Origin of the sequence: Streptomyces sp. NPDC006655 (assembly GCF_040703965.1) — a bacterium.
Classification (GTDB): domain Bacteria; phylum Actinomycetota; class Actinomycetes; order Streptomycetales; family Streptomycetaceae; genus Streptomyces.
Genome location: NZ_JBEYJU010000065.1, coordinates 1 through 51218, shown reverse-complemented (window position 1 = coordinate 51218; position 51218 = coordinate 1). Strand labels below are relative to the sequence as shown.

Genomic DNA, 51218 nt, shown 5'->3' with positions numbered 1-51218 from the left:
CGAAACGCCGGTTGTACCCGATCTGGATGGGCACGCCCCTGCCCTGGACGGCCTTGAGGACCTCGACGCCGTCGCTCATGTGCTTGGCGACGGGCGTGCTGCACGCCGGGCCCCGGCGTCGTGCGTCAGGGGCTGTGGTGCGTCCGAGTCGGGTTCAGGTCTTGAAGCTGACTGGGTGCCTTCGTGAGTCCCCGTACGCCCCTGTGAGCAAGCACACTTCGCACCCAAATGCCCTGACACATCGGGACATTGGGCGCGCACCGGGCGTCGGGGCGAACCGGCGAAGCGCACCCCGGGCACCTGGTCTGCCACCATGGCGGTGCCTGATCGACCGGGTGGAGCGGCCGCGCAGCGGAGCCGGCACCCTTCGCCTCCGCCGGTCCCCTCCCACCTCCCGGTTGCCGAGTACCGCCGTGCCTTCTGCTGCTCCTGTCACCCTCCCTGCCCCGCCGCCCGAGGCCACTTCGCGCTCGCCGTGGCGGTCACTGCGCCACACCGGCATGCGCTGGTGGTCCGCCGCGAACTTCCTGTCCAACGCGGGCACCTGGATGCAGCTCACCGTGCAGAACCTGCTCGTGCTCCAGATCACCGGATCGGCGGCCGCCACCGGCCTGTCCGTGTCCGTGCAGGCCGCTCCGGCCCTGTTCATCAGCGTGTTCGGCGGCGCGGCCGTGGACCGCTGGCCCCGCCGCACCACCGTCGCCGTGAGCCAGGCGCTCCTCGGTGCCGTGGCCTTCACGACGGCGCTCCTGGTCGCCCTGGACCGGCTCGACCTGACCGGCCTGCTCCTGCTGGCCGCGGTGACCGGCGTCATCGCGACCGTCGACGGGCCCGCCTGCGCCCTGCTGGGCAACGACCTGGTCCCCGCCGAGGACCTTCCCTCGGCCATCGGCGTGGGCGCCCTCGTGCACAGCGCGGGACGGCTGGTCGGCACCGCGCTTGCGGGGGTGACCGTCGGTTTCCTCGGCACGGCCTCCGCGTACCTGGGCAACGGACTGTCGTTCCTGTTCGTGGCGTCGGTCGTGCCGTTCCTGCGTCCGGTGCGGGACCCGCGGGGCGAGGGGGACACCGGCCCGCGGGCGGCGCCCTCGCCCACGCCGCCCGACTCCGAACTGACCGTGCGCGAGGGACTGGCCTTCTTCGCGCGCCGCCCCCGGCTGGTCGCCCTGGCCTGCGTGTCCGCGATCAGCTCGGTCTTCGGGCGCAACTACGGACTCACCCTGGCCGTCCTCGTCACCGGCCCCCTCGCGGCGGGCGCGGGCGCGTTCGGGACCGTATCGGCCGTCCTCGCCGCGGGTGGCATCGTCGGGGCCGTCCTCGGCGGCCGGCTGCGCCGTCCGTCGGTACGGCTGGTGGGTGTCCTCGCGGCGGCCGGCGGTCTGCTCCAGGCGGTCGCGGGGCTGTCCCCTTCACTGCTCGTGCTGCTGGTGCTGGTGCTGCCCATGGCGGTGGTGGAATCCGTCTCCGACACCGCCATGACGGCCGTCCTCCAGACCGACCCGCCCGCGCACCTGCGAGGGCGCGTCCTCGGCATCTGGAGCAGCATCGGCACCGTGTGGAGCCTCGGCGGACCGCCGCTGCTCGGGCTCCTCATGGAGACGGCCGGTGCACGTGGAGCGCTGGTGGGCGGCGGTCTCCTGGTCGCCGGCGCGATCGCGACCGGCTTCGCCGTACGGATCCGACGCCCCCACGCACCGGTACTGATCCGTCCCCGCGACGGCGACGCCCCCCTCGTGAAGGCCCTGGAGACAGCGGCCTGAGACCCGGGCCGCCGACCCGGGCAAGATCCACGGGACCGGCCCCCGACGTGTCCGGCGGGTTCTGGCGGGCCGGCCGGGCGTCGGGGGGTGGGTGGGTTTGAGGGCTGGGGCGTGTGTCGGCGGGCCGGTGGGCCCGGGGGAGCGGGGGGAGGCCCCTGGGGCAAGGGGGCGGTCGTCGTGCGTGCCGGGGTGGGGGCCGGCGCGTCGGTCGGCGTGGAGGCCGGGGAGGGCGCCGTGGTCGGGGCTCAGGTTCTGGCGGGGGTGTCGTCGGGGGAGAGGCGTCGGTGCAGCTGGGCGGCGTGCAGTCGCGCCACCGGGGCGAGCAGGTCCGGATGGCGCAGCAGGGCCGCCGCCCGCCGGTCGTCCTCGTCGGGCAGAAGCAGGCGCCGGAAGTCGACCGACCCGCCGGCCAGGTGCTCCCCGTCGGCGAGCGCGCGGACGGCGAGCCCGGCCAGCTCGGGCTCGCAGAGCAGTTCGGCCGCCCAGCTCGCCACCACCTCGTCCACCCAGCTGCGCCAGGCGCCGTCCGCGTCGTGAGCGGCGTCGCCGCCGGTCACCCAGTCGAGCCGCGCCGAACCACCGGAGCCCACGACACCGACCAGGCCGGCGTCCAGTGCGGTCGGGTAGCGCAGCCAGGCCGCCACCGTCACCGCCTGCCTGACCTGCGCCTCGCAGCGCGCGGCGGCGAACGCACCCCCGTGGGCGGGGAAGGCGCCCGAGAGCCAGCGAGCCGTCGCTGCGATGAGCGGAGAGAGATCTGCGAGCACTGCCAACCGTCCGAGACACCTGAGGGGAAACCGATCGGGAACCGACAAAACGGTATCCCGCGTCGGCCCCCTGAGGTATGGGCGAATCAAGTGGCCCTCCACACAGCGCCCCGCACACAACGCCCCCAGCCCCTCGCCGACGGCGAGGGGCTGGGGGCGTTGTGTGCGGCCCTTCCTAGAGCGGGCCGCCGGTTTCACCGGGCCGGACCCGGCCACGCCAGGCACCGCTCTCGGTGCCGCGCTGCTCGATGAACTCCTTGAAGCGCCGCAGATCGCCCTTGACCCGCCGGTCGATCATGCCGAGCGCGTCCGCGCCCTTCTCGGCCAACCCGGAGGGCTCGACGTCCATCGTGAGCTCCACCCTGGTGTGGGCGTCGTCCAGGGACTCGAAGCGGACGGTTCCCCGCTGTCGGGTGTCACCGTCGGTGGCCCGCCAGGTGATCCGGTCGTCCGGCAGCTGGTCGACGATCTCGGTGTCGAACTCGCGCCGTACCCCACCGATGCTGGTGGTCCAGTGGTTGTGCCGGTCGTCGAGCTGCCTGACCTCCTCGACACCCTCCATGAAGTTCGGGAAGTCCTCGAACTGGGTCCACTGGTTGTAGGCCGTGTGGAGCGGGACGCCGACGTCCACGGCTTCCTTGACCGTGCTCATCTGTTCCTCCTCGTCGCGAGCGGCTTATTCCCGGGGCGCGGACCGGCGGCCCCGAGCTGTCCTCGTGTCGGCCCCGGTGCTCGGCGTGATCGGGTCGCCGTCTGCCGCACGTTCGGGCGCGCCCTGATCGGCGTCCTCCCGGGCGGCACGCTTCCCGACCTGCTCAAGCACCTCGTCCGTGAGGGTCGGGGCCGTTCTGTCCTTCTCGTTGGGTTCGGAGTGTTCGGATCGCTTTGCCACGGCGCCCGGGTACCCGGTTCCCTCCGGGGCATCCACGCTGCCGCCCGCACTTTCGCTCGCCCGGCGAGACGAATCGGTACGGCGGGCGGGCTCCGGTGACACCCGTGGTACGGCTAACCCCCCGGTGCACAGACCGGTCCGCCGGATGGCCGTGGGGGGTCACGGTCGGCGAAGCTGCGAGGGAAAGGACCTGCACAAGAGAGACCTGCACAAAAGACATCCACAAGGAGGCCCCCTTGCTCACTCGCCGCGCCGCCGTCCTGTCGGCCTTCGCCGCCGCAGGCTTGTGCGCCGCCTCCGCCCGCGGCGCGTCGGCAGCGCCGCGCCGGGCCGGACGGGCACGGCTGACCCTGCCCCCTCCCAGCGGTCCGCACCCGGTGGGGACGGTCTCCGTGCGGCTCGTCGACACCACACGCGCCGATCCCTGGTTCCCGGCACAGCCGTACCGGGAGCTCATGATCAGCATCCGTTACCCGGCACGGGCCGTCGACGGTCACCCGAGGGCACCGCAGCTGCTTCCCGGCGAGGCCGCCGGCTTCGCCGCCGTCAACAACTTCACCGACGTGCCCGGCGACCGGGTCGACTGGGCGGCCACCCGTACCCACGCCCACGAAGGCGCCCCGGCCGACCGCGACCGGGGCCCGTACCCGGTGGTCTGCTACTCACCCGGCGCCGGCGACCCCCGCTCCCTGGGCACCACCCTCGGCGACGACCTCGCCTCACGGGGCCATGTGGTGGTGACCCTCGACCACACGTACGACGCCTCGGCCGTGCAGTTCCCCGGCGGCCGCGTCGAACGCACCGTGCTGCCGGCGGAGTTCGCCAAGGCCTACCCGGACGAGGGCCGCATCAGGGCGCTCCTGGAGAAGACGGTGGCCGTCCGCGTCGCGGACACCCGCTTCCTGCTCGACGAGCTGCCGCGGGTGCTGCCCGGGGAGCTGCGCGGCGTTCCGGACTGGACCCGGATCGGCATGTTCGGGCACTCGGCCGGCGGCTTCACCGCCTTCCAGGCCATGCACGACGACCCGCGCATCGCGGCCGGCGCGAACTTCGACGGCGTACTCGCCTACGTCCAGGAGGACAGCGACCAGGGCCACCTGTCCGGTGTCGCGGCGGACGGACTGGACCGTCCCTTCCTGCTGGTCGGCAAGGACGGCAACGACCTGAGCACGGTGCCGTCCTGGAACGCCCTGTGGCGGCACAGCCGCGGACCCGGCGCCGGCCTGACCCTGCGGGGTGCCGGACACGCCACCTTCACCGACGCGGAGACGACGATCCCGCAGCTCGCCCGCCAACTGGGCCTGCCCCGCGCGACGGTCGTCCGGAACGTCGGCACCGTCGCCCCGACCCGCGCGATCCTCGTCGAACGGGCCTGTCTCACCGCGTTCTTCGACCGATGGCTGCGCGGCCGCGACGAGGCCGAACTGCCGGACGGCTACCCGGAGGTGCGGCTGTTCCGCCGCTGAGCGGCCGCTTTGAAGCGTACGGTCGGCCGGGTGCGCCGGCCACGCCGGTGTCCGGTCCGCCGCCCCCGCCAGGCGGGCGATCACGGTCTTCCCACGCCGGGCCGCCCGTCTGGTTGCACCGGGTGCCGTACCGGCGTTTTCTGGAAGTATCCGATGGTGAAACAAGAGCGCCCAAGGTTGCGGCACTGACCTACCTGGGGCCCTGCCTCGTGGCGTTCGACGCGGAGGTGAACCAGGTGAAAGCCGTTGTCTACGAGAAGCCCTTCAGCGTCGCTGTCAGGGACGTCGACGATCCAGGCATCCAGCACCCGAACGACGTGCTGGTACGGGTCACATCCACCGCGATCTGCGGGTCCGACCTGCACATGTACGAGGGCCGCACGGCCGCGGAGTCGGGCATCGTCTTCGGACACGAGAACCTCGGCATCGTGGAGGAGGTCGGCTCGGGTGTCGCCTCGCTGTCCCAGGGCGACCGGGTCGTCATGCCCTTCAACGTCGCCTGCGGCTTCTGCAAGAACTGTCTGGCAGGGAAGACCGGATTCTGCCTCACGGTGAACCCGGGCTTCGCCGGCGGAGCCTACGGCTATGTGGCCATGGGCCCCTACAAGGGCGGCCAGGCGGAGCTGCTGCGGGTACCGTTCGCCGACTTCAACTGCCTGAAGTTGCCGCCGGGCAACGAATTCGAGACCGACTTCGTCCTGCTCGCCGACATCTTCCCGACCGGCTACCACGGCTGCGAACTCGCCCAGGTGATCCCCGGCGAGAGCGTGGCCGTCTTCGGCGCGGGGCCGGTCGGGCTGATGGCCGCCTACTCCGCGCTGCTGCGCGGCGCGGCCAAGGTGTTCTCGGTCGACCGGGTACCGGAGCGGCTCGCCAAGGCGGAGGAGATCGGCGCGATACCGATCGACTTCACCCAGGGCGACCCGGCGGAGCAGATCAAGGAACAGACCGGAGGTGAGGGCACCGACAAGGGCGTCGACGCCGTCGGCTACCAGGCCCAGGCGCACGACGCGAGCCACGAGGAACCCGCCGTGGTCCTCAACACCCTCGTCGAGACGGTACGGCCGACCGGCATGCTCGGCATACCCGGCCTGTACGTCCCGTCCGACCCCGGCGGACCCGACGAGCACGCCAAGCACGGCCAGCTCCTGGTCTCCATCGGCAGGATGTTCGAGAAGGGCCAGCGGATGGGCACCGGGCAGTGCAACGTCAAGCAGTACAACCGGCAGCTCCGCGACCTGATCATCGCGGGGCGGGCCAAGCCCAGCTTCGTGGTCTCCCACGAACTGCCGCTGGAGGAGGCACCCGGCGCGTACGAGAAGTTCGACCAGCGGGTCGAGGGTTACACCAAGGTCGTCCTGCACCCCGGTCACGCACTGGCCGCGTAGGCCTCGGGGCACGGCTGCCTCATGGCACAGCCGAGGAAGGGCGGGGGCCGGCGGGCCGCACGGCCCGCCGGCCCCCGCTGTCCGTTGCCCCGCGGTGCCGTCAGCCGCGCCGTCCCGCGGTCTGGTACTCGTCCGCGGCGGGGGAGGCGCCACCGTCCGTCCCCGGCCGCGCCCGGTCGGCATGGCCCGGCCACCAGGCCGCGTGACCGATCAGCGCGGTGAGGCTCGGGGTGAAGAACATCGCCATCACGAAGGCGGCCACCGCGATGCCGAAGGACACCGCGAAGCCCATCTCCGTGAGCAGCGAGTTCCCGGCCAGCATCATCGTGGCGAAGGTCGCCGCCAGGATGAAGCCCGCCGCCGCCACCGTCGGTCCGGCGTGCCGCAGCGCCATCCCGGCCGCCTCGCGCGGCTCCCGGCCCTCCCGGGCCTCCTCGCGCAGCCTGGCGATCATGAGGATGTTGTAGTCCGTGCCGATGGCGACCACGAACAGATACATGATCACCGGGAGCATGAACATCAGCCCGGGCTTGTTCTGCGCGTCCTGGAAGATCCAGACCGTCGCGCCGAGCGTGGCGCCGAAGCCGAGGCCCACCGAGGCGATCAGGTACCAGGGCGCGACCACACTGCGCAGCAGCAGTCCGAGGATCACCATGATCAGCAGGGCGGCGACCGGGAACACCGTCCGGTAGTCGTGGTTCACCGCGGAGTCGATGTCCTTGTAGATCGAGGACATGCCGCCGACCACCGCCTCGGTGCCCTCGGGAGCACTGGCGTGCGCGACGTCCCGCACCCGGCCCACCGTGTCGATCGCCTTGTCCGTGGAGGCCTCGTACTTGAGCGTGACGGTGAAGTCCGCCGTGGTGCCCGGCTTGTTGAGCTGGTTCAGCCGGGCACTGGCGACACCGTCCACGGCGCCGAGTTTGCGCGCGTACGCGTCGAACGCGGACCTGTCCAGCGGCTTGCCGCCGGTGCTGGACAGGTAGACGTCGGTGGGTGCGGCGGCACCGGCCGAGTACGCCTTCTGCAGCTCGTCCTGGACGACCATGGACTCCTTGGTCTTGGGCATCGAGCCCGACGCCAGGTCGAACGTGGCGTGGTAGCCGAGCGTGCCCAGCGACAGCACCACCAGGACGATGCCGGAGACCGCGGCGGTCAGTGCCGGACGGCGCTGCACACCACGGCCGAGGGCCGCGAACCGGGCGTTCTCCGGCTCGCGTTGCCAGGACTTGGAGGGCCAGAACACCTTCGGGCCGATGAGCGAGACGACGGCCGGGATCAGGGTCAGCCCCGCGATCAGCGTCACGGAGACCGCGATGGCCAGCGCCGGGCCCATCTGCTTGAGGAAGCCCAGCGTCGACAGGACCAGCGCGAGGAAGGCGATGATGACCGCGCCGGCCGCCGAGGCGATGGCCTCGCCGACCCGGGCCACCGCGTTGACCATGGCCTCCTTGGGTTCGTCGCCGGCGCGCAGGCGTTCGCGGTAGCGGAACATCAGGAACAGGAAGTAGTCCGTGCCGACACCGAAGAGAACGACGATCAGGATCGACGAGACGGAACTGTTGGCCTGTAGACCGAACAGCTTGGTGGCGTAGGCGATCAGTCCGTTGGCGATCGCGGACACCAGGCCGATCGTGATCAGCGGCAGGACCGCGAGGATCGGCGCCCGGAAGATGATCAGCAGGGTCACCAGAATGATCAGGAAGGTGCCGATGCCGATCAGCGCCTCACCGCGTTTGGACGAGTCCTGCTGGTCCAGTGCCTGCGCGGCCGAGCCGCCGAGCCTGGCCTCCAGGTCGGTGCCCTTGGTCAGTTGCTTGACGTCGTCGCGCAACACCTTGGCCGCGTCCGCCTGTACGGGTTGACCGGCGTTCTTGCTGTCCATCTGGACCAGGGTCATGGTGTATTTGCCGTCCTTGGACGGCTGGCCGGGGACGACCTTCTGGACCTGGTCGATGTGCTTGCCGCCCAGTTCGGTGGTGATCCGGGAGACGTCCTTCAGATCGGCGGCGGTGAGCCTGCCGCCGTCGGTGCGCTGGTACAGGGCGATCGCGGACGGGGTGAAGGCGCTGGGGAACGCCTTCCCCTGGAGGTCGGCCGCTTTGATCGATTCGTAACTCTTGGGCAGGAAGCTGCTCTCGTCGCTGTTCGAGGGCAGGCTCGGGGCGGTGGCGACGATCGCCACCGCCGCTATCAGCCATGCCACGATCGTCCAGACAGGATGTCGGACGACGGCACTGCCAATTCGTCGGAACATGCGGAAGGTCCTCCTGAGTAGGAAGATCACCGCAGCCCGGGGAGCGGACCCTGGCATCGGCGACCCCGACCGGCACGCATCCGACGGGCCGATCGCATGGTTGTCTTGAGGTCACATGGTAGGGATCACCCCTGACAGTCGGTCCAGTGGGTTTCCGGTACCGCCCGGGCGGAAAGGTCCAGCCATGTCCGGCGTCCGACGGGCCGCTCCACGAGCAGTCCGAAGGGGGGCGTCAGCCGCTCGGTTCGGGCAGCAGGAACGCCGTGAGGGCGGCGGTGTCGTCCCGCAGCCGGTCGTGGCTGTAGTCGAGCAGATCCCGGTGGAGCCGGGCCAGCAGTTCCGGCGGCGGCATCGGGCCCCAGGAGCGCAGCCGCTGCAACAGCGGGTAGAAGACGCCGTCCGGGTCCCGGGTCTCCGTGACGCCGTCCGTGTACAGCAGTAGCTGGTCACCGGGGCCGAAGGCGTAGGTGTCCACGCGGTAGGGGTCCCCGATCAGCATGCCGAGGTTCAACGGCGGCCCCGGCCGGCCCCGGTCCAGCTCGCGCACCTCGCCGGGACGGATCAGCAGCGGCGGCGGATGACCGCAGTTGAGGACGCGTACGACCCGCTCGTCACCGGGGATCTCGGCGAAGACGGCGGTGACGAACCGTTCGGCCGTCTCGTGGCCGCCCAGCCGGTCGGCCCTGCGCGACATGCTGACGTCCACCCGCTCCACCAGTGCGTGCAGGTCGGGTTCGTCGTGCGCGGCCTCGCGGAACGCCCCCAGCATCGCGGCCGCCGTCTCCACCGCGAGCAGCCCCTTGCCGCGCACGTCGCCGATGAGCAGCCGTACCCCGTAGGCGGTGGGGACCGCCTCGTAGAGGTCGCCGCCGATGCGGGCCTCCGCGGCGGCGGACAGGTAGAAGCTCTCCAGCAGCAGGTCGCCGATCCGGTGCGGCACCGGCCGGAGCAGGACGCGTTGCGCGATCTCGGCCACGAACCGGACGTCGGCCAGGGTGCGTTCGCGGCGGATCCGGTGCGCCGCCAGGACCGTCCCCAGGGCGCCCACCAGGGCCGTGCACGCGTAGACGGCGACGTAGTGCCGCTCCCAGAGGTAGCCGACGGAGCGGCCCGCGCAGCACGGGGTGCCGGCCAGCAGCATCTCGAAGCCGACGGCGAAGACGGTGGTGCCGGCGACGGCGACCGCCGCATGGGCGAAGGCGGTCACCAGGGGCAGCGCGATCAGCGCGAAGCTGACCGGCCACGACGCGGGGGTGATCGGCTCGAGCACCAGCACCCCGGCGACGTACAGGACGGGAAGCCAGCGCATCCACGCGGGAGGTGCGGGCAGTGCTGGGTTGCCACCGTCGTGCCTCACCCGGAACTCCTGGCCTACGCATCTCGACAAGACGACCAGCCTCGCTCGCCCCGGTGGAAACCGCCCGTGATTGCTCCGCTCGGCGGCATGTTCCGGCAGCACCATTCGCATTCGATTCCGAAACATTCGAGATTTTCAAACGCGCACACTGGATCTTCGGATGGCCGATTGTCGACTATGTAGATCCCGTGGTCCAGAGCTAACGCGGTGAGCTGCATGTATGACCACGGCGGTAGAACGAAGGTTTCGAAATAATCACCGAAACTGTTGACAGCTGGCATGGGCAGACCAACACTCCCCACCAAGTCACACCCGCAGCAACCCGCACAGGCCACAGAGGAGGCACCGCATGAACCCGCTCGACCACGCACTGACCCGCCGGAGCGCCGGCGCCCTGCTGCTGGGCGCCGCCGCCGGGCTCGCCCTGCCCGGCACCGCCCGCGCCGCCACCGTCGTCACCACGAACCAGACCGGCTCCAACGGCGGCTACTACTACTCCTTCTGGACGGACGCCCAGGGCACGGTCTCCATGACCCTCGGCTCCGGCGGCAACTACGGCGCCAGCTGGCGCAACACCGGCAACTTCGTCTGCGGCAAGGGCTGGAGCACCGGAGCCCGCCGCAACGTGACCTACTCCGGCAGCTTCAGCCCCTCCGGCAACGGCTACCTGTCCCTCTACGGCTGGACCTCGAACCCGCTCGTCGAGTACTACATCGTCGACAACTGGGGCACCTACCGGCCCACCGGAGCCTACAAGGGCAGCGTCACCAGCGACGGCGGCACCTACGACATCTACCTCACGACCCGGTACAACGCGCCGTCGGTCGAGGGCAACAAGACATTCAACCAGTACTGGAGCGTCCGCCAGTCGAAGCGGACCGGCGGCACCATCACCACCGGCAACCACTTCGACGCCTGGGCCAGGGCCGGCATGCCCCTCGGCAACTTCAGCTACTACCAGATCCTCGCGACCGAGGGCTACCAGAGCAGCGGCAGCTCCTCCATCACGGTGGCGTGATGGGCACCCTGGCGGAACGCTCCGCACGCCCCTTGGCGGCCGCCGCCGTCGCCCTGGCCGCCGCCGGCACCCTCACCGTCGGCGCCGTCCCGTCGCACGCGGCCACCTGCGCCGGCTACGTGGGCCTCACCTTCGACGACGGGCCGTCCGACGCCCACACCCCGGGTCTGCTCAGCGCCCTCCGGGCGAACGGGCTGCGGGCCACCCTGTTCAACGAGGGCCAGTACGCGGCCGCCTACCCCGCGCAGGTCCGGGCCGAGGCCGGCGCGGGCATGTGGATCGGCAACCACAGTTACACCCACCCGCATCTGACCCAGCAGAGCCAGGCGGGGATCGACTCGGAGATCTCCCGCACCCAGTCCGCCATCGCCGCCGCCGGCGGCGGGACACCGACCCTGTTCCGGCCGCCGTACGGCGAGACCAACGCGACCGTGCGCACGGTCGAGGCCAAGTACGGGCTGACCCAGATCATCTGGGACGTCGACTCGCAGGACTGGAACGGCGCGAGCACCGACGCCATCGTGCAGGCCGTCTCCCGGCTCACCAACGGCCAGATCATCCTGATGCACGAGTGGCCGGCCAACACCCTGGCCGCGATCCCGCGCATCGCGGGGACCCTGACCGCCAAGGGGCTGTGCCCCGGACGGATCTCCGCCCAGACCGGCCGCGCGGTCGCACCCTGAGGAAGCAGTGGCACCGGTGGCGCGGCGGCCCGTCAACCGCCGCGCCACTCTCATGACTTCGGATGAACGGGGATCCGCCGGATCCCTCGCGTCGATAGGTTCGCCACCGTGGACTACTACGACCTGGGCAGTCACAGCCGGCGTGTCACGACGTCGTCCCCCGATGCGCAGACCTGGTTCGACCGGGGGCTGAACTGGACCTACGCCTTCAACCACGAGGAGGCCGTGCGCTGTTTCGAGGCGGCCGGCGCGGCCGACCCGGACTGCGCCATGGCCGACTGGGGCGTGGCCTACGCCCTCGGCCCCAACTACAACAAGCCGTGGGAGTTCTTCGACGAACGGGACCTCGCCCGCACGGTGGAGCGCACCCACGCCGCGGTGGAGCGCGCCCATGCCAAGGCCGCCCGTGCGACCCCCGTGGAGCGCGCCCTCGTGTCGGCCCTGCGCGCCCGCTACCCACGGGCCGCCGCCCCGGACGACCCGGCGGCCTGCTCGGTGTGGAACACGGACTACGCCGACAGCATGCGCGCCGCCTACGACCTGGCGCCGGACGACCCCGACATGGCGGCCCTGCACGCCGACGCCCTGATGAACCTCACCCCCTGGCGGCTCTGGGACATCCGCACCGGGGAACCGGCCGACGGCGCCCGCACGCAGGAGGCCAGGGCGGTACTGGAGCGGGCCCTCGCCACCGGGGCGGGGACCCGGCACCCCGGCCTGCTGCACCTCTACATCCACCTGATGGAGATGTCGCCCACGCCCGAGACCGCGCTGCCCGTCGCCGACCGGCTGCGCGACCTCGTCCCCGACGCCGGGCACCTGCGGCACATGCCCTCGCACCTGGAGGTCCTCTGCGGCGACTACCGGCGCGTCGTCTCCGACAACACCGCGGCCGTCGCCGCCGACGAGAAGTACCACGCGCGGGCCGGCGCCATGAACTTCTACACCCTGTACCGCTGCCACAACCTGCACTTCAGGATCTACGGCGCGATGTTCCTGGGCCGCCTCCGGGACGCCCTCGCCACCGCCGAACTGCTCGAAGCCGCCGTCCCGGAGGACCTGCTGCGCGTCCCGAGTCCGCCGATGGCCGACTGGCTGGAGGGCTTCCTGGCGATGCGGGTGCACGTCCTGATCCGCTTCGGCCGCTGGGACGACATCCTGCGGCTGCCGCTGCCCGCCGACCCCGTGCTGTACTGCGTGAGCACCGCGATGCTGCACTACGCGCGCGGCGTCGCACACTCCGCGACCGGCCGGATCACCGAGGCCGAGACGGACCGCGCCCGGTTCCGGGACGCCGTGGCCGCGGTCCCCGGCACCCGCACGCTCTTCAACAACACCTGTGTCGACCTCCTGGCCGTCGCCGCCGCGCTGCTCGACGGCGAACTCGCCTACCGAAAGGGCGACTTCGACACCGCCTTCCGCGCCCTGAGGCACTCGGTCGACCTGGACGACAACCTCCCCTACGACGAACCCTGGGGCTGGATGCAGCCCACCCGGCACGCCTACGGCGCCCTGCTCCTCGAACGCGGCCGCGTCGCCGAGGCCGAGGCGGTCTACCGGGCCGACCTCGGCCTGGACGACACCCTGCCCCGGCCGTTGCAGCACCCGGGCAACGTCTGGGCCCTGCACGGCTTCCACGAATGCCTGCGGCGGCTCGGCAAGGACGGCGAGGCCCGGATCGTGGCCCAGCAGCTGAAACTCGCCGCCGCGAACGCCGACGTGCCGATCACGGCGTCCTGCTTCTGCCGCACCGACTGCTGCGGCACCCCGTAGGTGTACGGGGCTACAGCGCCCGCGCCACCAGCAGCGCCACGTCGTCGTGGTCGTCGGGGTGGCGCAGACCGTGCAGCAGCAGGTCGCAGATCTCCTCCAGCGGCCGGCACGGCTCCTCGAGGAAACCGAGCAGGACGTCGAGGCGGTCGTCGATCGGATGCCGGCGGGTCTCCACCAGGCCGTCCGTGTACAGGACCAGCAGATCCCCCTCGGCCAGCTCGACGGACCTGGTCTCGAACGGGATGCCGCCGACGCCGAGCGGGGCGGCGGCCGGCAGCTCCAGCAGGGTCGGCGCCGCGCCCGGGTGGACCAGCGCGGGCGGCATGTGACCCGCGTTGGCCATCTCACAGCGCCTGGTGTGCGGGTCGTACACCGCGTACAGACAGGTGACGATGTAGTGCTCCAGATCGCAGGTGATCTTGTCCAGGTGCTGGAGCACGGCGGCAGGCGGCAGCTCCAGGTCCGCGTACGCGCAGGTGGCGGTGCGCAGCCGGCCCATCGTGGCGGCCGCGTCGATGCCGTTGCCCATGACGTCGCCGACGACCAGCGCGGTCCGGTCGCCCGCCAGCGGGATCACGTCGTACCAGTCACCGCCCACCTCGCTGGTCGCCTGCGCGGGCTGGTAGCGGGAGGCCAGCTCCAGGCCCGTGTGGTGCGGCGGATGGTCGGGGAGCAGACTGCGTTGCAGGGTGAGGGCGGTGTTGCGGACGCTCTGGAACCAGCGGGCGTTGTCGATGGCGACCGCGGCGCGCCCGGCCAGCTCGCTGGCGAGGACCACGTCGTCCTCGTCGAACGGCAGCGGATTGCTGGTGCGCTTGAGGTCCAGGGCGCCCAGCACCTCGCCGTGGGCGATGAGGGGCACGGCCAGGTACGAGTGGACACCGGCCTGCGCCAGCAGCTCGCCCGCCGCCGCGTTGCGCGCGATCCGCGGCAGGTCGTGCGCGCCGACGTGCGGGACCAGGACCGGCCGTGCGGTGTGCACGCACAGCGTCACCAGGCGGTCACCCTCGTAGGCCGCCAGATCACCGGGTGAGTCGGCGGCCCGCAGGGCCACCGTGGGATGCGCCGCCTTCAGGGCGAGGGCACGGAACAGCTCCGGGCCGTTGTCCGGGCGGCGTGAGCGGCGCAGGGCCAGCGCCGAGTCGAGCACGTCCACCGCGACCACGTCCGCGAGGACCGGGGTGGCGACCTCGGCCAGTTCGGCGGCCGTGCGCTCCACCTCCAGCGAGGTGCCCACCCGCGCCGAGGCGTCCGCGATCAGCGCGAGCCGCCGGCGGGCCCGGTCGGCCTCGGCCGCCGCGCGATGCCGCTCCGTGACGTCGACGACCGAGGTCGCCGCGCCCAGGATCCGGCCGGCGGGGTCCTCCAGCCGGTAGAACGACAGCGACCAGGCGTGCTCGTGGTCCGGATCGGCGGACGGCCGGCCCACGTGGTACTGGTCGAGCAGCGGTGTACCGGTGGTCAGCACCTGGCGCAGCGCCGACTCCACCGTGTCGATGTCGGGCAGCGGCAGTGTCTCCCGCAGATGCCGCCCGATGTGCTCCTCGGCGGGGATGCCGTCGATCCGCTCCAGGGCCGGGTTCACCAGCAGGTAGCGCAGGTCGGGGTCGAGCAGGGCCAGGCCGATCGGGGACTGGTTGATCAGGCGCTCGCACAGCGCCAGGTCGGTCTCCACCCGCTGGAGCAGGTTGTGGTCGGCGACGATCCCCAGGGCGTAGACGTCCCCGAGGTCGTCCAGCAGCCGCATGCTGCGGAACTCCATCAGGCGGCTGCCGCCGTCCTTGTGCCGGACCGGGAAGGCGCCGGCCCAGGCCCGGCCGGTCTCCAGCACCTCCGTGAAGAGGCTCACGGCCGCCTGCAGATGTTCCGGGTCGACCAGCAGACGTGCCGCGTACCGGCCCAGGGCCTCCTCGGCCGAGTATCCGAACAGTTCCCCGGCCTGCGGGGTCCAGAAGACGATCCGGCCCTGGGAGTCCAGCGCCACCGCGGCCACGCTCAGCACGTCCAGCAGGCCGGTCGGACGCAGCCTTCCGCGTCCGTGCTCACCACCGGAGCCGTCGGCACCACCGGTCCCCAGGGAATCCGCAACCATCCGTCAACCACCTCCACCGGCCGCCGGGCCGATGCCCACGCGGCCGCCACGGCACTTCCATGCTGCCCCCGCCCCGCAACTCGCCCAACTCCGGAACGGGTACCCCGCTGCGGGCCCCGGCCCCGGCCCGTCCCGGTCACCCGGATTCCCCACGGGCCGTGCGCAGCGGTCGGACAAGCAGGAACATGGGGGTACGTAGAGGATGTAGCCAATGGTTTCTCCGCGAAGAGACGTCGACGCGCCGGCCTCCGTGGGCCCACGCGATCTCCTCGACGCGTCCAGCGACGCGGCGGCGGTCGTGTCGGCCGCGGGTGCCGTGGTCGGCTGGACGCGCGCCGCCGAGGCCCTGCTCGGGCATCCGTCCGCCAAGGTGACCGGCTGCCCCGCGGCGCGGCTGCTCGCCATGCGCGCCGACCCGGCCCGCGCGGCCGGCGTCGCCCAGCGCTGCCGCTCCGGAATGGGCTGGAGCGGACTCGTGCCGCTGCGGCACCGCGACGGCCGCAGCATCCTGGTCGACCTGCGGGTCTCCGCGTCCTTCCGGATCGGCGACGAGGAGTGCTTCCTGCTCTCGGCACGCGAGCAGCGGCCCCAGTGGCCGATGGGGCGGTCCGTCCTCGACGGGTTCCTCACCCGCTCGCCGATCGGCATGGCCGTGATGGACCTGGACCTGCGCTACGTGTGGCTGAACGACACCCTGGAGCAGTTCGGCGGAGTGCCCCGCGAGCAGCGCCTGGGCCGGCGGCTGAGCGAACTGCTGCCCGGGTTGCAGGCGACCACCCTCGAGAGCCTGATGCGCGAGGTGCTGACGACCCGGGAACCGGTCACGGACTACGAGTACATCGGCTGGAGCTGGTCCGATCCGCACCGCCAGCACGCCTACTCCACCTCCTTCTTCCCCCTCGTGGGCCCCGACGACTCCGTGACCGGCGTCTGCTACCTGGTCTCCGACGTCACCGAGCGGTGGGCCGCCCGCCAGCTGCTGTCCCTGGTCAACGAGGCAGGCACCCGCATCGGCACCACCCTCGACGTGCTGCGCACCGCCCAGGAACTCGCCGACTTCGCCGTACCCCGGTTCGCCGACTTCGTCATCGTCGACCTCCTGGAGCCCGTCCTCAGTACCGAGGGCCACGGCACCTGGCTGACCGACGCGGGGCCGGCGCCGGCCAGACCCGCGATGCGGCGCGCCGCGCTGCGGACCGTCCGCGAGGGCAACCCCGAGGCCGTGGCGCAGGTCGGCGACAAGGTGGACTTCCTGCCGCCGCCGCACGGCCTCGACCTGCTCATCAAGGGAGAGCCGATCCTCATCCCGGAACTCGACCCGGAGGACCTTCTGTGGGTCACGGAGCAGCCCGCGCGGGCGGCCCGCATCCGGGAGTTCGGACTGCACTCGCTCATCTCGGTCCCGATGCGGGCGCGCAACACCGCCCTGGGCCTCACCACCTTCGCCCGCTCGCTCAACCCGGCCCCCTTCCAGGCTGACGACGTCCTGCTCGCCCAGGAACTCGTCGCCCGGGCCGCCGTCTGCGTCGACAACGCCCGCCGCTACACGAGGGAGCACACCGCGGCCGTCACCCTCCAGCGCAGCCTGCTGCCCCAGGCCCTGACCGGTGGTACGGCCCTGGACGTGGCCTCCTCCTACCTGCCGGCGGACGCGACCGACGGGGTCGGCGGCGACTGGTTCGACGTGATCCCGCTGTCCGGCGCCCGGGTCGGCCTGGTCGTCGGCGACGTGGTGGGCCACGGCCTCACCGCGGCGGCGAGCATGGGCCGGCTGCGCACCGCCGTGCAGACCCTCGCCGACATGGAACTGCCTCCCGACGAACTCCTCGCCCACCTCGACGACCTGGTGCTGCGGCTGGGGGAGGAGGAGAACTCGGGCACGGCCTCCGAGGTCAGCACGGCCACGTTCGTCGGAGCGACCTGTCTGTACGCCGTCTACGATCCGGTGACCCGGCGGTGCGCCATGGCCCGGGCCGGTCACCCGCCGCCGGTCGTCGTGGCGCCCGACGGCCAGGTCCGGTTCCCCGAGATGCCCGCCGGGCCGCCGCTCGGGCTCGGCGGCATGGCCTTCGAGGCCACCGAGATCGAACTCGCCGAGAACAGCCTCCTCGGCCTCTACACCGACGGCCTCATCGAAGGCGCCGACCGCGACGTCGAGCTGGGCATGTCCCGCCTGCGCGCCGCCCTGGCGGTCCCCGACGCCGACCTCGAATCGCTCTGCGCGTCGGCCGTGCAGCGCCTGGTCCCCGTCCCCCAGCCCGACGACATCGCCCTGCTGCTGGCCCGCACCCACGCCCTGGGCATCGACCACGTCGTCTCGTGGGACGTACCCGTCGACCCGGCCGCCGTCGGGGAGGTCCGGGCCAAGGCGGTGCACCAGGTGCTCACCTGGGGCTACGACGAGCTGGTGACGACCACCGAACTCATCGTCAGCGAACTGGTCACGAACGCCATCCGGTACGCCGAACCACCCATCACGCTGCGGCTGTTGCGCGACTCCCGGCTGACCTGCGAGGTCGCCGACGGCAGCAGTACCGCGCCCCGGCTGCGGCACGCCCGCAGCACCGACGAGGGTGGCCGCGGCCTCTTCCTGGTGGCCCAGCTCGCCCACCGCTGGGGCGCCCGACACACCGGGGACGGCAAGATCATCTGGGCCGAGCAGGAGATCCCGGGGAGGTGAGCCCGGCGTGACCGGGCGGCGGGGGCCTGTCGAATGCGCAAGTTTGGCCGTACGCTGTCAATTGATGAGGATTCGGCAGCAATGGGGGAGCCGCCATGTCCGGGGACGCGTACGGCCCGAATCAGCAACCACCGAACCAGCAACCACCGGACCACGGACCGCCTGACCGCGGCTTCCCGGGACCGGGAGTCTTCGTCCCGCCCATGCCGTCGAGTCCGCCGCCCGCTCCACCGGACGCCCTGCGTGCCACCGCCGTCGCCCTCCTCAACCTGAGCGGCCTCGGCCTCGGTTATCTGCTCGTCCGAAGACGGCTCCCGATGGCCGCCTGCCTGGCGGCGACCGCCGTGCTGCTCCTGGTGGCCCTGCCCGCGGACGCCGACGGCGTGCCCGCTGCCGCCTTGGCCGGCTACGCCGTGGTGCTGCTGCTGGCGGCCGTGCACGGCGCCCGCGTCGGCCTGCGCACCCGGCTGATCCTGCCCGCACGGCAGCCCCTCGCACTCCTGCTGGGTGTCGCCCTCCTCGCCGTCCCGGTGGGCGGCGCGCTCTGGTACGACAGCGCCCACCAGGAAGCCGTGCAGCGCGCGCTCCTCGGCCGGCTCGACCAGGCGGACGAACGCGTCGCCGCCGCCGCCCGCGAGGGCTTCGCCGCGGCCAGGCCCGACTACCAGGACGCCCTGGCCGTCTACCGCGACCTCGCCGTCCACCACTCCGGTTCCCGGGCCGCCGCCCAGGTCCCCGACCGGCTGAGGACCTACTACACGACGGTCGCCGCGGCCTACGGCCACCACGACTACTGCACGGCCGTCGCGCCGCTGGAGTACCTGCGGACGGTGCCCGACTCCCTGCCGAAGGACCAGCTCGGTGCGCTCGCCCACTGGCCCGACGACCGGCTGGCCACCTCGCTCTACGAGTGCGGGGCGCAGGGCCTGGCCGGCGACGGCACCGACTGGGTCCCCCGGTTCGGCGAGCTCCTGCGCTCGTTCCCGGACGCCGGTCAGACCGCCAAGGTCGTCCCGGCCCTGGACGCGGCCGAGAAGAAGGCGGCGAAGGCCGTCTCCGGCGACGCCCCCTGCACCGCCGTCGAGCGGCTGCACACCCTGAAATCGGAGATCACCCAGCTGTCCGACGGCTCGGGCACCCAGGCCGGCGCACTGGGCGAGGTCGCGTCCCGGGCCGGCCGCAGCGGTGACGCGGGCGAGTACCAGTGCGGCGTCAGGGAGTACAAGGACGGGGACTACGCCAAGGCCCAGGGGACCCTCCAGCAGTTCCTCACCGACAACCCGCACGACGGCAACGGCGCCCGCGCCAAGAAGATCGTCATCGGCGCCGAGGTCGCCCAGACCCTCCCTGCCGCAGGCAAGAAGCTGCCCACCACCGCCTCCGGCGGCGGCATCTCGGTGACCGTCAGGAACGACAGCCCCGACGACATCACCGTGCTCTACACGGGCCCGGTCACCGGCAGCTTCACCCTGAAGGCGTGCGGCGGCTGCAAGGCGTACTCGTTCGCCGACTCGATCACCCCGGGCTGGCAGCCGTGCGGCGACAGCGGCCGGAACTACCCGCAGCGCACGATCAGCCTCCCGCCCGGCACCACGTACTTCGTGCACAAGCCGAATCACGACACCACCGCCACCCCGGGCTCCGACACCGCCAAGCTGCGCTACGGCTACGTCTACACCGAGTGCGCGTACACCACACAGTCGCTCGCGTCCGGTTACTGAGCGGGCCGGGAGGCCGTCGGACCGGCCAACTATGCTCCGGCGCATGAACGACGAGGGCAGAGACGACCCCGCCAGACGGGTGGTCGACGGGCGGTTCGAGCTGGTGGCCCGGCTCGGTGGCGGCGGCATGGGCACGGTCTGGCGGGCCACCGACCTGGTGCTGCGGCGCAGCGTGGCCGTCAAGGAGGTACGGCCGTCCGACCCCGGCCTCGCCGAGTACGACCCGGAGGCCGCCCGGCTGCTGCGTGAACGGGTGCTGCGGGAGGCCCGCGCCCTGGCCCGGGTCGACCACCCGAACGTGGTGACGATCCATCACATCGTCGACGGCGGGCCCGGGACCTACCCGTGGATCGTCATGGAGCTCGTCACCGGCGGCTCGCTCGCCGACCGCCTTGCCGCCGGGCCGATGAACCCGGTCGAGGCCGCGCGGATCGGCCGCGAGGTGCTGGCCGCGCTCCGCGCCGCCCACGAGGCCGGCATCGAACACCGCGACGTGAAGCCGGCCAACGTCCTGCTGCGGCCCGACGGCCGCCCGGTGCTCACCGACTTCGGCATCGCCGCCGTCCGTGAGGCCACCGCCCTGACCGCCACCGGATCGGTCATCGGCACCCCCGACTACATGGCACCGGAGCGCGTCTCCGGCAAGGACGGCGGAGCGGCCGCGGACCTGTGGTCGCTGGCGATGATGCTGTACGTCGCGGTCGAGGGCCGCCATCCGCTGCGCCGGGGCACCACCCTCGCCACGCTCGCCGCGGTCCTCGCCGAGGACGTCCCGCCACCGGTCCAGGCCGGGCCCCTGACGGACGTCCTCACCCGCGTCCTGGTCCGCGACCCGGCGGCCCGCCCGGACGCCGCCGCACTGGACCGGATGCTGGCCGCCGCCGCTGGGCCGACGCGGACCGAGACCCCCACGTCCTTCCCGCTGCACCCGCCGGCGGCACCACCGCCCGTCACCGTCCCCGCCGAGGCCCCGGCCGGCCGCCGCCGCTGGACGCTGCTGGCCCTGCCCGTCGCGTCGGTCGCCCTCGCGGGCGTCCTGGTGTGGACCCGGCTGCCCGACACGGGCGCCCACGCCGGCGCGAAGGGCGCCGGCACCCCGACCGCGACGGCACCGGCCTCGACCGGCCCCACCGCCTCACCCTCCGCCACGGGGCGGAGCACCACGTCCGACATGCTGACCCCGACGGGCATCCGCACCGCGATCGCGGCCTTCGAGAAGGTGACCGGCCGCGACCGGTTCGCCAAGCTCACGGTGTACCCGGACTACGTGCTGGCCTACCTGATGGTGAAGGGCAGCGACACCGCGTACGACATGTACACCTACCGCCCGGGCCAGGGCGTCCAGCAGGGCGAATTCAAGGACAGCCTGGACAGTGGCGAGAAGCCCGTCCGGCTGGACGACTTCGCCTGGGACAAGGTCCCGTCCCTGCTGGCGCAGGCCGAGAAGAGACTCAAGGTCCCCGACCCGAGCAGCCGTTACCTGATCCTCGTCCTGCCGGGGAACGCCTTCGGCGACCCGACCGGGATGTCCCTCTACCTGACCAACGACTACAGCCAGACCGGTTACCTCCAGACGGACAAGAAGGGCAGGATCGTCAAGGTGATGCCGTCCGAGGGATGAGCCGGGCGAGCGCGCCGCCGTTGCCGCCCGGTCCGCCGCCCCCGGGTGCCCGGGGCCGGCGGGTTTGCGATCGTCCGACGACGGGACGAGTATTTTCTGTGGGCGGACCGGCCGGAACACCTTCTGATTCCGATGCCACCGGATGCCACCGCGACCTGCGGATCACGAGGTCCCCGGCGGTGAGCTCCCCGCACAGCCGGGCGAACCGCTCAGCCGGGCGAACCGCTCAGCCGGGCGAACCGCTCAGCCGGGCGAACCGCTCAGCCGGGCGAACCGCTCAGCCGGGCGAACCGCTCAGCCGGGCCGGCAGCTCGAAGGGAGTCTTCCCATGCGCATCGTCGTGGACCTGAATCGATGCCAGGGATACGCCCAGTGCGTGTATCTGGCGCACGAGGTCTTCAGGCTGAGCGGCCAGGAGGCGCTCACCTATGAGCCGAACCCCGACGACGAGCGGCGCCCGCAGGTCGAGCGGGCCGCCGCCGCGTGTCCGGTGCAGGCGATCGTGATCGACCGCTTGGACGGCGCGGAGGGAAGTGCGGCGTCATGACCTTGCGGGCAACGGTCGCCGAACTGGTGCGCGAGTTCCGGGCCAGCGGCCGGATCGTCGTCGTGGGAGCCTCCCTGGCCGGGCTGCGGGCCGCGGAATCCCTGCGGGCGGAGGGCTTCACCGGTTCCCTGACCGTCATCGGGGACGAGCCGTACGAGCCCTACGACCGGCCGCCGCTGTCCAAACAGGTGCTCAAGGGCTGGGTGCCGGCCGACCACACCAGGCTGCCCCGGATGCGCGAAGTCAACGCGGACTGGCGGCTCGGGGTGGCCGCCGTCGGGCTGGACCGCACCACCAAGCAGGTGCGTCTGGCCGACGGGGACCAGGTGCCGTACGACCGGCTGCTGATCGCCACGGGCACCCGGGCGCGGCAGTGGCCGGACCCGGACGAGGCCGCCTTGGAGGGCGTCTGCACGATTCGCACCCGTGACGACGCCGCCCGGCTGCAGAAGGCGCTGGCCGAGTCGCCCTCGCGGGTCCTGGTCATCGGCGCCGGGTTCATCGGCTCGGAAGTGGCCTCCGTCTGCCGCGAGTTGGGCATCGAGGTGACCGTGGTCGAGCGGGGTTCGGCGCCGCTGGTGGGCGCGCTCGGCGGGGTGATCGGAGAGATCGCCGCCCAGTTGCAGCGCGATCACGGCGTGGACCTGCGCTGCGGGCTGGGCGTGTCGGCACTGGAGGGCGACTCCGCCGGGCATGTGCGGCGTGCGCGGCTGTCCGACGGCGCCACCGTCGATGCCGACGTGGTGGTGGCCTCGCTCGGGTCGATCCGCAACGTGGAGTGGCTGGAGGGGTCGGGGCTGGCCGCCGGTTTCTGGGGCGTCGGGTGCGACGCGGGCGGCCGTGCCTTCGACATCAACGGCGTGGTCACCGACAGCATCTACGTGGCCGGCGACGTGGCACGCGCGCCGCATGTGCTGTACGAGTACCAGTTCCTGGCGATGGAGCACTGGGACAACGCGGTGCTGGGCGCGGAGGTCGCGGCCCACAACATGGTCAACCTGGAGCCCCACTACCGCCCGCATCTGCTGCTGCCCGGCTTCTGGTCCGGTCAGTTCGGCGTCAACATCAAGTCCGTCGGTGTGCCGCCCTTCGGTGACGAGATCGTCATCACGCAGGGGTCCGTCGCCGACCGTCGCTTCGCCGCGGCCTACGGTCACCGGGGCCGCATCGTGGCGGCCGTGACCTTCGATCACGGCAAGTGGCTGGAGTACTACGGGAAGCTGATCGAGCGGTCCGGTCCGTTCCCGCCCCCGCCGCCGGGCTGGGACCAGCCGCCCGACACGAAGCCGATGCCGGCGGAGTTCCCCGACCCGCGGGTCCCGACGGCGATCCCCGACGTCGTCCTCACCGGCCACGCGCCGAGCGAGCGCAAGGCCGAGTTCCGGCCGCGGCGCCACTGACCCCGGCCCGTCGGGTCCTGCGCGGCCCGCGGACAGCACCGACAGGAAGAAGGAGGGGAGCCTCGTGGTCGAGGAAACCCCCTGGCAACAGGCCCTCCGCTACGCCAACCGGGCCAATCCGTACCCCTTCTACGAGGAACTGCGCAAGGAGCCGGTCGCGCGGCAGCCGGACGGCACCTATGTCGTCAGCACCTACCGGGAGATCGTCGCGCTGCTGCACGACCCCCGGGTCAGTTCGGACCCGCGCAAGCGTCCCGGGCCGGCCGCGGCCCCGGACGAGGGCCCGGCGGATCCGGAGGCCGAACCGATCAGGGCGGTGCTGGCCGAACCGAACATCATCACCTGTGATCCCCCCGAGCACGACCGGGACCGTCGGCTGATGATGCCGCACTTCGTCGGGCCGCCCCACGCGCCTCACCTGATCACCGACCTGCAGCCCGACATCCGCCGCATCGTCGGCGGACTCCTGGACGACATGAGGGGCAAGGACCGGATCGACGCCGTCGACGACTTCGCCTACCCCCTGCCGGTGACGGTGATCTGTCAGGTGCTGGGCGTGCCGCTGGAGGACGAGCCACGCTTCCACCACTGGGTGGAGACGGCCCTGGACGCCCTGGACTTCGGCCCCGAGGCCGGCTCCGAGGAGATCCAGAGCCGGCAGGCCGGGGGGCAGCAGGCCGTGCGGGAGTTCGGGCAGTTCGCGGCCGATCTGCTCGACCGGTACGCACGGGAGCCCGGCCCCGGCATGCTCTCGGCCATGGTGCACGACGACAGCCCGGAAGGACCGATGTCCAAGGGCGTCCTCGTGAGCAACGCCCTTCTCCTGATCTTCGCGGGACACGAGACGACGGTCAACCTCATCGCCCACAGCGTGCTCACCCTGCTGCGCCACCCGGACGCACTCGAAGAACTGCGCCGCAGGCCCGAGCTGATCGTGTCCGCGGTGGAGGAACTGCTGCGCTTCGAGTCGTCGGTCCAGTTCTGGCACACCCGCTCCGCCGTGGAGGACATCGACATCGCCGGCACCACCATCCCGAAGGGGGCGCCCATCTTCCTGGCGTACGGCTCGGCGAACCGCGACCCCGAACGGTTCACCGACCCCGACCGACTCGACCTGGAGCGCCGCGACAATCAGCACCTCGGTTTCAGCCAGGGCATCCACTTCTGCTTCGGTGCTCCGCTCGCACGGCTCGAAGTGCAGATCGCGGTGGGCGAGTTCGTCCGGCGGGTGCAGAACCCCCGGCTGGTGGAGGACCCGCCGCCGTACCGGCACAACCAGATCTTCCGTGGCCCGCGGCACGTTCTGGTCGACATCGACGGCATCCTCGACTGATCCGCCATGTGGGCCTTCCAACTCGTCGGCTGGCAGCAGCCGCCCGAACTGCGCGAGGTGCCGGTACCCGAACCCGGCCCGGGCCAGGTCCTGGTGCGGGTGGCGGGCGCCGGCGCCTGCCACTCCGATCTGCACCTCATGGGGGCACCCGGACCGCTGCCCGGCTTCACGGACCTCCCCCTCACACTGGGCCACGAGAACGCGGGCCGGGTGGCCGAGCCGGGAGCCGGCGTCACCGGGTTCGCACCGGGAGACCCGGTCCTCGTGTACGGCTCCTGGGGCTGCGGGGTGTGCGTCGAGTGCCGTCAGGGCCGGGAGAACTACTGCCAGAACCTCGCCGGTCAGGGTCCGGGCCTGGGCGGCGGGCACCACGGCGGCATGGCCGAGTACCTGCTGGTCCCGGCGGCGCGTCACCTCGTGCCGCTGGGCGACCTCGACCCCTGCCGGGCCGCCCCGCTCAGCGATGCCGGACTGACCGGCTACCACGCCGTCAAGCGGTCGCTGCACCTGCTGGGCCCGGGCTCGACCGCCGTCGTGATCGGAGCCGGCGGCCTGGGCCAGATGACCATCCAGGTCCTGCGCGCGCTCAGCGCGGCGACCACCGTCGTGGCCGTCGACACCGACCCGGGCAAACTGGAGACCGCCACGCGCCTGGGCGCCGACGAGGCACTGCTCTCGGGTGACGGGGCGATCGCCCGTATCAGGGACATGACGGCAGGGCAGGGCGCCGAGCTCGTGCTGGACATGGTCGGCGTGGACCCCACGCTGCGGATGGCCGCTCAGGTGGCCCGGGTGCTCGGCCACCTGACCATCGTCGGCCTCGGCGGGGGAGCGCTGCCCGTGAACTTCTCCAGTCCGCCGCACGAGTGCTCGGTCGCCGCGCCGTACTGGGGCTCCGTCACCGAACTGATGGACGTGGTCACGCTCGTCCAGCAGGAGAAGATCAAGGTGTTGGTCGAGCACTTCCCCCTGGACCGCGCCGCCGAGGCCTACCAGCTCCTGCACGACGGCAGGATCCAGGGACGCGCCGTCATCACTCCGCACGCCGAATGCGGCCGATCGGGTGACGATGGATCTGTACAGACGTGACGACGCTGTTCCCAGAAGGAGGCAGCTGACATGACATCTCCTTCCGCTTCCACCGGTCCTGTCCCGCCACGGGACACCGGACCTCAGCAGACTCCGCTTGCCGACGGCGCGGCCGCGCTCGCGAACCTGGGCTGGCAGCTCCTGCTGACCATGGGGCTCGCCACCATCGCCCTCGGCGTCGTGGCCCTGGTCTGGCCGGGCCCGACGCTCCGCGTCGTCGGCCTGCTCTTCGGTGTCTACCTGCTGGCCACCGGCGTCTTCCAACTCGCCGCCGCCTTCGGCACGCACGTCCGCCGGCATCTTCGCGTACTGCACTTCATCAGCGGCGCGGCCTGCGTCCTGCTGGGGCTGATCTGCTTCCGGGGCCCCCTCGAGTCGATCTTCCTGCTCGCCCTGTGGATCGGCTTCAGCTGGCTGCTGCGGGGCGTCCTGGAGACGGCCGCCGCGGCCTCCGACCCGGTCATGCCGGCGCGTGGCTGGCACGTGGCCTTCGGGATCATCGGTGCCATGGCCGGCATCGTGATGATCGTCCTGCCGTTCGCCTCCATCGCCACACTCACCCTCGTGACCGGCGTCATGGCCATCGTCCTGGGCCTGACCGAAGCGGTCCGCGCCGTCAGGACGCGCGTCGAACTCGGCCACACCGCTCCCGACACGGCCACCCGGCGGCGCCCGCTCTTCCACGCCCGGGCACACCCTCAGCACTGACCGCAGGGACGCGCGGAGCGCAGGCGCGGGTGAGGCGGGTGGCGGCGAGCGACGCCTTGGTGCGCCTCCGTCAGCCGGTGTGACTCCGTCAGCCGGTGTGACGGTGACGCACCCGCTCTGCGCGCGCGGCCGCCCGCTGGACGAGGGTCCGTCCCGCCGCCCGCCGTCCGGCGGGTGAGGCCTCCTGCCCGCGGCGTGGCACCCACACCCGCAGCGTGCCGGGACTGATCCGGCACCGCACGGGAGTTGGCAGGGTGACGGCTTCGCCGTCCAGCCCGACGGGGACCTCCGGGGTGTCCGCCTGGACGACGACGTCGTCGGGCGTCTCGAGACGGGTCAGCCCGTGCAACTGCCCGCGGCGCAGCCCGGCGGCCGTCTCGGCGGGCGTCTGCGCCCTGGCGGCCAGGACCCCGAGCAGCCCGGAGTCGAGCCGCGCCCGCCTGTCCAGCCCGGCCGGGTCGCCGACCTGGTAGGGGTTGTTGCTGACCGGCACGGCATCCGGCCGGTCCACCGTACGCGCCCCCGCGCGTACCACCAGCTCAGGGCCCTGGTGCAGGGCCAGGAACTCCGGAAGGATCCGCAAGATCGTGCCGATCTTGTCCTCGCGGTAGGCCGGATCCTGCACCAGGGCCGCGTATGCCCCGAACGACACGTTGTTGACGAACACCCGCTCGCCGGCCCACCCCAGGTCCACCCGCAGCTCGACCCCGTCGGTGAGGGCCTCCAGCGCGGCCGCCGGGTCCCCGCGGTCCAGGCCGAGGTCCATCGCGAAGTGGTTGCGGGTGCCCGCCGGAACGACCAGGAAGGGCAGGCCACTTTCGGCGGCCACCTCGGCGACGAGCGCCTGTGTGCCGTCTCCGCCGGCCACGCCCAGCAGATCCGCACCGTCGTCGACCGCGCGCCGGGCGACCGCTGCCAGGTCCTGGGGCCGGGACGGATCGATCAGGAAGACTCGGGCTCCGAGCGCACGGGCGCGTTCCGCGATCCGGAACCGGCGCGCCTTTCCGCCGCCCGAGCGCGGATTCACGATCAGCCAGGGCCGCCGCGCGCCGGACACCGGCCGTGACGTGTTCCCGGTCACGGCCCGCACCGGGCCGACTGCCCGGCGATCGCACCTGAGGCCACCGCCACCATGACACGTTCTTCGAGAGTCGCGGCCTGTGGAATCAGCTTGCGGCCCGGCCCGGGCATCCGCACCCGGGCACCCGGCGCATGCCCGCCGACGCGTCATCCAAAGGGCTGCTCCTTCGTCGCGCTCAGCGTCACGCCGCGAGGGCGGTGACGGGCAGGTTCTGTTCCGCCCAGACGACCTTGCCGTCCGCCGAGGGACGGGACCCCCACCGGCGTGACAGCTGAGCGACGAGGCAGAGACCGCGGCCGTGGTCGTCGAGCTCGCCGAGCCGGCGCGGGCGTGGGTGTCCGGTGTGGCTGTCGAAGACCTCGCAGCTCAGGACGTGGTGCCGGATGAGCCGCAGGCGACTCGGACCGGCGCCGTGACGGATGGCGTTGGTGACCAGCTCACTGACGATCAGCTCCGTCCTGGTGACAAGAGGCTCCAGCCCCCACTCCCGTAGCTGACCGGAGACCAGGCGCCGGGCGGTGGGAACGGCGGCCGGCTCGTTCGGCAGTTCCCAGGAGGCGACGTGCGCCGGCCGGAGTGCGTGAGTGCGCGCCAGGAGCAGGGTCACATCGTCCCGGGGGGACCGGGGCGGCAGCGCGTCGATCACCTGGGAGCACAGCTCCTCCAGGGACGAACCCGGCCGGCCCAGTGTGGCGCCGAGGCGGTTCATGCCGACGTCGAGGTCATGGTCGCGGGACTCCACCAGACCGTCCGAGTAGAAGGCGAGCAGGCTGCCTTCGGGCAGCTCCAGTTCCACGGACTCGAAGGGCACCAGGCCGAGACCGAGTCCGAGGGGGGCTCCGGCGGGCAGGTCGGGGGTGGTGACCTGGCCCGTCGGCGCGACGATCAGGGGCGGCGGGTGTCCTGCCCGAGCGATGGTGCACCGTCGGGTGGTGGCGTCGTAGACCGCGTACAGACAGGTGGCGCCCACCTCCGTCTGCACCGCGTCACGCGCGTCGCTCTCCTCGTCGTTCAGCCGCCTCACCGTGTCGTCGAGGCAGCTCAGCAACTCCTCGGGAGGCAGGTCCAGTTCCGCGAGTGTGCGCACGGCGGTGCGCAGCCGGCCCATGGTCGCCGCCGCGTTGATCCCGTGTCCGACCACATCGCCGACGACGAGGGCCACCCGGGCACCGGACAGCTTGATCACATCGAACCAGTCACCTCCCACACCCCGGTCGGTGTCGGCCGGCACGTAACGGGAGGCGACCTGGACCCCGGCACCGCCCTGGACCTGGTGGGGGAGGAGATCCCGTTGCAGAGCGAGGGCGGCGGTGCGTTCACGTGCGTACTGGAGAGCGTTGTCCAGACAGAGCGCGGCTCGGTTGACAAGCTCCTCGGCAAGGAGCAGGTCGTCTTCCGTGAACGGCGTCCGCGGCTTCGAGCGGCCGAAGAGCGCCAGCCCCAGCACGGCGCGGCGCGCCCGGACGGGCACCACCATCAGGGAGTGGACACCGCTCTCGCGGATCGTCCGCTTCTGCACCGGGTCGTGCCGCACCCAGGGGGCGGAGCCGGTGTCCAGCACCGCTTCCAGGTACGACCTGCCCGTGGTCAGCGCAGTGGCGAACGGCGATCCCGGGGCGGGCCGGATGACCTCGTCGGGCGCCCAGGGCAACTTCACGACGCCTCGGTCGACGGAGGCCAGACCGGCGCGGCGCAGTTCTGGGGGGCGGCCGCCCGGCATGCCGGATCGCGGCGCGGGCTCGACGCCGAGCGAGACCGGCTCCACCAGATCGACGAGGACGTGGTCGGCGAGCAGGGGGACAGCGAGTTCGGCCAGTTCCTGTCCGGTCCGCGGGACGTCGAGGGTGCTGCCGATACGGGTGCTGGCCTCGCTGAGGATGGCAAGGCGCTCACGGGCCTGCCGGTTGCCGGTCACGTCCACGGTCATGGAGCACACACCCATCGGTGTGCCGTCCGCGCCCTGCAAGCAGAAGAAGGAGGACGCGAACGCGTGCTCGCGACGCCGGTCCGTCGGTGGCCAGGCCCGGTACTCGTGGTGCATGGTGGTGTCGCCCTCCAGTACCTGGCGCATCACCACCTCGAGCGCCTCGGCCTCGAAGGCGGGCAGGAACTCCGTCAGGCGACGCCCGAGCCATCGGCCACGAGGGATGCCGTCATGGCACTCCATGTCGTCGTTCACCCAGGCGCACCGTAGCTGCGGGTCATGGACGGCGATGCCGATCGGCGCGCGTGCGAGGAGCGATGCGGTCACCGGTTCGCTCATCGCCCCTGCGCGCACCGCGCCGGGACCGGTCGTCGTCACCAGTCGGCAGAACTGGCCGTGCGGCCCCCACAGGGTCGAGATCCGCAGACTCAGTTCGAGTGTGCGGCCGTCACGGTGGCGCACCGTCACGGGACCGGACCCGCCCCCTTGCGCACCGGGTTGCCCGGCGGACCGCGTGATCCTGATGGCGTGCCCCGGTGACGGCAGCACGTGTGCGGCGGAGCGGCCGACCACCTCGTGGGCCGGGTACCCCACGAGGTCCCGGGCGGCCTGCGTCCATCCCACCACCATTCCCTGCGAGTCAAGCATCGCCAGGACCGCGGTCGGCATGTCGCGCGGGCCGGTGAGCTTGAGGTCGGCGAGCGGCATGGGGAGGGTCTTCATCATCGATTCCGTTCTTCTGGTGGGAAAGGGACGCGCATACGTCCATTTCTGATGAAAGTATCAGTCTCGACGAAATAGGCCCAATATCGGACATGTGTGACGTAAGCCATGGGGGGTCATGGGTTCCCGGGGTCGCGGCCCGGGCTGCACCGATCGATAATGGTGAATGATGAACTCATCAGTAGTGCCGTTCTCGAGCATTGGTGATGCCGATGTCAGGAGTACCCGCCAACCGATTCCAGCGCCGACGCGGGGAGACCAGGCGGGCTCTCGTCCGTGCCGCCCGGCAGGTCCTCGCCGAGTCCGAGGGTGCCGGCGTCAGCATCCGCTCCATCGCGGAGCGGGCGGACGTGGGTCTGGGCTCGTTCTACAACCACTTCCCGTCCAAGGGAGATCTGTTCGACGCGGCAGTCGCCGATGTGCTGGCGGAGTACGCCGAGGCCGTGGAAGGGCACCTGTGTGGCTTCGACGATCCCGCCGAACGCATAGCGGCCGTCGTCCGCATCAGCGCACGGGTCGCCGCGGCGAGCCCGCAGATCATGCGCATCCTCTGCAACAGCGGACTCGGCCGCATCCATGCCGGTCGCGGGCCGCTCGTGCGGCATGCCCACCGCGACATGGAGCGGGGAATCGCCTCGGGGCGCTTCGCGGTCGCCGACCCGGTCCTGGCCGTCTCCGTGCTGAACGCCGGCCTCCTGGCCCTCCTGGAACTGTGGTCCACGAGACCGGAGATCGACGGTGAGCGGGCCGCCGGGGTCATGGTCGAAATGCTCCTGCACATGCTCGGCCTCCCCGAGGGCGAGGCGCGGGAGGTGGCCTGGCGACCCCTCGACGGGACGGCGTGACGGGCACCGGGTCCGCCGAGGCCCTCTGCGGCGTGCGGTGACCCAGGTCGCAGTGAGACAAGTTGACTCATAGCCTGGTTGCGAGTCAATCCGCCTCACAGGAGGGTCGTGATGTACCGGATTGCACCAGATTGAGCCGGAGGTTGCGACTGCCGCCTATGTGTTTGGCGGAGCCCATGCCCTGTTCCGGCGCGCCGTCCTCGCCCACGACCGGGGCGCACAGGCCGCCTCCTAGCAGGACGCGGCCGGCCACGGCCCGGCACCTCACGGGCGGCGTGGTGTCCCCGCTCCGCCCGGCACCCCGCACTCCTCGCGGGCTCCCCGGGCCGTCGTGGGCCCCGGAGCCCCTCATCACTCAAGAAGACCCACAACGATGGACACCAGCCGGCAGGACGCGTCCACCTGGACGCGAAGAAGTTCCTCGTGGAGGGGATCCCGGTCCCCGAGCCCGGACCGGGCGAGGTACTGGTCGAGGTGAAGGCGGCCGGAGTGTGCCTCTCCGACCTGCATCTCGTCGACGGCAGCATCACTCCAGTGCGCCTGAGGTCCGACATGCTCACCCTCGGGCACGAGATCTCCGGTGTCATCCATGCCCTGGGGCCCGGTCTCAGGCGGGGCCTGGCGGTCGGCACACGGGTCGCCCTGCAGGCGGGACAGCCCTGCCGCGAGTGCGCCACCTGCGTCAGGGGCGGCAGGTGCGCCTCGTTCCGCGGCCGCGGCGTCGACTACGACGGCGGCCGGTCCCAGTACATGATCGCCCGTGAGGACACCGTCGACCCGCTGCCCGGTGCACGGGAGCGGGCCCTCGCGTTCGGCGCCGACATCGCGCTCGACCCCGCCGACCCCGGTCTCACCGGAGCCGTGCTGCGGGCCACCGACGGGCTCGGACTCGACCACGCCTTCGACTTCGCGGGCGTTCCCCGGGTCCGGGAACAGGCGTCGCCGCTGCTCGGTGACCACGGTGCGCTGGTCCTGATGGGCATCACCACGGAGCCGCTCACGATCTCCGAGAAGACGACCTTCAACCTGAAGGACAAGAAGGTGTACGGCCATTACGGATCCTCGTTCGACCACGTCCACGAGCTGATCCGGCTGGCCGGCAGCGGCCGTCTCGACCTGGCCCCCTCCATCACCGACCACATCCCCCTGGCCGAGGCCCCCGAGGCGATCCACCGCCTGGAGCGGAAGACCGGCAACCCGATCCGCCTCGTACTCGTGCCCTGACGACCGGGGCGTCACCCCGGCGAGGCCGCGCCGGAGCGCCTCCTCGCCGGACGACGGGCAGGCCAGGCTGTCAGCGCGCCAGGCCAGGCTGTCAGCGCGCCAGCAGCTCCAGCGTGTCGATCACCCGGTTCGAGAAGCCCCACTCGTTGTCGTACCAGGCGACCACCTTGATGTGGCGGCCGTCCACGCGGGTGAGGGCCGAGTCGAAGATCGACGAGGCCGGGTTGCCGGTGATGTCCGACGACACCAGCGGGTCGTCCGAGTACTCGAGGACGCCCGCGAGCGGCCCCTCGGCCGCCGCGCGGTAGGCGGCCAGCACCTCGTCGCGCGTCACGTCCCGGGCCACCGTGGTGTTCAGCTCGACGATCGAGCCCACCGGCACCGGTACCCGGATCGAGTCACCCGACAGCTTGCCGTCGAGGTTCGGCAGCACCAGCCCGATCGCCTTGGCGGCGCCGGTGGTGGTCGGCACGATGTTGACACCGGCGGCACGGGCGCGCCGGGGGTCACGGTGCGGACCGTCCTGGAGGTTCTGCTCCTGGGTGTACGCGTGCACGGTCGTCATGAACCCGTGCTCGATACCGGCGAGCTCGTCCAGCACCGCGGCCAGCGGGGCGAGCGCGTTGGTCGTGCACGACGCGTTGGAGACGACCGTGTGCAGCTCCGCGTCGTACGCGTCGGTGTTCACGCCGTACGCCAGCGTGACGTCGGCACCGTCCGACGGCGCGCTGACCAGCACCTTCCGCGCGCCCGCGTCGAGGTGGGCGCGGGCGGCCTTCGCCGACGTGAAACGGCCCGTGGATTCCAGCACGATGTCCACGCCGAGCTCGGCCCACGGCAGTCGCGCCGGCTCCCGCTCCGCGAGGACCTTGACACGGCGGCCGTCGACCACGAGGACGTCCCCGTCGACGCTCACCGGGCGGCCGAGGCGGCCGGCCGTCGAGTCGAAGGCGAGCAGCCGCGCGAGGGCGGCCGGCTCCGTGAGGTCGTTGACGGCGACGATCTCCAGGCTGCTGTCCCGCTCCAGCAGAGCGCGCAGCACGTTGCGTCCGATGCGGCCGAATCCGTTGACGGCGATACGAGTCATAAGTGGTGTCCCTTCGCTACGCCACCAGGTTCGCGGCCCCCACCACGGCTGTGCCAGCGGCGAGATCGCCATGGTTCACAAGGATCCCGCCAGCCCGCCGCCCCCGGGGCGCACCGGCCGACCGGCTCCCTACTCGCCCTTGGTGAAGGTGCGCCGGTAGTCGCTCGGCGTCGTGCCGAGGATCCGCTGGAAGTGCAGCCGCAGATTCGCCCCGGTGCCGAGGCCGGCGTCGTCGGCGATCTGCTCGACGCTGCGCTCCGAGCGTTCGAGCAGTTCCCGGGCCAGGTCGATGCGGGCCCGCATCACCCACTGCATCGGCGTGTAGCCGGTGTCCTCCGCGAACCGCCGCGAGAACGTACGCGCCGACACCCCCGCGTGGCGGGCCAGCGCGTCGAGGGTGAGCGGCTCGCCGAGCCGGTGCAGCGCCCACTCTCGGGTCGAGGCGAACCGCTCACCGAGCGGCTCGGGCACGCTGCGCGGCACGTACTGGGCCTGGCCGCCGCTGCGGTAGGGAGCCGCCACCAGCCGCCGGGCCGCGTGGTTGGAGGCGGCCACGCCGAGGTCGCCGCGCAGGATGTGCAGGCACAGGTCGATGCCCGAGGCCGCGCCGGCCGACGTCAGCACGCTGCCCTCGTCGACGAACAGCACGTTCTCGTCGACCTTGACGAGGGGATGTCTCTCGGCGAGGGCCCGCGTGTAGTGCCAGTGCGTGGTGGCGCGCCGGCCGTCGAGCAGACCGGTCGCGGCGAGCGCGAAGGCCCCGGTCGAGATGGCGGCCAGCCGCGCTCCGCGCCGGTGCGCGTCGAGCAGCGCGTCGACGACCGCCCGCGGCGGGTCGTCCCGGTCCGGGGACCGGTACCCCGGGACGAACACGATCTCCGCCCACTCCAGGGCGTCCAGGCCGTCGGCGACGTGGTACGACAGCCCGTCGCCGCCGGTGACCAGACCGGGCGCCGCGCCGCACACCCGTACCTCGTACGGCATGCTCGCCCGGGTCGTGAACACCTGCGCCGGGATGCCGACGTCGAGGGGTTTCGCACCCTCCAGCACGAGGACGGCGACGCGATGCAGAGGGGCGGCAGGCACAGCGTCCAGGGTACGAGGACCCGACGGCCGGGCGGTCCGCCCGCCCGGCCGCACCGGATCAGAGCTCCTCCTCCATGCGGATCGCCTTGCGCAGGTCCCCGGCCGACTCCTGCGGGCGCCCGCCCTCCCGCTGCTCGAGCAGCGCCCCGGCGATGCTGTCGAGCTTGCGCTGGACGGCGTGCTCCGCCCGCCGCTCGGAGTTCTTCAGCAGGGCGAGCAGCAGCAGGTTCACGGAGGTCATGACGTCGCCGACGAGCAGCTGCCAGCTCAGGCCGAGGCCCGAGACGTGCACGGCGACGAAAGCGACGACCAGGGCCACGCAGAAGCACATGAACAGCGCGGAACTGGTGACGTTCGAGGCCGCCTCGGCCAGCCGCTCGAACCAGCCCCGACCGTCACGGGAGCGCTCGGCAGGATGCGTCATGGACACAGGACCACTCCCAGGTCCCCGCGGTGCCGTTCACCACGGTCCCGCCCCGGGTACCCCGCGCCGTCCCCCTCACCCGCGGGGAGACCCGCCCGCGCCGTCATGCCGTGCGCGGCCGGGCGGTGCTGTCCCTGATCACCAGACGGGCCGGGACGAGGTCGGTGCCGGGGCGGCAGTCGTCGCCGGTGCGCAGCTGGCGCAGGACGTCCTCCACACAGCGCCGGCCGACCTCGGCGAAGTCCTGGTGGACGGTGGTGAGGGGCGGGATGAAGAAGGCCGCGTCCGGCGTGTCGTCGAAGCCGACCACACTGATGTCGGCCGGGACGGACCGGCCCCGTTCGTGGAAGGCGCGCAGCAGCCCCAGGGCCATCTGGTCGTTGGCCGCGAACACGGCCGTGCACTCCGGCTCTCCGGCGAGCGCCAGCCCGGCCGCGTGACCGGACTGGGCCGACCAGTCACCCCGGAGCGGGGCCGGAACCGGGCGCCCCGCCTCCGCCAGCACCGTCCGCCAGGCATGGGCGCGGCGCTGGGCCGCGTACGAGGACTCGGGACCGGCCACGTGCCACACGGTCCGGTGGCCCAGCTCCAGCAGATGCCGTACGGCCCGGCGCGCGCCGTCGGCCTGGTCGGTGTCGACCACGCCGTAGCGGTCCCCGGCGTCGGAGTCCACGACCACCACGTGGACGCCGGGCGGCAGTTGCACGGTGGCGGTGTCCAGCAGGTGGATCTCCATGATGACGATCACGGCGTCCACGGCCAGTTCGCCCATCCGCGTGAAGGCGCCCAGCACGTTGTCCTGCGTGGGCACGTCGATGGGGATGAGCGTGATCGCGTAGCCTTCCGCGGCGGCATGCGTGGCGATCGCCTCCACGGTGCGGCTGCTGCCCGTGGACGACAGACTGAACAGGATCACGCCGATGGTGTTGAACCGGCCGTAACGCAGCGCGCGGGCCGCGCTGTTGGGCCGGTAGTCCAGCTCGCGCATCGCGGCCAGCACCTGTTCGCGGGTGGAACCGATCACCCCGGGACGCCCGTTGGAGACCCGCGAGACGGTCTGCGAGGAGACTCCGGCGAGCCGGGCGACGTCCGCCATGGAGACCCGCTGCTTGCGGCGCCCGCCGGGCACCCCGGAACCGCCCCGCCCCGCACCGCCCGCGGCCGGTGGGGCCGGCCGCTCGGGTTCGTTCAGGACCATCGGCCCATCCCTCAAATCTCCTTCATGCGCGGGAAGTCGGGACCGGGAATCTTGACGACCGCAGGAGCGGGTGCCACGATTCCGACGCTTTCGAGTTTACGTAAACATCGCCGCGTGACCAGCCCCGACGGAGATCCCGTCCGAAGGCCGCGCAGCGGATGTTCACGTGAACACGTCTGCCTGATGTTTACGTGAACACGTTGCCTGGGTCCCGATCCCCCCTCGCGCCGAGCCGCCGTCTTCCGAAAGGGCACGTTGATGCGCAAGACCCCCGCCAGAACCCGTGTCACCCCCCGCACCCGCGCCGCACTCGCGGCGGTCGCGATCGCCGCGATCGGTGCCACCACCCTCACCGGCAGTCCCGCCGCCGCCTCCGCCGCAGCGCCGGGCCACGGCACCAGCCAGTTCAAGGGCGTCAACTGGGCCGACCCGCGCGACAACTACGCCGACGACTACCTGCAGCTCTCCGGCCTGTCGACCTCGGACGACTACGCGCGGACCTACGCCAAGTCGAGCCGGATCATCTCGGCCTTCCGCGCCAACCTCGGCGCCAACACCGTGCGGCTGCCCATCAACCCCTACACGGTCAACGGCGCCTACTGGAAGTCGTACCGGGCGGTCATCGACGCGGCCTCCGACCGCGGCTTCAAGGTGATCGTCTCCTACTGGGAGGGCACCGGAGCCGACAAGGACGGCTTCATCGACGACGAGGCCACCTACTGGCCCATGTGGGACACCGTGGTGAAGGCCTACCGGCACGACCCGCACGTCTACTTCGAGCCGATGAACGAGCCGCACGGCTACACCGACGCCCAGTGGGCCGACATCGCCGCGAAGTGGCTCGCCACCTACCCGTCCGTCCCGCACGACCGCGTCTTCGTCAGCGGCGCCGGCTACAACGACCACGTCACCACCGTCTGCGCCGACCCGCGTCTGAAGGGCACCTACCTCTCCCTGCACCACTACGGCTTCTGGAAGAGCTACGCCACCTACGACCAGTGGGTGGCCGACCTCAAGGAACGCCTCGGCGACTGCGCGAACCGCACGGTCGCGGACGAGTTCGGCGCCGAGATGACCACGGGTCTGAACTACGACGTGCCGACGCCGTCCAGCAACCCGGTCAACTTCATCCAGGCCGACACCGACACCTTCCGCAAGCTCGGCATGGGCTCGGTGTACTGGCCCGGCCTGCGCACCGACGACATCTACTCGATGCAGAAGCTGACCGGCCCCACCGACCGGCCCTGGCTGGAGACCACCAACCAGTCCGGCGCCGACCGCCTGGCCTGGGCCTGGGGCCGCGGCAGGCCGGTGGCCGGCTGACCGACGCCGCGGCGGCCGCGGTGCTCCCGAACACCACGGCCGCCGCGGACGGACGGCCCGGCAGCGCCCCCAGGGGCTACGGCCGGAGCCGGCGCACATACGTCAGCCCCGGACGGCCCGAGAGCCGGGTCTCGCCGGTGACGGTGAACCCGGTCCGGGCCAGCACGGCACGCGACGCCATGTTGTCGAGGGTGGCGGCGGCCCGCAGGGCGGTCAGCCCGTAGGCGCCGACGGCGCGTCGGCACACCTCCTGTACGCCCCAGGTGGCGAGGCCCTGCCCGGCGGCCCGCTCCGCGATCCGGTATCCCAGGTCGGCGGCGCCGTCCGCGACATCCGTCAGGTTGACCCGGCCCAGCACCGCGCCCGCCGGGTCGACCAGCACATGGAAGTGGCAGATCCCGGCCTCCTGCTCGGCCAGCAGTGCCTGGATCCGCTCCTCGAACCGGGCGAAGTAGTCGTCGCCGCGATCGGGGACGGTCCTCCTGAAATAGGCGCGGTTCTCCTGCTCGAAGACGAGCAGCGGCGGGACGTGGTCGGGACGGAGCGACTGGAGTTCCGGCATGGGGGCGACAGTAGGCATCCGGGTCCGGCGTCCGCCACGGAGTTATCCCTGCCGCAGGTCCTTGACCCGGCGGAGCTTGCCGAGCGAGCGCTCCAGCGTCTCCGGTTCGACGACGGCGACCTCCACGGTGACCCCGACGCCGTCCTTGATGCCCTGCGCGATGATCCCGGTGGCGGCCGCGCGGTCGGCGGGCGCGGCGTCCGGCCGTGCCTCCACCCGGACCGTCATGTGGTCCATCCGTCCGCGCCGGCTGAGCTGGATCTGGAAGTGCGGGGCCACTCCCGGCGTGCGCAGCACGATCTCCTCCACCTGGCTGGGGAAGACGTTGACCCCGCGCAGAATGATCATGTCGTCGCACCGGCCGGTGATCTTCTCGATCCGGCGGAACCCGGGGCGCGCCGTGCCGGGCAGCAGCCGGGTCAGGTCGCGGGTGCGGTAGCGGATGACCGGCAGCGCTTCCTTGGTGAGCGAGGTGAGGACCAGCTCGCCGCTGTCGCCCTCGGCCGGCACCTCGTCGGTCAGCGGGTCCACGATCTCCGGGTAGAAGTGGTCCTCCCAGACGTGCAGTCCGTCCTTGGTCTCCACGCACTCCTGCGCCACGCCGGGGCCGATCACCTCGGACAGCCCGTAGATGTCGACGGCGTGGATGTCCAGACGCTCCTCGATCTCGCGGCGCATCTCCTCCGTCCACGGCTCCGCGCCGAAGATGCCGACCTCCAGGGAGGTCGAGCGCGGATCGACGCCCTGGCGCTCGAACTCGTCGAGCAGCGTGAGCATGTAGGAGGGCGTGACCATGATGATCTCGGGCCGGAAGTCCTGGATGATCTGCACCTGGCGGGCGGTCATGCCGCCGGAGGCGGGGATCACGGTGCAGCCGGCGCGTTCGGCGCCGTAGTGGGCGCCCAGACCACCGGTGAACAGGCCGTAGCCGTAGGAGACATGGACCTTGTGTCCCGGGCGGCCGCCGGCGGCCCGGATGGAACGGGCGACGACGTCCGCCCACATCGACAGGTCGTGCTCGGTGTAACCGACCACCGTGGGGCGGCCGGTGGTACCGCTGGACGCGTGCACGCGCCGTACCTCGGACATCGGGACGGCGAACATGCCGAAGGGGTACGTGTCCCGCAGGTCCGCCTTGGTGGTGAAGGGGAAGCGGGCGAGGTCCGCGAGGGTGCGGCAGTCGTCCGGCCGCACACCGGCCGCGTCGAACTTCCTGCGGTACAGGTCCACGTTGTCGTACGCGTGCCGGAGCGTCGTGCGCAGCCTGGTGAGCTGGAGCGCTCGCACCTCCTCGCGGGACAGCCGCTCGGCCTCGTCCAGCAGCGCCTCGGGAAGCGGTGCTCCCCGGCGGGTGCCCCCGGGGCCGGGCGTGATCACTTCGCTGCTCATCGCGGCTCCTCGGGCCGTGTGCGGAGGGTGCGGCTGCGGCCGATCCGGACCCGCTCCCGTGCGGTGGCGACCGTCCACCGTCTTGTGAACCGACCGAACATTCGGTTAGCGTGCGGCGAGGTCAAGTAATCCAGCCACGCCACCCGCGTGTCAAGAGGTCGAGAGCGGGTCGGGGGCGCGCCCGGCGCGGCCCTTGCCAGGCGGGGGAGGGTGCATCGTATGATATGAACCGAACGAATGGTCGGTTGGGAGTTGATGGAGATGACTGAAGCGGCCGGAAGGGACGCCGAGCCCGAGCTGGAGTCTCATTTCGAGGCCACGATCTCGCGTGACCAGCGGATCGAACCCCGCGACTGGATGCCGGACGGGTACCGCAGGACGCTGATCCGGCAGATCGCCCAGCACGCGCACTCGGAGATCATCGGCATGCAGCCGGAGGGCGAGTGGATCACCAGGGCGCCGTCGCTGCGCCGCAAGGCGATCCTGCTCGCCAAGGTCCAGGACGAGGCCGGCCACGGCCTGTACCTGTACTCGGCCGCCGAGACCCTGGGCGCCGACCGCGCGGACCTCACCGAGCGCCTCATCGAAGGCCGCCAGAAGTACTCGTCGATCTTCAACTACCCGACGCTCAGCTACGCCGACGTCGGCGTCATCGGCTGGTTCGTGGACGGCGCGGCCATCTGCAACCAGGTGCCGCTGTGCCGCAGTTCGTACGGCCCCTACGCGCGCGCGATGGTCCGGATCTGCAAGGAGGAGTCCTTCCACCAGCGGCAGGGCTACGAACTGCTGATGACCATGATGCGCGGCACCGAGGCCCAGCGGGAGATGGTGCAGGACGCCGTGAACCGCTGGTGGTGGCCGTCCCTGATGATGTTCGGGCCGCCCGACGGCGACTCGCCCAACTCCGCGCAGTCGATGGCGTGGAAGATCAAGCGGCACAGCAACGACGAACTGCGCCGCCGCTTCGTCGACATGACCGTCCCCCAGGCGGCCAGGCTGGGCGTCACCCTGCCCGACCCCGAGCTGCGCTGGAACGAGGAGCGCGGGCACCACGACTTCGGCACCCCGGACTTCAGCGAGCTGAAGGACGTCATCAGCGGCAACGGCCCGTGCAACGCGCAGCGGATGGAACGCCGGCGCACCGCCCACGAGGAGGGCGCCTGGGTACGCGCGGCCGCCGTCGCCCACGCCGCCAAGCAGGCCGCCCGGACGCGCAAGGAGGCAGCGGCATGAGCGACACGCAGAACTGGCCCCTGTACGAGATCTTCGTCCGCGGCAAGCGCGGCCTCAACCACGTCCACGTCGGCTCCCTGCACGCGGCGGACGACCGGATGGCCCTCACCCACGCCCGCGACCTCTACACCCGGCGCAACGAGGGCGTGAGCATCTGGGCCGTGCGCTCCGAGCACATCGCCGCCTCCACCCGGGACGAGAAGGACCCCTTCTTCGCCCCCAGCGCCGACAAGGTCTACCGGCACCCGACCTTCTACGACATCCCCGACGACGTCCCGCACATCTAGGAGCCGGTGATGAGCGACGACCACGTCTACCTGAGCCTGGCCGAGGGCCATGACGACGGCGACGCCCGCTGGGCCTTCGGCACCGGCTTCGAGGACCCGCTGCACGGCGTCGACACCACCGTGCCCGGGCACGTCGACACCGCCGAGCTCGCCGCCCTGTGCCTGGCACTGGGCGACGACGCCCTGGTGCTGGCCCAGCGGCTCGCGGAATGGGTGACCCGCGCCCCCGAGCTGGAGGAGGAGGTGGCGCTGGCCAACATCGGGCTCGACCTGCTCGGCCAGGCCCGCCTGCTGTACGCTCGCTGCGGCCAGATCGACGGCACCGGCCGCACGGAGGACGCCTACGCGTACTTCCGTGACCCCGGCGACTTCCGCAACGTGACGCTCGCCGAGCTCCCAGGCGGCGACTTCGCCTTCTCCGTCCTGCGGCTGCTGGTCCTCGCGAGCTGGCGCCTCGCCCACTTCACCGGACTCGCCGCCGCCCCCGACCCGGTGCTCGCGGCGGTCGCGGCCAAGGGCGTCAAGGAACTCACCTACCACCGGCAGTACGCCGCCGAGTGGGTGGTACGCCTGGGCGACGGCACCGAGGAGTCCCGCGCACGCATGCTGACCGCCCTGGAAGCCCAGGCACCCTACTGGGAGGAGCTGTTCGCCGCCCACGACGTGCGCGACGCGGTGCTGGCGGACCTGCACCAGGTCCTGGACGCGGCCACCCTCCCCGTGCCGGTCGTCGCGCCGCTGCCCGGACAGGGCCGCGACGGTACGCACACCGACCATCTCGCCCCGCTGCTGGCCGAGTTGCAGAGCGTGGCCCGCGCCCACCCGGAGGCGACATGGTGACCGTCGTCGCCGACGCCCGGCGGGCCCGGCGCATCGCCGAACAGGTGCCCGACCCGGAACTTCCCATGCTGACCCTCGCCGACCTCGGCGTGCTGCGGGAGGTCACCGTCGAACCGGACGGAACCGTGGTCGCCGACCTCACCCCGACCTACTCGGGCTGCCCCGCCATGGCCGAGATGCGGGCCGGGGTGGCCGCCCGGCTGCGGGACGCCGGCTTCGGCCGCGTGGAGATCCGCACGGTCCTCGACCCGCCGTGGACCAGCGACTGGATCACCCCCGAAGGGCGCCGCAAACTCGCCGAACACGGCATCGCTCCGCCCCACCCCGCACCACGACGCGCCGTGGGCCCCGTCCCGCTGGACCTGTCGCCGACCCGGCGCACGGTGGCCTGCCCCCGCTGCGGATCGGCCGCCACCGAGGAGACCTCCCGGTTCGCGGCGACTTCCTGCAAGGCACTGTGGCGCTGCCTCAGCTGCCGGGAACCGTTCGAGTACGTCAAGGAGATCTGATGGCAGAGCTGACGGCACCGGCCGCCGGTGCCCCCGCGACCACGGCGCACCGGCGCCGCCCAGCCTTCCATCCCCTGCGCGTCGCCGCGGTCCAGCCCCTGTGTCAGGACGCCGTGACGGTCACCTTCGACATCCCCGCCGCCCTCGCCGAGGAGTTCGCCTTCGGCCCCGGCCAGTCGCTCACGCTCCGCCGTGAGATCGACGGGCGCGACGAGCGGCGCTCCTACTCCATCTGCTCACCGGCCGGTGCCCCGCCCCGCATCGGCGTCCGCGAGGTGCCCGGCGGACTCTTCTCCTCCTGGCTGGTCCACGAGGTGAGGCCGGGCGACACCGTCGAGGTGATGGCCCCCACCGGAGCCTTCACCCCCGACCTCACGGTCCCCGGCCACCACGTGCTGATCGCGGCCGGCTCCGGCATCACCCCCATGATGTCCATCGCCGAGTCCGTCCTGGCCGCCGACGACCGCTCCACGGTCACGTTGTTCTACGGCAACCGCCGCACCGACACCGTGATGTTCGCCGACGAACTCGGCGACCTGAAGGACGAGTACCGCACCCGGTTCCACCTCGCGCACGTCCTGTCCCGTGAACCCCGCGAGGCCGAGCTGCTCTCCGGCCGCCTCGACGGCGACCGCCTCGGTGCGCTCGTCGCGGGCCTGGTCGACATCGCCGGAGCGGACCACTGGTGGCTGTGCGGCCCGCACGGCATGGTCCTCGAGGCCCGGAAGGTGCTCGCCGGACTGGGCGTCCCCGCCCACCGGATCCACCAGGAACTCTTCTTCGCCGACGAGCCGATCGAACCCCTCCGCCACGAGGAGCCGGCGGCGACCGGCCCGGCCAGCGAGGTCACCGTCACCCTGGACGGCCGCTCCACCACCGCCCTGCTGCCGCGCGGGAGCACCCTCCTCGACGCCGCCGCACGCATCCGCCCCGACCTCCCCTTCGCGTGCAAGGGAGGCGTCTGCGGCACCTGCCGCGCACGCGTCACGGCCGGAGAGGCGGACATGCGCCGCAACTACGCCCTGGAACCGGCCGAGGTGCGGGCGGGCTACGTCCTGACCTGCCAGACGTTCCCGGTCTCCGACTCGCTGACGGTCGACTACGACAGTTGAGGAACCACGGGCGCCGGCCCCCATGAACCGGAGCGCGGACGTCCGGCATCCGTACCCTTGCGGCTTTCCACGGAAGTTGCCACGCTGGTCCTCCGGACCGCCTCTCCGGGCGTGTCCGCGGGGTTCGCGAGACCGCCGGCCCCGACCCGTCCCGGCTCGATACGCACGTGCGCGCTGCTCTCCCTGCCGGCGCTGACGCGCGGACCGCGCTCCCCCCGCACCACAGCCACCGGCCGGACAGCCGCCGCCTCACCTGTGGAGCACACCATGGACACGAGCGAGGAGGCCGCCCGCGGCCTGACCGACATCCAGGACTTCCTGTACCAGCAGGCCCACCTGCGCGCGGCCCGCCGCCGCGTCGCGGAGTTCACCGCCCGGGAGCCCGGACTGACCGCGGCGCAGAAGGCGGACATCGAGCGCTGGTACCTCGCGGAACAGACGTATGTGGCCCGCATGGTGACCGACCACATCGCCGCCAGCGTCAGCGAGGCCGAGCAGCGGCACCGGGCCCGCTTCGGCCACTGGCTGCGCGGCACCCTGACCGCGATGATCCTCATCACCGTGGCCATGGGACTGTGCGTGACGGCGGTGCTGTTCGGGACGTGAGGAGCCGTCCGCCGGCAGCTACCAGGTCAAGGGCGGGACGACGGCAGGTAAAGACGAGGGCGGGTGTCGGTCTTGGTGGCCTGATGCCTGACTCGTGCGGACCATGTGGTCATGTGGTGTTCACGTGGCGGCAGTTGGGCTGGGCCAGGGTGCGGTCGTTGTCAGCACAGCTGCTCGTCGGGAGGGCGTCATGACCGCACAGACAGAGTCCGCAGAGGACAGATCGGCGCAGGGGCCGGACGGGCTCAGCCGCCGTCACGCGCTGGGCCTGCTCGGGACCGCGGGGGCGGGCGCCGCCGCCACCGGACTGCTGGGAGCGGGCACGGCACAGGCCGCGCCGCTCGCCGGCCCGGCCCTCCACCTCACCGCGGACGCCTCGGGAGCGTCCTCGGTCCAGGGCCTGCACCTGACCTTCGGGGCCGACCCGCGCACCCAGATGACGGTGTCATGGATCACCGACGGCCCGGTGACCAAGCCGGTCGTGCACTACGGCACCCTGGAGCACGGCTTCGGCTCCAAGGTCGCCGCCCGTACCGTGACGTACGTCGACGGCACCTCCGGCCGCACCGTGTACGTCCACCACGCCCGGCTGGACCGGCTCACCCCGGACACGGACTACCTGTACCTCGCCACGCACGAGGGCGCGACCCCGGACAGCGGCACCTTCCGCACGGCCCCGCGCGGGCGCAGGCCGGTCACCTTCACCAGCTTCGGCGACCAGTCCGCCCCGCAGGTCACCTGGTCGGCCGCCGGCACCGTCGCCCTGGACGCCAACTCCACGCCCGCGACGAAGGACATCGTCACCGGCATCGAGCAGGTCGCCCCGCTGTTCCACCTCCTCAACGGCGACCTGTGCTACGCCAACCTGGATGTCGACCGGGTGCGGACGTGGAACAACTTCTTCACCAACAACACCCGTTCGGCGCGTTTCCGCCCCTGGATGCCTGCGGCCGGCAACCACGAGATCGAGAAGGCCAACGGTCCGCTCGGACTCGGCGCCTACCAGGCCTACTTCTCCCTCCCCTCCACCGAGACCGACCCGGAACTCGCGGGCCTCTGGTACGCGTTCACGGCCGGTTCGGTGCGGGTGATCGTGCTGCAGAACGACGACAACTGCCTCCAGGACGGCGGCGACGTCTACATCAGCGGCTACTCGGGCGGCCGTCAGCTCGCCTTCCTGGAGAAGGAGCTGAAGGCGGCGCGCGACTCGAAGGACGTCGACTGGGTGGTCGTGGCCATGCACCAGGTCATGATCAGCTCCTCCGACGCCAACGGCGCGGACCTGGGGCTGCGCGAGAAGTACGGCCCGCTGTTCGACCGGTACGGCGTCGACCTCGTCCTGTGCGGCCACGAGCACAACTACGAGCGTTCGCTGGCGGTCCGCGGCGTCGTGACCGGCAGCGAGACGCTCACCCCCAACCCGGTCTCGCAGGCCACCGACGACATCGACGCCGACCTCGGCACCGTGCACATGATCCTCGGCGGTGGCGGGGTCTCCGGCACCACCAACCAGAACTTCTTCAAGGACGGCACGGGCAAGGTGATCACCGCCGTGTCGTCGACCGCCGGCTCCAACGGCAAGCGCACTCCGACCTATGTGAAGGAGCAGGCGGTGTGGACGGGGGTCCGGGACACCGACCACCCCTACGGCTTCGCCGCGTTCACCGTCGACCCCGGCCGGCACCCCGGTGACACCACCCGCATGCATGTCACGTACTACAACGTGAACAAGCCGCACGGCGAGCTGTCGGTCTTCGAGAACTTCACCCTCCACCGCAGGCGTTCCGACGGCCACGGCCACGGCCACTGACCTGACGGTCAAGTGCCTTCTGGCGAAGGGAGATCGGGGCGGGAAGCGCTCTGGCAATTCCCGGCTGGGCAACTATGCTCCCCATAAGGGGCGGATGGCGAGGGGGAGTGCCGTGGCACCGGTGCTGGTCGGACTCGAAGGCCTGCTGGCGGGGGAGCGCATCCCGGTCCTGGACACCCGCGTCACCTTCGGACGCAACTCCGAGAACACCGTCGTCATCTCCAGCCCGAGCGTCTCCCGCTTCCACGCGGAGATCGTCTTCGACGAGGACAGGGGTTACGTACTGCGTGACCTGGAAAGCAGCAACGGCACCCTGGTCAACGGGGCGGAAGTGGAGTCCCGGCTGCTCCAGCCCGGAGACGTGATCACCCTGGGCGACCAGGAGTTCCGCTTCGAGGTCGCCGACGCCATGCAGACGCTCATGGCGCTCTCACTGCCCCGGTCGGTGACGCACGGCCCGAAGGAGAGCGAACAGGGCCCCGTCCTGAGGGTCGCCGTCGCCGGCGGGGGACCGGTCGGCCTGTCCCTCGCCCTGCTGCTGGAGCACTTCCTCGGATCCCAGGCGCAGATCACCGTCTACGACGGCCGGTGGCGCCGGCAGGGCCGGACCGTGACCTGGAAGAGCCGGGACGAGGGCAACGTCAGGCGCCAGCAGGTGGTGACCGTACAGAGCCGGCAGTACCTGGCCTGGCCGCAGGAGGTCCGGACCCGGCTCTTCGACCCGGAGCACTACACGGAGATGTGGCCCTCCGGCCCGGACTCGGTCGGCGACCACCACCCGCGGAACATGCGCATCGCCTACATCGAGGACCGGCTGCTCGACATCGCCAACGAGAAGCGGGACCGGATACGGCTCGTACCCGCCCGCTTCGACGCGGCGGCGGAGCAGGAGGCCCTGGCCACCCAGCACGTGCTGGCGATCTGCGACGGCGGCCGGTCGCGCACCCGGGACCACTTCGCCGCCCGGTTCGGCAAGGCCGACGAGTCGATCTACTCCCTCGACGGCCGCCACCTCCAGGACGTCGTCCTCGGCCTGCGGGTGAAGTCGCACCTGCCCGACCCCATGGCGGTCCTCCTCACCGTCGCCCAGAACCGCTTCCTGCTCAACTCGCTGCGTGGCGAGGGCTTCCTCAACATGCGGCTCACCGACGCCGAGGCCGCGGAGGTCATCGGTCTCGACCCGGTCCGCCGCGTCTTCGAGGAGTGCGTCGCCTCCCGGCCGTGCCTGATGGACCGCGACGGGTACGGCGACTTCCGGTGCTCGACCCACGGCACGCTCTTCCTGCCCGCGCTGGTGAAGGGTTCACCGCTGTGGCGGCGGGTGCGGGAGGGGCTGCTGCTGTTCGGCGTCGAGGCCGAGGACCTCACCGCGGTCACCGGCTTCCGCCTGGACATGGTGCAGCGCCCCCGCTTCTCCGCCGAGTTGCTGCCACCGACCACCCACTCGCCCGGCACCTACGGCTTCCTGCTGGGCGACGCGGCCAACGCGATCCACTTCTGGCCGGGCCGCGGCCTCAACAGCGGCCTCGCCTCCGCCGTCTCGCTGGCCCGCTCCCTCAACAGCGCCTGGAACGGACGGCCGTTCCGGGACGCGGACTTCCTGCGGCACGAGGCGGCGATGTCCATGCTCCAGTACCGGCACAAGAGCCGGGCCTGGAAGGCGATGGTCACCACCGACGACCAGGGCGTCACATGGGCGATCAAGGACATCATCGGCCACGGCATCGACGGCGTCCCCGAGGAGCCCGACCGTGAGGCCGACACCAGGACACTGCTGGAACGCATGCGGGCCATCCGTGACCGGCTCGCTCCCCGGCTCGCGGGCATGCCGGACGACGAGGCGATCCTCGAACGCCTGGGCACCCTGCGACCCGTCACGCTCCGCATGCTCGTCCTGAGCGGCGCGTGGGACACGCTGACCATGGGCGGCGAGGAAGTCGACATCGACATCTTCTACGGACAGGACTCGTCCGCGGCGGCCGCGGCGGTGGAGGCACTGGAGCCCGTGACCCAGGCCTGACCCCTTCTGGTCCGGACCACGACCACCAGGTGAATCGCCCCCTCCGCTATTGCAGCCGCACAGGCCGCACGAATGGCCTCAGTGTTCCGGGGCAGCAGGATCTCGTGCCGGGTGTTCACACCTGTCATGGAATTCGCTCCAGCGAAACATCTGAGCGCGGCACAGCGCGGAAGTTCCCGAAAGGGGGAGGCAGCGTGACCGAGGCGCTACCCGACGAGGTCCCCGAACGCGGCCCAGCGCGGACACCGCGGCCGGTCGCCGACCTGCCCAGGCAGGTCCGCGACGAGCTCCAGCGCAGGCTCCGCCGGAACAGGCGGGCGTTCCGCACCGACGACGTACAGGTCGTCGAGCCACCGCTGCTGCGGCGCGCCGTCGGCGCGTCGGCGCTCGGCAACTGCATGGAATGGTTCGACTTCGGCGTCTACAGCTACCTCGCCGCCACCATCGGCAAGGTCTTCTTCCCCGGCGCGTCCCCCGGGGCCCAGGTCATCTCCTCGTTCGCCACCTTCGCCGCCGCCTTCGTCGTACGGCCCCTCGGCGGACTCGTCTTCGGTCCGCTCGGCGACCGCCTCGGACGGCAGAAGGTGCTCGCCACCACCATGATCATGATGGCCCTCGGCACCTTCGCCATCGGGCTCATCCCCAGCTACGCCACCATCGGCATAGCCGCCCCGATCCTGCTGCTGCTCGCCCGGATGGTGCAGGGCTTCTCCACCGGCGGCGAGTACGGCGGCGCGACCACTTTCGTCGCGGAGTACTCCCCCGACCGGCGGCGCGGTTTCCTCTCCAGCTGGCTCGACTTCGGCACGTTCGTCGGCTACGCCCTCGGATCCGCCCTGGTGACCGTGTTGAACCTGCTCCTCACCGACCACCAGATGCTCACCTGGGGCTGGCGACTGCCGTTCCTGATCGCCGGTCCCCTGGGGGTGATCGGCCTCTACATGCGGCTCAAGCTGGAGGAGTCCCCGGCCTTCCAGCAGCAGCTGGACGAACACGAGAAGAGCCTCGCCCAGGAGTCCGCGGGCAGCGAGCTGAAGGGCATCGTGACGCGGTACTGGGGGCCGCTGCTGATCTGCATGGGCCTGGTGCTGCTGTACAACGTCACCAACTACATGGTCACCGGGTTCCTGCCGACCTACCAGACGGAGACCCTGCACCGCTCCAGTGGTTCCGCCGACGTGCTGGTGCTGATCGGCATGGTCTGGATCGTCCTGCTGATCACCTTCGTCGGACGGCTCAGCGACCGGATCGGACGCCGCCCCGTCTACGGTGTCTCCGCGGCCGCCATGATCGTGCTCGCGGTGCCGTCCTTCCTGCTCATCAAGGCCGACGGCACCTGGCCGCCCATCCTCGGGGTACTGATCCTCTCGACCCTGCTGGCGTGCTTCGCCGCGCCGAGCGCCGCCACCCTGCCCGCCCTCTTCCCGACGGCCGTCCGCTACGCCGCGATGGGCATCGGCTTCAACATCGCGGTGGCGGCCTTCGGCGGCACCACACCCCTGGTGACGGAGGCACTGGTCAACGTCACCGGCGACGACCTGATGCCCGCCTACTACCTGATGCTGGCCGGAGCGATCGGTCTGGTGACGGTGCGGTTCCTGCCCGAGACCGCGCAGGTGCCGCTCAAGGGGTCGCGTCCGATGGTCGGTTCACGCGCGGAGCAGCGCGAGCTGATCACCACGTCGAAGCAGCTGTACGGCGCCTCCGCGGAAGAGGCACCGCTCGCCGGGAAGCAGAGCCAGCGACGGTGACGCCCCTCCCTCGGGCCCCGGATGCCGTTCGCCCAGGTCAGTGACAGACTGGGGTTTCCGCAGTCGGCGACAGCCAGTTCGACGCGAACGGCGGTGACCTCCAGTGAGCGGGACCGAGGCGGGAACCGGCAGCACGCACGGCGCACTCGCCGGGCAGACGGTCGTGGTGGTCGGCGGCAGCGCGGGGATGGGCCTGGAGACCGCGCGCCAGGTGCGGGCGAACGGCGGTGACGTGATCCTCGTGGCACGTGACGCCGACCGCCTGAGACAGGCCGCGGACGAGCTGAAGCCGCTCGACACGGCCGTCTTCGACGCCCGCGACACCGAACGGCTGGAACGCTTCCTCGGGGAGCTGCCCGACCGGGTCGACCACGTCCTGGTCACGGCGGGCAGTCCCTCGTACACCCCCCTCGACGAGCTGGACCTGACCGCGGCCGGCCAGGACTTCGGCGGCCGGCTCGCGATGATGCTGGCGGTGGCGCGGGCGAGCCGCCGGAAGGTCAGGGCCGGGGGGACCCTGCTGTTCGTCGGCGGCACCGGCGGGCGGCGGCCCGCGGCCGGCATGGCCGTGACGGGCGCCCTCACCGCGGCGCTGCCGGCCCTGACCGCCAACCTGGCGCTGGAGGTCGCCCCCGTCCGGGTCAACCTCATCGCGGCCGGCTTCGTCGACACACCACTGTCGGCGGCCCTCCTCGGGGACGAACTGGACGCACGCCGCGAGGAGTTGAGAAGGACGCTGCCCATCGGGCGGGTGGTCGGCCCGGCGGACGTCGCCGCCCTCGCCCTGCACCTCATGGTCAACGACGCCCTCACCGGAGCGACCTACGACATCGACGGCGGCCAGCAACTCGTCGCCCGCTGACGGGCCCTACGGGAGGCACGAACCATGGACATGAAACTCGAGGTCGTCGTGGTGCCGGTGTCCGACGTCGACCGGGCCAAGGACTTCTACACGGCACTGGGCTGGCGGCTGGACGCGGACGTCGCCCCCGACAGCGGCTTCCGCGTGGTCCAGATGACGCCTCCGGGCTCCCCGGCGTCGGTCATCTTCGGCACGGCGGTCACCGAGCAGGCCCCGGGCTCGGCCCGCGGTCTCCACCTGGTCGTCTCCGACATCGAGGCCGCCCGCAAGGAACTGTCGCGGGGCGGCGCCGACCCGAGCGAGGTGTTCCACGACGCGGGCGGCGTCTTCCACCACGCCGGCACCGACGCCCGGGTGTCCGGCCCGGATCCGCGTCGCGCCAGCTACGGCTCCTTCCTGTCGTTCAGCGACCCGGACGGCAACGGCTGGCTCCTCCAGGAGATCACCACCAGGCTCCCGGGACGGCTGGACCCCGCGACCACCTCGTTCGCCTCGGCCGCGGACCTGGCCGGTGCCCTGCGCCGGGCCGCTGCGGCACACGGCGAGCACGAGGCGCGCACCGGCGCGGAGGACCCCGACTGGCCGGACTGGTACGCCCAGTACATGGTGAACGAGCGGGCCGGCACGGAACCGACGTCGCCCTCCTAGGGCCTGTCTGACAATTCCCGCCTGCCGCGCGACGCCATGCACGCTCCCCCAGCCTCCGGCCGGGGGGACCCCCACTCGCCGCACCGGGCCCTGACCCAAGTACGTCCAGTACGTGGATCAGG

General features: G+C 71.8%; 40 protein-coding genes and 1 pseudogene. 28 read left to right on the top strand and 13 right to left on the bottom strand.

The window, feature by feature from the left end; genetic code table 11:
• Window positions 1-398 precede the first annotated feature (398 nt).
• Window positions 399-1760, top strand: a complete 1362-nt coding sequence (locus tag AB0958_RS30620; RefSeq protein ID WP_366893713.1) for an MFS transporter — start codon at window positions 399-401, stop codon at window positions 1758-1760.
• 245 nt (window positions 1761-2005) lie between these two features.
• On the opposite strand, the gene AB0958_RS30615 is transcribed toward AB0958_RS30620, so the two are convergent.
• Entirely contained in the window at window positions 2006-2527 is a 522-nt protein-coding gene (locus AB0958_RS30615) for a hypothetical protein (protein WP_366893715.1), read from the bottom strand.
• Between the two features lie 175 nt (window positions 2528-2702).
• Window positions 2703-3179 carry an SRPBCC family protein gene (locus AB0958_RS30610; RefSeq protein WP_366893712.1) on the bottom strand — a complete coding sequence of 159 codons (477 nt, stop codon included), beginning with the start codon at window positions 3177-3179 and terminating at the stop codon, window positions 2703-2705.
• 476 nt (window positions 3180-3655) lie between these two features.
• Between AB0958_RS30610 and AB0958_RS30605 the strand changes: the two genes are divergently transcribed.
• Complete coding sequence (locus AB0958_RS30605) at window positions 3656-4885, top strand: hydrolase (RefSeq protein ID WP_366893711.1); 1230 nt, start codon at window positions 3656-3658, stop codon at window positions 4883-4885.
• Between the two features lie 236 nt (window positions 4886-5121).
• Window positions 5122-6273: a glutathione-independent formaldehyde dehydrogenase gene (locus AB0958_RS30600; RefSeq protein ID WP_366893710.1), complete on the top strand. Its 1152-nt coding sequence runs from the start codon at window positions 5122-5124 to the stop codon at window positions 6271-6273.
• A 100-nt stretch (window positions 6274-6373) separates the two neighbouring features.
• Here the strand turns inward: AB0958_RS30600 and AB0958_RS30595 are convergent, their stop codons facing one another.
• Both AB0958_RS30595 and AB0958_RS30590 read right to left on the bottom strand, forming a co-directional pair.
• Window positions 6374-8530, bottom strand: a complete 2157-nt coding sequence (locus AB0958_RS30595; protein ID WP_366893709.1) for an MMPL family transporter — start codon at window positions 8528-8530, stop codon at window positions 6374-6376.
• 232 nt (window positions 8531-8762) lie between these two features.
• Window positions 8763-9887: a PP2C family protein-serine/threonine phosphatase gene (locus tag AB0958_RS30590; RefSeq protein WP_366893708.1), complete on the bottom strand. Its 1125-nt coding sequence runs from the start codon at window positions 9885-9887 to the stop codon at window positions 8763-8765.
• A 349-nt stretch (window positions 9888-10236) separates the two neighbouring features.
• Between AB0958_RS30590 and AB0958_RS30585 the strand changes: the two genes are divergently transcribed.
• From AB0958_RS30585 to AB0958_RS30575, 3 genes and pseudogenes are all read left to right on the top strand, one after another.
• On the top strand, window positions 10237-10905 hold the full coding sequence (locus tag AB0958_RS30585) for a glycoside hydrolase family 11 protein (protein ID WP_366893707.1): 669 nt from the start codon (window positions 10237-10239) through the stop codon (window positions 10903-10905).
• Window positions 10905-11585 (top strand): annotated as a pseudogene (locus AB0958_RS30580) (polysaccharide deacetylase family protein); the annotation flags it as partial. The gene AB0958_RS30585 and the pseudogene AB0958_RS30580, both read left to right, overlap by 1 nt.
• A 111-nt stretch (window positions 11586-11696) precedes the next feature.
• Window positions 11697-13361: a hypothetical protein gene (locus AB0958_RS30575; RefSeq protein WP_366893706.1), complete on the top strand. Its 1665-nt coding sequence runs from the start codon at window positions 11697-11699 to the stop codon at window positions 13359-13361.
• Window positions 13362-13371: 10 nt separating this feature from the next.
• Here AB0958_RS30575 and AB0958_RS30570 read toward each other — a convergent pair whose 3' ends face one another.
• Window positions 13372-15453 (bottom strand): SpoIIE family protein phosphatase, encoded by a 2082-nt coding sequence (locus tag AB0958_RS30570; protein ID WP_366893705.1) that lies wholly within the window; start codon window positions 15451-15453, stop codon window positions 13372-13374.
• 211 nt (window positions 15454-15664) lie between these two features.
• On the opposite strand from AB0958_RS30570, the gene AB0958_RS30565 reads away from it, so the two are divergent.
• The 8 genes from AB0958_RS30565 to AB0958_RS30530 all read left to right on the top strand — a co-directional run bounded on the left by AB0958_RS30565 (window position 15665) and on the right by AB0958_RS30530 (window position 26552).
• Window positions 15665-18133 (top strand): SpoIIE family protein phosphatase, encoded by a 2469-nt coding sequence (locus AB0958_RS30565; protein WP_366893704.1) that lies wholly within the window; start codon window positions 15665-15667, stop codon window positions 18131-18133.
• A gap of 203 nt (window positions 18134-18336) precedes the next feature.
• Window positions 18337-19854 (top strand): hypothetical protein, encoded by a 1518-nt coding sequence (locus AB0958_RS30560; RefSeq protein ID WP_366893703.1) that lies wholly within the window; start codon window positions 18337-18339, stop codon window positions 19852-19854.
• Between the two features lie 43 nt (window positions 19855-19897).
• Window positions 19898-21475 (top strand): serine/threonine-protein kinase, encoded by a 1578-nt coding sequence (locus AB0958_RS30555; RefSeq protein ID WP_366893702.1) that lies wholly within the window; start codon window positions 19898-19900, stop codon window positions 21473-21475.
• Window positions 21476-21803: 328 nt separating this feature from the next.
• Entirely contained in the window at window positions 21804-22022 is a 219-nt protein-coding gene (locus tag AB0958_RS30550) for a ferredoxin (protein ID WP_366893701.1), read from the top strand.
• Window positions 22019-23422 (top strand): FAD-dependent oxidoreductase, encoded by a 1404-nt coding sequence (locus AB0958_RS30545; RefSeq protein ID WP_366893700.1) that lies wholly within the window; start codon window positions 22019-22021, stop codon window positions 23420-23422. Before AB0958_RS30550 ends, AB0958_RS30545 begins: the two co-directional genes overlap by 4 nt.
• 64 nt (window positions 23423-23486) lie before the next feature.
• Entirely contained in the window at window positions 23487-24755 is a 1269-nt protein-coding gene (locus AB0958_RS30540) for a cytochrome P450 (protein ID WP_366893699.1), read from the top strand.
• 6 nt (window positions 24756-24761) lie between these two features.
• The gene (locus AB0958_RS30535) at window positions 24762-25844 is read left to right on the top strand and encodes an NAD(P)-dependent alcohol dehydrogenase (protein WP_366893698.1); all 1083 of its coding nucleotides are present in this window, start codon (window positions 24762-24764) and stop codon (window positions 25842-25844) included.
• 30 nt (window positions 25845-25874) lie between these two features.
• Window positions 25875-26552 carry an HdeD family acid-resistance protein gene (locus AB0958_RS30530; protein ID WP_366893697.1) on the top strand — a complete coding sequence of 226 codons (678 nt, stop codon included), beginning with the start codon at window positions 25875-25877 and terminating at the stop codon, window positions 26550-26552.
• An 88-nt stretch (window positions 26553-26640) separates the two neighbouring features.
• Here the strand turns inward: AB0958_RS30530 and AB0958_RS30525 are convergent, their stop codons facing one another.
• On the bottom strand, window positions 26641-27633 hold the full coding sequence (locus AB0958_RS30525) for a diacylglycerol kinase family protein (RefSeq protein ID WP_366893696.1): 993 nt from the start codon (window positions 27631-27633) through the stop codon (window positions 26641-26643).
• Window positions 27634-27814: 181 nt separating this feature from the next.
• Complete coding sequence (locus tag AB0958_RS30520) at window positions 27815-30283, bottom strand: SpoIIE family protein phosphatase (RefSeq protein ID WP_366893695.1); 2469 nt, start codon at window positions 30281-30283, stop codon at window positions 27815-27817.
• A 209-nt stretch (window positions 30284-30492) separates the two neighbouring features.
• Between AB0958_RS30520 and AB0958_RS30515 the strand changes: the two genes are divergently transcribed.
• Both AB0958_RS30515 and AB0958_RS30510 read left to right on the top strand, forming a co-directional pair.
• Complete coding sequence (locus AB0958_RS30515) at window positions 30493-31125, top strand: TetR/AcrR family transcriptional regulator (protein WP_366893694.1); 633 nt, start codon at window positions 30493-30495, stop codon at window positions 31123-31125.
• A 423-nt stretch (window positions 31126-31548) separates the two neighbouring features.
• The gene (locus AB0958_RS30510; protein WP_366893693.1) at window positions 31549-32349 is read left to right on the top strand and encodes an alcohol dehydrogenase catalytic domain-containing protein; all 801 of its coding nucleotides are present in this window, start codon (window positions 31549-31551) and stop codon (window positions 32347-32349) included.
• A 91-nt stretch (window positions 32350-32440) separates the two neighbouring features.
• Here AB0958_RS30510 and gap read toward each other — a convergent pair whose 3' ends face one another.
• The 4 genes from gap to AB0958_RS30490 all read right to left on the bottom strand — a co-directional run bounded on the left by gap (window position 32441) and on the right by AB0958_RS30490 (window position 36042).
• A complete protein-coding gene (gap, locus tag AB0958_RS30505) occupies window positions 32441-33436 on the bottom strand; it encodes a type I glyceraldehyde-3-phosphate dehydrogenase (RefSeq protein ID WP_366893692.1) in 996 nt (331 codons plus the stop codon).
• Between the two features lie 129 nt (window positions 33437-33565).
• Window positions 33566-34522, bottom strand: coding sequence for a helix-turn-helix domain-containing protein (locus AB0958_RS30500; RefSeq protein WP_366893691.1), 957 nt, complete (start codon window positions 34520-34522; stop codon window positions 33566-33568).
• A 58-nt stretch (window positions 34523-34580) separates the two neighbouring features.
• Window positions 34581-34946 carry a low affinity iron permease family protein gene (locus AB0958_RS30495; RefSeq protein ID WP_366893690.1) on the bottom strand — a complete coding sequence of 122 codons (366 nt, stop codon included), beginning with the start codon at window positions 34944-34946 and terminating at the stop codon, window positions 34581-34583.
• A 103-nt stretch (window positions 34947-35049) separates the two neighbouring features.
• Window positions 35050-36042: a LacI family DNA-binding transcriptional regulator gene (locus AB0958_RS30490; protein WP_366893714.1), complete on the bottom strand. Its 993-nt coding sequence runs from the start codon at window positions 36040-36042 to the stop codon at window positions 35050-35052.
• 360 nt (window positions 36043-36402) lie between these two features.
• On the opposite strand from AB0958_RS30490, the gene AB0958_RS30485 reads away from it, so the two are divergent.
• Window positions 36403-37467: a cellulase family glycosylhydrolase gene (locus tag AB0958_RS30485; RefSeq protein WP_366893689.1), complete on the top strand. Its 1065-nt coding sequence runs from the start codon at window positions 36403-36405 to the stop codon at window positions 37465-37467.
• Window positions 37468-37543: 76 nt separating this feature from the next.
• Here the strand turns inward: AB0958_RS30485 and AB0958_RS30480 are convergent, their stop codons facing one another.
• Complete coding sequence (locus AB0958_RS30480) at window positions 37544-38029, bottom strand: GNAT family N-acetyltransferase (protein ID WP_366893688.1); 486 nt, start codon at window positions 38027-38029, stop codon at window positions 37544-37546.
• A 42-nt stretch (window positions 38030-38071) separates the two neighbouring features.
• Complete coding sequence (paaK, locus tag AB0958_RS30475; RefSeq protein WP_366893687.1) at window positions 38072-39418, bottom strand: phenylacetate--CoA ligase PaaK; 1347 nt, start codon at window positions 39416-39418, stop codon at window positions 38072-38074.
• Window positions 39419-39673: 255 nt separating this feature from the next.
• Here paaK and paaA point away from each other — a divergent pair, with 255 nt between their 5' ends.
• From paaA to AB0958_RS30420, 11 genes are all read left to right on the top strand, one after another.
• Window positions 39674-40651 (top strand): 1,2-phenylacetyl-CoA epoxidase subunit PaaA, encoded by a 978-nt coding sequence (paaA, locus tag AB0958_RS30470; RefSeq protein ID WP_366893686.1) that lies wholly within the window; start codon window positions 39674-39676, stop codon window positions 40649-40651.
• Entirely contained in the window at window positions 40648-40938 is a 291-nt protein-coding gene (gene paaB / locus AB0958_RS30465; protein WP_366893685.1) for a 1,2-phenylacetyl-CoA epoxidase subunit PaaB, read from the top strand. Before paaA ends, paaB begins: the two co-directional genes overlap by 4 nt.
• A 9-nt stretch (window positions 40939-40947) precedes the next feature.
• Complete coding sequence (paaC, locus tag AB0958_RS30460) at window positions 40948-41778, top strand: 1,2-phenylacetyl-CoA epoxidase subunit PaaC (RefSeq protein ID WP_366893684.1); 831 nt, start codon at window positions 40948-40950, stop codon at window positions 41776-41778.
• Window positions 41772-42287 carry a 1,2-phenylacetyl-CoA epoxidase subunit PaaD gene (gene paaD / locus AB0958_RS30455; protein ID WP_366893683.1) on the top strand — a complete coding sequence of 172 codons (516 nt, stop codon included), beginning with the start codon at window positions 41772-41774 and terminating at the stop codon, window positions 42285-42287. The genes paaC and paaD overlap by 7 nt, the downstream gene beginning before the upstream one ends.
• The gene (paaE, locus tag AB0958_RS30450; protein WP_366893682.1) at window positions 42287-43399 is read left to right on the top strand and encodes a 1,2-phenylacetyl-CoA epoxidase subunit PaaE; all 1113 of its coding nucleotides are present in this window, start codon (window positions 42287-42289) and stop codon (window positions 43397-43399) included. Before paaD ends, paaE begins: the two co-directional genes overlap by 1 nt.
• Before the next feature lie 267 nt (window positions 43400-43666).
• Window positions 43667-44005, top strand: a complete 339-nt coding sequence (locus AB0958_RS30445; RefSeq protein ID WP_366893681.1) for a hypothetical protein — start codon at window positions 43667-43669, stop codon at window positions 44003-44005.
• Window positions 44006-44195: 190 nt separating this feature from the next.
• Entirely contained in the window at window positions 44196-45815 is a 1620-nt protein-coding gene (locus AB0958_RS30440; RefSeq protein ID WP_366893680.1) for a metallophosphoesterase family protein, read from the top strand.
• Between the two features lie 112 nt (window positions 45816-45927).
• Complete coding sequence (locus AB0958_RS30435) at window positions 45928-47835, top strand: FHA domain-containing protein (RefSeq protein WP_366893679.1); 1908 nt, start codon at window positions 45928-45930, stop codon at window positions 47833-47835.
• Between the two features lie 194 nt (window positions 47836-48029).
• Complete coding sequence (locus tag AB0958_RS30430; protein WP_366893678.1) at window positions 48030-49586, top strand: MFS transporter; 1557 nt, start codon at window positions 48030-48032, stop codon at window positions 49584-49586.
• Between the two features lie 103 nt (window positions 49587-49689).
• Complete coding sequence (locus AB0958_RS30425; RefSeq protein ID WP_366893677.1) at window positions 49690-50448, top strand: SDR family oxidoreductase; 759 nt, start codon at window positions 49690-49692, stop codon at window positions 50446-50448.
• Window positions 50449-50472: 24 nt separating this feature from the next.
• Window positions 50473-51096: a VOC family protein gene (locus AB0958_RS30420; protein WP_366893676.1), complete on the top strand. Its 624-nt coding sequence runs from the start codon at window positions 50473-50475 to the stop codon at window positions 51094-51096.
• Window positions 51097-51218: the final 122 nt, after the last annotated feature.

Excerpts from the sequence above, each read along its gene's own strand:
- AB0958_RS30610 (WP_366893712.1), bottom strand. The coding sequence starts at position 3,179 with ATGAGCACGGTCAAGGAAGCCGTGGACGTCGGCGTCCCGCTCCACACG.
- AB0958_RS30595 (WP_366893709.1), bottom strand. The coding sequence starts at position 8,530 with ATGTTCCGACGAATTGGCAGTGCCGTCGTCCGACATCCTGTCTGGACG.
- AB0958_RS30585 (WP_366893707.1), top strand. The coding sequence starts at position 10,237 with ATGAACCCGCTCGACCACGCACTGACCCGCCGGAGCGCCGGCGCCCTG.
- AB0958_RS30570 (WP_366893705.1), bottom strand. The coding sequence starts at position 15,453 with ATGGTTGCGGATTCCCTGGGGACCGGTGGTGCCGACGGCTCCGGTGGT.
- AB0958_RS30565 (WP_366893704.1), top strand. The coding sequence starts at position 15,665 with ATGGTTTCTCCGCGAAGAGACGTCGACGCGCCGGCCTCCGTGGGCCCA.
- AB0958_RS30560 (WP_366893703.1), top strand. The coding sequence starts at position 18,337 with ATGCCGTCGAGTCCGCCGCCCGCTCCACCGGACGCCCTGCGTGCCACC.
- AB0958_RS30555 (WP_366893702.1), top strand. The coding sequence starts at position 19,898 with ATGAACGACGAGGGCAGAGACGACCCCGCCAGACGGGTGGTCGACGGG.
- AB0958_RS30550 (WP_366893701.1), top strand. The coding sequence starts at position 21,804 with ATGCGCATCGTCGTGGACCTGAATCGATGCCAGGGATACGCCCAGTGC.
- AB0958_RS30545 (WP_366893700.1), top strand. The coding sequence starts at position 22,019 with ATGACCTTGCGGGCAACGGTCGCCGAACTGGTGCGCGAGTTCCGGGCC.
- AB0958_RS30535 (WP_366893698.1), top strand. The coding sequence starts at position 24,762 with ATGTGGGCCTTCCAACTCGTCGGCTGGCAGCAGCCGCCCGAACTGCGC.
- AB0958_RS30530 (WP_366893697.1), top strand. The coding sequence starts at position 25,875 with ATGACATCTCCTTCCGCTTCCACCGGTCCTGTCCCGCCACGGGACACC.
- AB0958_RS30520 (WP_366893695.1), bottom strand. The coding sequence starts at position 30,283 with ATGATGAAGACCCTCCCCATGCCGCTCGCCGACCTCAAGCTCACCGGC.
- AB0958_RS30515 (WP_366893694.1), top strand. The coding sequence starts at position 30,493 with ATGTCAGGAGTACCCGCCAACCGATTCCAGCGCCGACGCGGGGAGACC.
- gap (WP_366893692.1), bottom strand. The coding sequence starts at position 33,436 with ATGACTCGTATCGCCGTCAACGGATTCGGCCGCATCGGACGCAACGTG.
- AB0958_RS30495 (WP_366893690.1), bottom strand. The coding sequence starts at position 34,946 with ATGACGCATCCTGCCGAGCGCTCCCGTGACGGTCGGGGCTGGTTCGAG.
- AB0958_RS30490 (WP_366893714.1), bottom strand. The coding sequence starts at position 36,042 with ATGGCGGACGTCGCCCGGCTCGCCGGAGTCTCCTCGCAGACCGTCTCG.
- AB0958_RS30485 (WP_366893689.1), top strand. The coding sequence starts at position 36,403 with ATGCGCAAGACCCCCGCCAGAACCCGTGTCACCCCCCGCACCCGCGCC.
- AB0958_RS30480 (WP_366893688.1), bottom strand. The coding sequence starts at position 38,029 with ATGCCGGAACTCCAGTCGCTCCGTCCCGACCACGTCCCGCCGCTGCTC.
- paaK (WP_366893687.1), bottom strand. The coding sequence starts at position 39,418 with ATGAGCAGCGAAGTGATCACGCCCGGCCCCGGGGGCACCCGCCGGGGA.
- paaA (WP_366893686.1), top strand. The coding sequence starts at position 39,674 with ATGGAGATGACTGAAGCGGCCGGAAGGGACGCCGAGCCCGAGCTGGAG.
- paaB (WP_366893685.1), top strand. The coding sequence starts at position 40,648 with ATGAGCGACACGCAGAACTGGCCCCTGTACGAGATCTTCGTCCGCGGC.
- paaC (WP_366893684.1), top strand. The coding sequence starts at position 40,948 with ATGAGCGACGACCACGTCTACCTGAGCCTGGCCGAGGGCCATGACGAC.
- paaD (WP_366893683.1), top strand. The coding sequence starts at position 41,772 with ATGGTGACCGTCGTCGCCGACGCCCGGCGGGCCCGGCGCATCGCCGAA.
- paaE (WP_366893682.1), top strand. The coding sequence starts at position 42,287 with ATGGCAGAGCTGACGGCACCGGCCGCCGGTGCCCCCGCGACCACGGCG.
- AB0958_RS30445 (WP_366893681.1), top strand. The coding sequence starts at position 43,667 with ATGGACACGAGCGAGGAGGCCGCCCGCGGCCTGACCGACATCCAGGAC.
- AB0958_RS30440 (WP_366893680.1), top strand. The coding sequence starts at position 44,196 with ATGACCGCACAGACAGAGTCCGCAGAGGACAGATCGGCGCAGGGGCCG.
- AB0958_RS30420 (WP_366893676.1), top strand. The coding sequence starts at position 50,473 with ATGGACATGAAACTCGAGGTCGTCGTGGTGCCGGTGTCCGACGTCGAC.